The sequence below is a fragment of the Planococcus sp. APC 3900 genome (assembly GCF_030407735.1).
In the GTDB taxonomy this organism is placed as follows: domain Bacteria; phylum Bacillota; class Bacilli; order Bacillales_A; family Planococcaceae; genus Planococcus; species Planococcus notacanthi.
In genome coordinates this window covers 57,672-110,074 of record NZ_JASDCT010000009.1, presented here as the reverse complement: position 1 = coordinate 110,074, position 52,403 = coordinate 57,672, and the positions used below count along the sequence as shown (strand labels likewise).

The 52,403-nt window shown below is 45.4% G+C and carries 54 protein-coding genes, 5 tRNA genes, 2 riboswitches and 1 other annotated feature (1 of these 62 only partly in view); of the genes, 42 read left to right on the top strand and 17 right to left on the bottom strand.

What is annotated here, in order from left to right:
* Nucleotide 1: 1 nt before the first annotated feature.
* The 5 genes from QMA04_RS16440 (at nucleotide 2) to QMA04_RS16420 (ending at nucleotide 415) form a co-directional block, all read left to right on the top strand.
* Nucleotides 2–75: transfer RNA gene (locus QMA04_RS16440), tRNA-Gly, on the top strand.
* 14 nt (nucleotides 76–89) lie between these two features.
* Nucleotides 90–166: transfer RNA gene (locus QMA04_RS16435), tRNA-Ile, on the top strand.
* 1 nt (nucleotide 167) lies between these two features.
* Nucleotides 168–242, top strand: a tRNA-Asn gene (locus tag QMA04_RS16430).
* Between the two features lie 4 nt (nucleotides 243–246).
* Nucleotides 247–337: transfer RNA gene (locus tag QMA04_RS16425), tRNA-Ser, on the top strand.
* Nucleotides 338–343: 6 nt separating this feature from the next.
* Nucleotides 344–415, top strand: a tRNA-Glu gene (locus QMA04_RS16420).
* Between the two features lie 12 nt (nucleotides 416–427).
* On the opposite strand, the gene QMA04_RS16415 is transcribed toward QMA04_RS16420, so the two are convergent.
* On the bottom strand, nucleotides 428–1,393 hold the full coding sequence (locus tag QMA04_RS16415) for a DMT family transporter (protein ID WP_191716750.1): 966 nt from the start codon (nucleotides 1,391–1,393) through the stop codon (nucleotides 428–430).
* A 125-nt stretch (nucleotides 1,394–1,518) separates the two neighbouring features.
* Complete coding sequence (locus QMA04_RS16410; protein WP_191716653.1) at nucleotides 1,519–2,430, bottom strand: 1,4-dihydroxy-2-naphthoate polyprenyltransferase; 912 nt, start codon at nucleotides 2,428–2,430, stop codon at nucleotides 1,519–1,521.
* A gap of 170 nt (nucleotides 2,431–2,600) precedes the next feature.
* Between QMA04_RS16410 and QMA04_RS16405 the strand changes: the two genes are divergently transcribed.
* From QMA04_RS16405 to QMA04_RS16370, 8 genes are all read left to right on the top strand, one after another.
* A complete protein-coding gene (locus tag QMA04_RS16405; RefSeq protein ID WP_203341249.1) occupies nucleotides 2,601–3,992 on the top strand; it encodes an isochorismate synthase in 1,392 nt (463 codons plus the stop codon).
* Nucleotides 3,979–5,679 carry a 2-succinyl-5-enolpyruvyl-6-hydroxy-3-cyclohexene-1-carboxylic-acid synthase gene (gene menD, locus QMA04_RS16400; RefSeq protein WP_290187066.1) on the top strand — a complete coding sequence of 567 codons (1,701 nt, stop codon included), beginning with the start codon at nucleotides 3,979–3,981 and terminating at the stop codon, nucleotides 5,677–5,679. The genes QMA04_RS16405 and menD overlap by 14 nt, the downstream gene beginning before the upstream one ends.
* Entirely contained in the window at nucleotides 5,676–6,503 is an 828-nt protein-coding gene (gene menH, locus QMA04_RS16395) for a 2-succinyl-6-hydroxy-2,4-cyclohexadiene-1-carboxylate synthase (protein ID WP_290187064.1), read from the top strand. The genes menD and menH overlap by 4 nt, the downstream gene beginning before the upstream one ends.
* Nucleotides 6,500–7,318: a 1,4-dihydroxy-2-naphthoyl-CoA synthase gene (gene menB / locus QMA04_RS16390; RefSeq protein ID WP_191716657.1), complete on the top strand. Its 819-nt coding sequence runs from the start codon at nucleotides 6,500–6,502 to the stop codon at nucleotides 7,316–7,318. The genes menH and menB overlap by 4 nt, the downstream gene beginning before the upstream one ends.
* 64 nt (nucleotides 7,319–7,382) lie before the next feature.
* Nucleotides 7,383–8,816: an o-succinylbenzoate--CoA ligase gene (locus QMA04_RS16385; protein WP_290187076.1), complete on the top strand. Its 1,434-nt coding sequence runs from the start codon at nucleotides 7,383–7,385 to the stop codon at nucleotides 8,814–8,816.
* Entirely contained in the window at nucleotides 8,807–9,868 is a 1,062-nt protein-coding gene (gene menC / locus QMA04_RS16380; RefSeq protein ID WP_290187061.1) for an o-succinylbenzoate synthase, read from the top strand. The genes QMA04_RS16385 and menC overlap by 10 nt, the downstream gene beginning before the upstream one ends.
* A 155-nt stretch (nucleotides 9,869–10,023) precedes the next feature.
* Complete coding sequence (locus QMA04_RS16375) at nucleotides 10,024–10,743, top strand: AAA family ATPase (protein WP_191716659.1); 720 nt, start codon at nucleotides 10,024–10,026, stop codon at nucleotides 10,741–10,743.
* 61 nt (nucleotides 10,744–10,804) lie between these two features.
* A complete protein-coding gene (locus QMA04_RS16370; protein ID WP_290187058.1) occupies nucleotides 10,805–11,473 on the top strand; it encodes an MOSC domain-containing protein in 669 nt (222 codons plus the stop codon).
* Between the two features lie 79 nt (nucleotides 11,474–11,552).
* Here the strand turns inward: QMA04_RS16370 and QMA04_RS16365 are convergent, their stop codons facing one another.
* Together QMA04_RS16365 and yidD are read right to left on the bottom strand one after the other, a co-directional pair.
* The gene (locus QMA04_RS16365) at nucleotides 11,553–12,539 is read right to left on the bottom strand and encodes a metal ABC transporter solute-binding protein, Zn/Mn family (RefSeq protein ID WP_290187056.1); all 987 of its coding nucleotides are present in this window, start codon (nucleotides 12,537–12,539) and stop codon (nucleotides 11,553–11,555) included.
* A gap of 87 nt (nucleotides 12,540–12,626) precedes the next feature.
* Nucleotides 12,627–12,857 carry a membrane protein insertion efficiency factor YidD gene (gene yidD, locus QMA04_RS16360; RefSeq protein WP_191716661.1) on the bottom strand — a complete coding sequence of 77 codons (231 nt, stop codon included), beginning with the start codon at nucleotides 12,855–12,857 and terminating at the stop codon, nucleotides 12,627–12,629.
* A 107-nt stretch (nucleotides 12,858–12,964) separates the two neighbouring features.
* Between yidD and QMA04_RS16355 the strand changes: the two genes are divergently transcribed.
* From QMA04_RS16355 to QMA04_RS16345, 3 genes are all read left to right on the top strand, one after another.
* Entirely contained in the window at nucleotides 12,965–13,411 is a 447-nt protein-coding gene (locus QMA04_RS16355; RefSeq protein ID WP_290187054.1) for a Dps family protein, read from the top strand.
* A 66-nt stretch (nucleotides 13,412–13,477) separates the two neighbouring features.
* Nucleotides 13,478–13,936, top strand: coding sequence for an RNA deprotection pyrophosphohydrolase (gene ytkD / locus QMA04_RS16350; protein ID WP_290187053.1), 459 nt, complete (start codon nucleotides 13,478–13,480; stop codon nucleotides 13,934–13,936).
* Nucleotides 13,917–14,699 (top strand): alpha/beta hydrolase family protein, encoded by a 783-nt coding sequence (locus tag QMA04_RS16345; protein WP_290187050.1) that lies wholly within the window; start codon nucleotides 13,917–13,919, stop codon nucleotides 14,697–14,699. Before ytkD ends, QMA04_RS16345 begins: the two co-directional genes overlap by 20 nt.
* A gap of 61 nt (nucleotides 14,700–14,760) precedes the next feature.
* Here QMA04_RS16345 and pckA read toward each other — a convergent pair whose 3' ends face one another.
* Nucleotides 14,761–16,350 (bottom strand): phosphoenolpyruvate carboxykinase (ATP), encoded by a 1,590-nt coding sequence (gene pckA / locus QMA04_RS16340; RefSeq protein ID WP_191716664.1) that lies wholly within the window; start codon nucleotides 16,348–16,350, stop codon nucleotides 14,761–14,763.
* A 412-nt stretch (nucleotides 16,351–16,762) separates the two neighbouring features.
* Nucleotides 16,763–16,875, top strand: a riboswitch (SAM riboswitch).
* Between the two features lie 200 nt (nucleotides 16,876–17,075).
* Here pckA and metK point away from each other — a divergent pair.
* Nucleotides 17,076–18,284, top strand: a complete 1,209-nt coding sequence (gene metK, locus QMA04_RS16335) for a methionine adenosyltransferase (RefSeq protein WP_290187048.1) — start codon at nucleotides 17,076–17,078, stop codon at nucleotides 18,282–18,284.
* 53 nt (nucleotides 18,285–18,337) lie between these two features.
* Here the strand turns inward: metK and QMA04_RS16330 are convergent, their stop codons facing one another.
* Nucleotides 18,338–18,853, bottom strand: a complete 516-nt coding sequence (locus QMA04_RS16330; protein WP_290187046.1) for a gamma carbonic anhydrase — start codon at nucleotides 18,851–18,853, stop codon at nucleotides 18,338–18,340.
* 113 nt (nucleotides 18,854–18,966) lie between these two features.
* Between QMA04_RS16330 and QMA04_RS16325 the strand changes: the two genes are divergently transcribed.
* The 4 genes from QMA04_RS16325 (at nucleotide 18,967) to QMA04_RS16310 (ending at nucleotide 22,456) form a co-directional block, all read left to right on the top strand.
* Nucleotides 18,967–19,773 (top strand): alpha/beta hydrolase, encoded by an 807-nt coding sequence (locus QMA04_RS16325; protein WP_290187045.1) that lies wholly within the window; start codon nucleotides 18,967–18,969, stop codon nucleotides 19,771–19,773.
* Nucleotides 19,774–19,805: 32 nt separating this feature from the next.
* Complete coding sequence (locus QMA04_RS16320; RefSeq protein ID WP_290187043.1) at nucleotides 19,806–20,813, top strand: LLM class flavin-dependent oxidoreductase; 1,008 nt, start codon at nucleotides 19,806–19,808, stop codon at nucleotides 20,811–20,813.
* A gap of 340 nt (nucleotides 20,814–21,153) precedes the next feature.
* The gene (locus QMA04_RS16315) at nucleotides 21,154–22,206 is read left to right on the top strand and encodes a DUF1565 domain-containing protein (protein ID WP_290187041.1); all 1,053 of its coding nucleotides are present in this window, start codon (nucleotides 21,154–21,156) and stop codon (nucleotides 22,204–22,206) included.
* The gene (locus tag QMA04_RS16310) at nucleotides 22,175–22,456 is read left to right on the top strand and encodes a hypothetical protein (RefSeq protein WP_290187039.1); all 282 of its coding nucleotides are present in this window, start codon (nucleotides 22,175–22,177) and stop codon (nucleotides 22,454–22,456) included. The genes QMA04_RS16315 and QMA04_RS16310 overlap by 32 nt, the downstream gene beginning before the upstream one ends.
* A gap of 204 nt (nucleotides 22,457–22,660) precedes the next feature.
* On the opposite strand, the gene QMA04_RS16305 is transcribed toward QMA04_RS16310, so the two are convergent.
* Complete coding sequence (locus QMA04_RS16305) at nucleotides 22,661–23,752, bottom strand: NAD(P)-dependent alcohol dehydrogenase (RefSeq protein WP_290187037.1); 1,092 nt, start codon at nucleotides 23,750–23,752, stop codon at nucleotides 22,661–22,663.
* 221 nt (nucleotides 23,753–23,973) lie between these two features.
* On the opposite strand from QMA04_RS16305, the gene QMA04_RS16300 reads away from it, so the two are divergent.
* A complete protein-coding gene (locus QMA04_RS16300) occupies nucleotides 23,974–24,954 on the top strand; it encodes a quinone oxidoreductase family protein (RefSeq protein WP_290187035.1) in 981 nt (326 codons plus the stop codon).
* 133 nt (nucleotides 24,955–25,087) lie between these two features.
* On the opposite strand, the gene QMA04_RS16295 is transcribed toward QMA04_RS16300, so the two are convergent.
* From QMA04_RS16295 to QMA04_RS16275, 5 genes are all read right to left on the bottom strand, one after another.
* On the bottom strand, nucleotides 25,088–25,402 hold the full coding sequence (locus QMA04_RS16295; RefSeq protein WP_290187033.1) for a DMT family transporter: 315 nt from the start codon (nucleotides 25,400–25,402) through the stop codon (nucleotides 25,088–25,090).
* On the bottom strand, nucleotides 25,402–25,743 hold the full coding sequence (locus QMA04_RS16290) for a DMT family transporter (protein WP_290187031.1): 342 nt from the start codon (nucleotides 25,741–25,743) through the stop codon (nucleotides 25,402–25,404). Before QMA04_RS16290 ends, QMA04_RS16295 begins: the two co-directional genes overlap by 1 nt.
* 63 nt (nucleotides 25,744–25,806) lie before the next feature.
* Nucleotides 25,807–25,904, bottom strand: a riboswitch (guanidine-I (ykkC/yxkD leader).
* A gap of 64 nt (nucleotides 25,905–25,968) precedes the next feature.
* Nucleotides 25,969–26,586: an FMN-binding negative transcriptional regulator gene (locus QMA04_RS16285; RefSeq protein WP_290187074.1), complete on the bottom strand. Its 618-nt coding sequence runs from the start codon at nucleotides 26,584–26,586 to the stop codon at nucleotides 25,969–25,971.
* 24 nt (nucleotides 26,587–26,610) lie between these two features.
* Nucleotides 26,611–27,129 carry a spermidine/spermine N(1)-acetyltransferase gene (paiA, locus tag QMA04_RS16280; RefSeq protein ID WP_290187029.1) on the bottom strand — a complete coding sequence of 173 codons (519 nt, stop codon included), beginning with the start codon at nucleotides 27,127–27,129 and terminating at the stop codon, nucleotides 26,611–26,613.
* Between the two features lie 26 nt (nucleotides 27,130–27,155).
* On the bottom strand, nucleotides 27,156–27,608 hold the full coding sequence (locus tag QMA04_RS16275) for a MarR family winged helix-turn-helix transcriptional regulator (protein ID WP_290187027.1): 453 nt from the start codon (nucleotides 27,606–27,608) through the stop codon (nucleotides 27,156–27,158).
* 310 nt (nucleotides 27,609–27,918) lie between these two features.
* Here QMA04_RS16275 and sstT point away from each other — a divergent pair, with 310 nt between their 5' ends.
* Nucleotides 27,919–29,190, top strand: coding sequence for a serine/threonine transporter SstT (gene sstT, locus QMA04_RS16270; protein ID WP_290187025.1), 1,272 nt, complete (start codon nucleotides 27,919–27,921; stop codon nucleotides 29,188–29,190).
* A gap of 374 nt (nucleotides 29,191–29,564) precedes the next feature.
* Entirely contained in the window at nucleotides 29,565–30,365 is an 801-nt protein-coding gene (locus QMA04_RS16265; protein WP_290187023.1) for a hypothetical protein, read from the top strand.
* A gap of 71 nt (nucleotides 30,366–30,436) precedes the next feature.
* Here the strand turns inward: QMA04_RS16265 and mnmM are convergent, their stop codons facing one another.
* Together mnmM and mnmL are read right to left on the bottom strand one after the other, a co-directional pair.
* Entirely contained in the window at nucleotides 30,437–31,000 is a 564-nt protein-coding gene (gene mnmM / locus QMA04_RS16260) for a tRNA 5-(aminomethyl)-2-thiouridylate-methyltransferase MnmM (RefSeq protein ID WP_191716677.1), read from the bottom strand.
* Nucleotides 30,997–31,983 carry a tRNA modification radical SAM protein MnmL/YtqA gene (gene mnmL, locus QMA04_RS16255; RefSeq protein ID WP_191716755.1) on the bottom strand — a complete coding sequence of 329 codons (987 nt, stop codon included), beginning with the start codon at nucleotides 31,981–31,983 and terminating at the stop codon, nucleotides 30,997–30,999. Before mnmL ends, mnmM begins: the two co-directional genes overlap by 4 nt.
* A gap of 143 nt (nucleotides 31,984–32,126) precedes the next feature.
* Between mnmL and QMA04_RS16250 the strand changes: the two genes are divergently transcribed.
* The 3 genes from QMA04_RS16250 to leuS all read left to right on the top strand — a co-directional run bounded on the left by QMA04_RS16250 (nucleotide 32,127) and on the right by leuS (nucleotide 36,197).
* Nucleotides 32,127–32,819 (top strand): CoA transferase subunit A, encoded by a 693-nt coding sequence (locus tag QMA04_RS16250; protein WP_203341227.1) that lies wholly within the window; start codon nucleotides 32,127–32,129, stop codon nucleotides 32,817–32,819.
* An 18-nt stretch (nucleotides 32,820–32,837) separates the two neighbouring features.
* Nucleotides 32,838–33,491: a 3-oxoacid CoA-transferase subunit B gene (locus QMA04_RS16245; RefSeq protein WP_191716679.1), complete on the top strand. Its 654-nt coding sequence runs from the start codon at nucleotides 32,838–32,840 to the stop codon at nucleotides 33,489–33,491.
* A gap of 44 nt (nucleotides 33,492–33,535) precedes the next feature.
* Nucleotides 33,536–33,742 (top strand) — a binding site (T-box leader).
* Between the two features lie 43 nt (nucleotides 33,743–33,785).
* Complete coding sequence (leuS, locus tag QMA04_RS16240) at nucleotides 33,786–36,197, top strand: leucine--tRNA ligase (protein WP_290187018.1); 2,412 nt, start codon at nucleotides 33,786–33,788, stop codon at nucleotides 36,195–36,197.
* Between the two features lie 407 nt (nucleotides 36,198–36,604).
* On the opposite strand, the gene QMA04_RS16235 is transcribed toward leuS, so the two are convergent.
* A complete protein-coding gene (locus QMA04_RS16235) occupies nucleotides 36,605–37,888 on the bottom strand; it encodes a BaiN/RdsA family NAD(P)/FAD-dependent oxidoreductase (protein ID WP_191716681.1) in 1,284 nt (427 codons plus the stop codon).
* A gap of 128 nt (nucleotides 37,889–38,016) precedes the next feature.
* Here QMA04_RS16235 and QMA04_RS16230 point away from each other — a divergent pair, with 128 nt between their 5' ends.
* Both QMA04_RS16230 and QMA04_RS16225 read left to right on the top strand, forming a co-directional pair.
* Complete coding sequence (locus QMA04_RS16230) at nucleotides 38,017–39,621, top strand: putative polysaccharide biosynthesis protein (protein WP_290187015.1); 1,605 nt, start codon at nucleotides 38,017–38,019, stop codon at nucleotides 39,619–39,621.
* A 10-nt stretch (nucleotides 39,622–39,631) separates the two neighbouring features.
* Nucleotides 39,632–40,345 (top strand): pseudouridine synthase, encoded by a 714-nt coding sequence (locus QMA04_RS16225; protein ID WP_203341223.1) that lies wholly within the window; start codon nucleotides 39,632–39,634, stop codon nucleotides 40,343–40,345.
* Nucleotides 40,346–40,385: 40 nt separating this feature from the next.
* Here the strand turns inward: QMA04_RS16225 and QMA04_RS16220 are convergent, their stop codons facing one another.
* Nucleotides 40,386–40,607, bottom strand: a complete 222-nt coding sequence (locus QMA04_RS16220) for a DeoR family transcriptional regulator (RefSeq protein WP_142829443.1) — start codon at nucleotides 40,605–40,607, stop codon at nucleotides 40,386–40,388.
* 303 nt (nucleotides 40,608–40,910) lie between these two features.
* On the opposite strand from QMA04_RS16220, the gene pepV reads away from it, so the two are divergent.
* The 6 genes from pepV (at nucleotide 40,911) to QMA04_RS16190 (ending at nucleotide 46,258) form a co-directional block, all read left to right on the top strand.
* Nucleotides 40,911–42,284 carry a dipeptidase PepV gene (gene pepV, locus QMA04_RS16215; RefSeq protein WP_290187012.1) on the top strand — a complete coding sequence of 458 codons (1,374 nt, stop codon included), beginning with the start codon at nucleotides 40,911–40,913 and terminating at the stop codon, nucleotides 42,282–42,284.
* A 17-nt stretch (nucleotides 42,285–42,301) separates the two neighbouring features.
* Nucleotides 42,302–43,150 (top strand): D-amino-acid transaminase, encoded by an 849-nt coding sequence (gene dat, locus QMA04_RS16210; RefSeq protein WP_191716685.1) that lies wholly within the window; start codon nucleotides 42,302–42,304, stop codon nucleotides 43,148–43,150.
* Nucleotides 43,151–43,241: 91 nt separating this feature from the next.
* On the top strand, nucleotides 43,242–43,775 hold the full coding sequence (thpR, locus tag QMA04_RS16205) for an RNA 2',3'-cyclic phosphodiesterase (RefSeq protein WP_290187009.1): 534 nt from the start codon (nucleotides 43,242–43,244) through the stop codon (nucleotides 43,773–43,775).
* A gap of 28 nt (nucleotides 43,776–43,803) precedes the next feature.
* On the top strand, nucleotides 43,804–44,727 hold the full coding sequence (locus QMA04_RS16200) for a diacylglycerol/lipid kinase family protein (RefSeq protein WP_290187007.1): 924 nt from the start codon (nucleotides 43,804–43,806) through the stop codon (nucleotides 44,725–44,727).
* Between the two features lie 3 nt (nucleotides 44,728–44,730).
* A complete protein-coding gene (gene trmB / locus QMA04_RS16195; RefSeq protein WP_191716688.1) occupies nucleotides 44,731–45,381 on the top strand; it encodes a tRNA (guanosine(46)-N7)-methyltransferase TrmB in 651 nt (216 codons plus the stop codon).
* A 22-nt stretch (nucleotides 45,382–45,403) separates the two neighbouring features.
* A complete protein-coding gene (locus QMA04_RS16190; protein ID WP_290187004.1) occupies nucleotides 45,404–46,258 on the top strand; it encodes a YtnP family quorum-quenching lactonase in 855 nt (284 codons plus the stop codon).
* Nucleotides 46,259–46,286: 28 nt separating this feature from the next.
* On the opposite strand, the gene QMA04_RS16185 is transcribed toward QMA04_RS16190, so the two are convergent.
* A complete protein-coding gene (locus QMA04_RS16185; protein ID WP_191716690.1) occupies nucleotides 46,287–46,601 on the bottom strand; it encodes a PepSY domain-containing protein in 315 nt (104 codons plus the stop codon).
* Nucleotides 46,602–46,768: 167 nt separating this feature from the next.
* Between QMA04_RS16185 and QMA04_RS16180 the strand changes: the two genes are divergently transcribed.
* The 7 genes from QMA04_RS16180 to QMA04_RS16150 all read left to right on the top strand — a co-directional run.
* Nucleotides 46,769–47,842: a M42 family metallopeptidase gene (locus QMA04_RS16180; RefSeq protein WP_290187002.1), complete on the top strand. Its 1,074-nt coding sequence runs from the start codon at nucleotides 46,769–46,771 to the stop codon at nucleotides 47,840–47,842.
* Between the two features lie 43 nt (nucleotides 47,843–47,885).
* Nucleotides 47,886–48,404, top strand: a complete 519-nt coding sequence (locus QMA04_RS16175) for a DUF84 family protein (protein ID WP_191716692.1) — start codon at nucleotides 47,886–47,888, stop codon at nucleotides 48,402–48,404.
* Between the two features lie 59 nt (nucleotides 48,405–48,463).
* The gene (locus tag QMA04_RS16170) at nucleotides 48,464–48,976 is read left to right on the top strand and encodes a hypothetical protein (protein WP_191716693.1); all 513 of its coding nucleotides are present in this window, start codon (nucleotides 48,464–48,466) and stop codon (nucleotides 48,974–48,976) included.
* Nucleotides 48,977–48,988: 12 nt separating this feature from the next.
* Nucleotides 48,989–49,306 (top strand): thioredoxin family protein, encoded by a 318-nt coding sequence (locus QMA04_RS16165; RefSeq protein WP_191716694.1) that lies wholly within the window; start codon nucleotides 48,989–48,991, stop codon nucleotides 49,304–49,306.
* A 64-nt stretch (nucleotides 49,307–49,370) separates the two neighbouring features.
* The gene (locus tag QMA04_RS16160) at nucleotides 49,371–50,186 is read left to right on the top strand and encodes a DUF1444 family protein (RefSeq protein WP_290186998.1); all 816 of its coding nucleotides are present in this window, start codon (nucleotides 49,371–49,373) and stop codon (nucleotides 50,184–50,186) included.
* The gene (gene ytpR, locus QMA04_RS16155) at nucleotides 50,183–50,791 is read left to right on the top strand and encodes a YtpR family tRNA-binding protein (RefSeq protein WP_290186996.1); all 609 of its coding nucleotides are present in this window, start codon (nucleotides 50,183–50,185) and stop codon (nucleotides 50,789–50,791) included. The genes QMA04_RS16160 and ytpR overlap by 4 nt, the downstream gene beginning before the upstream one ends.
* A 6-nt stretch (nucleotides 50,792–50,797) precedes the next feature.
* Nucleotides 50,798–52,403 carry the 5' portion of a DNA translocase FtsK gene (locus QMA04_RS16150; RefSeq protein ID WP_290186994.1) on the top strand. It continues 926 nt past the right edge of the window, so 1,606 of the gene's 2,532 nt are visible here — the first part of the coding sequence; its start codon is at nucleotides 50,798–50,800; its stop codon lies beyond the right edge, outside the window.

Here is a 52,403-nt window from a genome sequence, read left to right as displayed (position 1 = left end):
TGCGGGTGTAGTTTAGTGGTAAAACCTCAGCCTTCCAAGCTGATGATGAGGGTTCGATTCCCTTCACCCGCTCCATTTTATATACATATGGGCCTATAGCTCAGCTGGTTAGAGCGCACGCCTGATAAGCGTGAGGTCGATGGTTCGAGTCCATTTAGGCCCACCATTCCGAAGTAGCTCAGTGGTAGAGCACCGCACTGTTAATGCGATGGTCGTAGGTTCGAGTCCTACCTTCGGAGCCATACTGGGGAAGTACTCAAGTGGCTGAAGAGGCGCCCCTGCTAAGGGTGTAGGTCGGGCAACCGGCGCGAGGGTTCAAATCCCTCCTTCTCCGCCAGTATATGGCCCCTTGGTCAAGCGGTTAAGACACCGCCCTTTCACGGCGGTAACACGGGTTCGAATCCCGTAGGGGTCATCATAAAAAGTGTCATGCATTCAGTTGCATGACACTTTTTTTCTTTTGTCCAGAAATGTAGCTGTGGACCGTCATCCCAAGCATGACGAGTACGATGCCGCACCAGGATAATGCAGAAGGCCATGCAATTGACAAGAAAAGGATTTCCCCTATTAAGGCAAATACAACTTCCATAGATTGGGTAGCTTCCACTGCGGCCAACTTTTGCATATTCCCTCTGACCAGATCCGTTGCTTTAAAAAACAGTACGGTGGCAATGACTCCTGAACTGATTGCCACGACCAGTGTTTGGATGCTTTGCGATCCCGTCGGTCCACCAACTGTAAACAGGCCATAGAGTGACAGCAAAAACCAAAAAGGAAGGCTCGCTAATGCCATTCCCAGTACTCTTTGATAAGCGTCCAGTCTGCCATCGCACACTTCCATCATCTTTCTATTTCCTAATGGATAGGCAAAAGCAGCGAGTATAACTGGAAGAAAACCGAACCATATTGAAGCTGAGGAAACAGAAGCTATGTGTTCCAATTGCATCAGGCTGACACCGGCCACGATGATAAGTGATACCAGCAATCCCTTAATGGGGATTTGGCCTCTGACTTGAAGGGGCCCTTTATTTGTATGTAGAGTAATTAGAAAAAGTGGAGCCAGCAGCGTACCTGCTATTATGGTGATTTGCCATGTACCGGCTATTAGCCATCCCGGCGAATAGGCAGCGGCAAAACACAGTGGGGCATAGAACAACCCAAATCCGACAAAACTCCAGAGCGCCCATGCTCTTTTATTTTTGTTCATTTCCAGCAGCAATTGTTTCAAATTGCCTCGCATAAGAACAATAACCAACAAAAAAGGAACCATAAAAATAAAGCGGAGAGAAGCACTCCAAATCCAGCTGCCTCCGCCGGCTTCCATGATAGCGTTCAATACAAACGTAAAGGCGAAGAAAAATGCGGCGCAAATGCCGATAATGACAGGTTTCAGCTTCTTCCCCTCCAAACTAGAATCTCCTGAATTATCTATCTACTATATCGTATGGCTATCGATTTTTCAAAGTGTAATTTAAACACAAAAAGGGATCTCCGAAGAAATCCCTTTTGAGCCTTCTATTATAGTAGGTAGTCAATCAATAAACCGATGCCCAGCAAAAATGCGAAAAATGTATTTGTTTTACCTGTATCCTTCATAGCCGGCATTACTTGTAACGGTTCCGTATAGCGTTTAAAGATCTGCACAACTTTAACCGGTTTGAGGACGCTCAGAAAAACCAGTAAAGCCCAGGGTGTCAATGTCCCTGAAATAACTAGGATGACAATCCATGCATAAGCAATAATAAAGAAAAACATCAGAATATTGACTGCTGCCGGTCTTCTAACTAAAATCGCCAGCGTCTTGCGGCCGCTTTCTTCATCTCCCACAATGTCACGGATATTATTGGACATCATGATAGCTGCCACCAACAAAGTACTCGGAACAGCAAGCAAAGATGCTTCCAGAGTCACGGTGCCTGTTTGAATATAGAAGGCGATGATGACGATCAAGTAGCCCATGACGACTCCGGAAAAGAGTTCTCCGAAAGGGGTATAGGCAATCGGATAAGGTCCGCCTGTATAAAGGTAGCCGATCATCATTGCCACTCCGCCTACGACTAATAGCCACCAAGTAGTCTGTGAACAAATATAGATTCCGATTGCACCGGCTATCACGTAAAGCAACAACGCCAACATCAGAACGGTTTTGGGTTTGACGCCGTTCCGTACGATTGCGCCGCCGATGCCGACAGATTTCTCGTTATCTAAGCCACGGGCGAAATCGTAATACTCATTGAACATATTCGTAGCTGCCTGAATCAATAAACTTGCGATCAGCATAGCTAAAAATAAAGTCCAGTTGATCGTAGAATAATGCAAAGCAATCATCGTTCCCAGAAAAACGGGAGCGAAGGAAGCGGTTAAGGTATGGGGACGGGTTAACTGCCACCAGACGCGCCATCCGCTGTCTGCCTGTAGTGAATGTGTCATGTATATCTCTCCTTTAATTCTTTCCACTCTTCATTGTACTTCAAAATAGAGGCAAATACAGCATATGATGTGCTGATTTTAGCAGAAAAGAGTATGATAGAGGATAGAGATTAAAAAGTAGAATACTGAATGAAATAAACTAAACTATTGTTTAAAACGGAGGTAATCAGGTGAATTCAGAATCGTATTCATCGACCCAGCAATTTGCGGAAAGCCGTTACGAAGGCTACCGCTTTTATACGGAAACAATCGAAGTAACCCGCATGTCCGCGTTAGCTTTTTTTGAAGCGGGCAGAGACGGCCATGCAGGAAAGCGCATGTATTGGCAAAATCGTGAAAAGACCTTTACGCTTGTTGGACTCGGGCATGCCCACGTTTTGACATCAGATGCGGCACAAGGCCGGTTTCAGAATATCAAAGTTGATTGGAAGAGCTTATGCCGGCAAATCGTCAATGAAGAGCATGCTGTACAGCCAGTGCTGTTTGGAGGATTTTCATTTGATCCGTTAAACGATAAGGAAAGTGAATGGACAAATTTCCCGCAAGCTTATTTCGCTGTGCCGACTTTCCAGCTTATTTTAAAAGGCGAGCAGGCTTACGTCAGCATTCATCTGATCACTGAACAACAAGAGAGCTTTGCCGAATTTGAGGCATTGCGCAAAGAGCGCGACAAGTTGATTCATGCAGCTCAAGTATCCGAAGTGGACAAATACGATAAGCCACAGGCAATTGGCCATCTGGAATTGAGAAAAGAGGAATACCTGCATTCCATTCAACAAGTCACCGACACCATCAAAGCTGAAGAGGTGGAGAAAGTCGTTATCGCACGTGCGTTGAAGCTGGAGTTCGATGAAAAACTTTCGCCGACGGCTGCCTTGTACCAGGTATCCAACGAACAACCCGAAAGTTTCCTCTTCGGGCTTGAAGCAGAAGAGCAGTTTTTCTTTGGGGCCACACCGGAACGGCTAGTGAAAGTGGAAGACAAAAAAGCACTTTCCACTTGTTTGGCGGGCTCTACGCCTCGCGGGAAAACTGTCGAGAAAGATACGGAACTGGGAAATGCTTTGCTGGCAGATCCCAAAAACCGTGGAGAACACCAATACGTGGTCAATATGATTTCTGAGGTTTTTGAAGCTTATTGCAGTCAGGCAAGTGTCCCTAAACTGCCGAAATTGATGAAGATCAGGGATATCCAGCACTTATATACACCGGTGGAAGGTAATTTAAATCCAGGTGCTACTTTGTTTGATTTGGTGGAAGCCCTCCACCCGACGCCAGCACTTGGTGGAGAGCCTAAACTGGAAGCTATGGAGATGATCCGGGAGTATGAGGCATTGAACCGCGGCTATTATGCAGCGCCCGTCGGCTGGATTGACGCTAAAGGAGACGGTGAATTCGCTGTTGCCATCCGTTCGGCTTTATTGGATGGAAAAGAGGCTTATTTATATGCGGGAGGCGGAATTGTAGCCGATTCTACACCGCAATCAGAGTATGACGAGACATGGGTTAAATTCAGACCGATGCTTCGGGCATTGGGAGGTCAATTGAGTGACGAGTCGTGAAGCATTAACAGAGTACGTATCCGCATTTACCCATTCGCTGGTCGAGCAGGGAGTGACGGACGCGGTTATCAGTCCGGGATCCCGTTCAACGCCGCTTGCCTATGCCTGTATGAAGCAGGAAGGGATGACAGTCTATCGGCAGATTGATGAACGTTCAGCAGCTTATTTTGCACTGGGCATGGCGAAGGCTTCCGGCAAACCGGTGATGTTGTTATGTACATCCGGAACGGCGGCAGCAAATTATTTTCCTGCAATCGTCGAAGCCTATTATGCACGGGTTCCATTGATTGTCGTAACGGCAGATCGTCCGCATGAACTGCGGGAAGTAGGGGCTCCTCAAGCAATCAATCAAATTAATTTATTTGGCTCACATGTGAAATGGGCGACGGATCTGCCATTGCCGGAAACGGAAAATCAATTGGCGTTCCTATCCCGCCATCTGCATCGTTCTGTCCGAAATGCCAGCAGCGAACCAAAAGGCCCGGTACATATCAATGTGCCTTTCCGCGAACCATTGCGTATTGATTTCGAACAGGCGTATGAAAGCCTTGGTGAAATTGCTCATTTTGGCGGTGAGATGTCATTGAGTGCTGATAGCCAGGCATTTCTGCAGGACCTTGTGAAAAAAGAAAAAGGCTTGCTGATTGTCGGCGAAATGACTGCACCGATGCCGGAGGAATTCTGGGGCTTTATTCAAAATCTCGGTTGGCCGGTATTGGCGGATCCGCTGTCGAATCTGCGGGGCAATGTGCCTGCGGAAGCAAGACACTTTATTATCGATTCTTACGACGCTTTATTGAAAAGTGAAGCATTTAAAGAAGACGTGGTGCCTGAAGTGGTCATCCGCGTCGGACCGCAGCCGGTTTCAAAGCCATTGACTTTGTTCTTAGCTGCAGCAAAACCGGAAAAGTACATTGTCTTTGACGAAAGCCCCATGTTGCGGGATGCCCAATCCGTGGTGACGCACCATATCCAGGCATCGGCGAATAGTTTATGGAAAATGCCTATGGACACTGGAAATGCCAACTCTTACCGTGAAAAATGGACAGCAGCATCCGCCCTTTACTGGGAAGTTGTCGAGCGCCACTGCCAGGAAGAATTGGACGAAGGTGTCTTGGCCAAAGTATTTTTTGACAGATTGGAAGCTTGCGATCTGATTGTCGGCAGCAGCATGCCAATCCGTGACGTTGATACCTTTTTTAAAGCGACAGAGCGGGATGTCATGGTGTATGCAAACCGGGGAGCGAACGGCATTGATGGCGTAGTGTCAACAGCGTTTGGGGTTCAGGCTGCGAAACAGCGGCCGGCTTATCTGTTTATCGGTGATTTGTCATTTTTACATGATATGAATGGGCTGATTGCGTCCAAAATGCAGGAAACGGATCTGACCATTGTCATCATGAATAACGATGGCGGCGGTATCTTCTCCTATTTGCCTCAGTCTCAGGAAGAACATCATTTTGAGGATTTATTTGGAACGCCGACAGGACTGACTTTTAGTGATGCAGCGAAAATGTACGATGCACAGTATGCAGCGGTGGAAACGGCTGAACAATTGGCGGAAGCATTGGACCAGCCGAAAAATAAAGCCGTAAAAATCATTGAAGTGTTTACAGACCGACAGCACAATGTTGTGACGCACCGCAAATTATGGAGCCGCTTTAATGAGGAGCTGGCAACGCAATGAAACTGGATGTTAATGGAGTAAGTTACCATGTGGAGATAATCAATGCCGACCAACAGGAAACGATTGTCTTTTTGCATGGCTTTACCGGCAGCATAAAAAGCTGGCAGCCGGTCATTGAAGGATGGAACGATGTGAAAATCGTTCTGATCGACTTGATTGGCCACGGCGAAACGGATTGTCCGGAAGAGATCGAGCATTATCGAATGCAACGGCAGGTGGAAGACCTGGATGCGTTGTTCGCCCAGTTGGGTTTGGAGGGATTGACGCTTATCGGCTATTCGATGGGCGGACGCACCGCACTTGCTTATGCCTGCAATTTTCCGGAACGCCTTAAAGGATTGGTATTGGAAAGTGCGTCTCCGGGGCTTCGGACTGATGAAGAACAGCAAGAACGGCAAACTCGTGATGAAGGACTGGCGCAGCGGATTGCTGCCGGTGGAATAACGAATTTTGTTGACCGTTGGGAAAACATTCCGTTGTTCAACAGCCAGAAATCCCTCTCTGAGCCGGTGAAACAAGCTATCCGGGAAGAAAGGTTGGCACAGAATCCCATTGGCCTTGCAAACAGTTTGAAAGGGATGGGCACAGGTGCGCAGGAATCTTACTGGGAGTTGCTGAAGAACTTAGAAACACCGGTTTTATTGGTGACAGGGCAATTGGATGGGAAGTTTAGAGCAATCGCCGAAGAGATGGCTGAGCTGCTGCCGGATGCTGTTCATAAAACTATTGAAGGCGGGCATGCAATACATGTGGAAAAACCTGCTGAATTTGCTACAATAGTAAGGGAGTATTCAAGTTTGAACTATCAAGGAGGAAAATCATGACACGCGAGTGGATTACAGAACGTACATATGAAGATATCAAGTATGAAATTTTTAATGGTATTGCTAAAATTACCATCAACCGTCCGGAAGTGCGCAATGCATTCCGTCCAAAAACGGTTCACGAATTGATCGATGCATTTTCACGTGCACGTGATAATTCAGATGTCGGCGTCATCATTTTGACAGGAGAAGGCGAAAAAGCTTTCTGTTCAGGCGGAGACCAATCCGTACGCGGACATGGCGGCTATGTAGGGGAAGATGAAATTCCGCGTTTGAACGTCTTGGACCTTCAGCGTTTGATCCGTGTTATTCCAAAACCGGTCATCGCAATGGTTGCAGGATATGCAATCGGCGGCGGACATGTCCTTCACGTAGTATGTGACTTGACGATCGCAGCTGATAACGCACGTTTCGGCCAAACTGGCCCGCGCGTTGGTTCATTTGATGCCGGCTATGGTTCGGGTTACTTGGCACGCATCATCGGACACAAGAAAGCACGTGAAATCTGGTACCTATGCCGTCAATACGATGCGCAGGAAGCATTGGATATGGGCTTAGTCAACACAGTGGTTCCTCTGGACCAGCTGGAAGACGAGACCGTTCAATGGTGCCAGGAAATGCTTGAAATGAGCCCAACTGCTCTTCGTTTCGTTAAAGCGGCAATGAATGCAGATACAGATGGCCTTGCCGGATTGCAGCAGATGGCTGGAGACGCGACATTGTTGTACTACACAACGGATGAAGCAAAAGAAGGCCGCGATGCGTTCAAAGAAAAACGCAAACCGGACTTTGGCCAATTCCCACGTTTTCCTTGATCACCGAATAATTGAAAGCTGTCCTCTCAGGGGACAGCTTTTTTTGAAGAAAGGATTTTTTAAAATGACGTATCCGAACTGGTTGAGCCAGCGGAGTTATTTGAGTGGAGACCGTATGGCCTTGTCATTCGAGGAGCGGCAATGGACATTTTCAGAAATCAATGATCTGGCGCTTGTTTATGCCGGCAAATTGTCAGCACTTGGCGTTAAAGCCGATTCGCGTGTAGCGATCCTTGCCAAGTCCAATCCTGATTTTGTTTTTGTCATGTACGGCTGCCTTCATTTAGGCTGTGAGATGGTCATGTTGAATGAGCGTTTGGCGAAAGCTGAACTGGCCTATCAAATTGAAGATGCCCAGGTAAATTATGTATTGGTGGTTGATGTCCTGAAGGAGAAAATAGACGCAGCCAATGTGATTTTGTTCAGCCAATTGGATGAAACGGAACCGGCAGCATTCGAACCGCAAAAACAATGGCAACAGGACCGCACCATTTCGATCATGTATACCTCGGGTACTACTGGGAACCCGAAAGGAGTCCGTCAGACAGCCGAGAATCATTTCTCCAGTGCAGTTTCATCAGCGCTTAATATAGGAATTGCCCCTGAAGATGTCTGGCTTTGTTCAGTCCCGCTGTTCCACATCAGCGGTTTTTCGATTCTCATGAGATCGCTAATCTACGGTATGGGAGTGCGGTTGTATGAAAAATTCGATGCCCAGCGCAGTGCAGAGGAAATCTGCAACGGCACGGTGACGTACATGTCCATGGTCGGGGTGATGCTGGAGCGTATTCTGGCAAATGTGGAAGAAGCCGCAATGCCGGCTTCTCCCCGTTTCAAAGCGATTCTTGCAGGAGGAGGACCGATTCCGGTCGCCTACATCAATCGCGCAGAAAAATGTGGAATTCCGGTGCTGCAGACATACGGCATGACGGAAACATCTTCTCAGACTACCACTTTGCAATCAGCGGATGCCGAACGAAAAATCGGCTCTTCCGGCAAACCGCTGTTTTTATATCAAGTGAAAATTGATGGCACAGAGGAACCGGGAGAAAAAGGCGAAATCCTTATTCACGGTCCTCAAGTCACGCCTGGATACATCGGCAAATTTGCTGAACGGAAAGTTCAGGAAGACGGCTGGCTCCATACCGGGGACATCGGTTATTTAGATAATGAAGGGTTTTTATTTGTGGTGGATCGCCGTTCAGACCTGATTGTTTCAGGTGGGGAAAATGTCTATCCCGCTGAAATTGAAAAAGTGTTGCTGGCCCATCCCGCTGTCCGTGAAGCCGGTGTATGCGGTGGGCCGAGTGATAAATGGGGAGAAGTTCCCGTAGCGTTCGTGGTGTTGAACAAAGAAGCGACGGCGGATGAGCTGTTGGTGTATTGCCGCGAGCAGATCGCTTCTTATAAAGTGCCAAAGCAGCTGCTGTTTGTTGAGGAGCTGCCCCGCAATGCCTCCAACAAGCTTTTGAGAAGAGAGTTGAGAACATGGCTGTAACTATCCGGGACATCCAGTTGGAGACGGTGCGGAAACCGCTGCGGAAACCGTTTAAAACGGTGCTGCAGCAAGTGGAAGAGCGTGAAGTGATCATTGTTTCGGTGACCGGTGATAAAGGGCATGTCGGCTACGGGGAATGCGTGGCTTTCGAAACGCCCTGGTATACAGAAGAGACGATTACCGGCTGCCGTTTTGTATTGGTGCATTCGTTGCTGCCGCTTCTTGACGGTAAAACCATCAGCCATCCAAACGAAGTTTGGGAGTTGTTCCAAACTGTCAAAGGCAACCGGATGGCCAAAGCGGCGGTTGAAATGGCGGTATGGGATTTGTTCGCCAAAGTGGACCAACAACCATTGTGGAAGTTTGTTGGAGGTTCCCGGCAAGCGATTCCAGCAGGCGTGGTTGTAGCTGCGGACCCTTCAAAAATAGCAGAGCAGGTGGCACAGGCTGTGAACTCCGGTTACCGGCGAATAAAAATAAAGATACACCCTGAAACAGATCGTACTTTATTGAAAACGATTGTTGCCGCCTACCCGGAAATCCTGTTTTTTGCAGATGCCAATGGCAGTTTCCAGACACACAGTGTTGAACGATTGAAAACATTCGACGATATCGGCTTTACGCTGATTGAACAGCCTTTTGGCGAACGGCAATGGGAGTTGCATGCACAGGCGAAAAAAGAGCTGGACACGAAGATCTGTTTGGATGAAAGTATTGCCTCTGTGGAAGATATGCAGGAAATGATTGACCGGAAAGCCGGCGACATTATCGTCTTGAAAATGAGCCGGCTTGGGGGATGGACAGAAACATTAAAAGTGATCGAACTGTGCCGGACCCATTCCATCGGTACCTGGGTCGGGGGAATGATTGAATTCGGCGTTTCCAAAGCCCATAATCTGGCTTTGGCATCGTTGCCGGGAATCATCTACCCTGGTGATTTTTCAGCTTCCGGACATTTCTGGGAGAAAGATATCATCGAGCCTGAAATCATAGTAGAAAATGGCGAAATCGTTTTGAGCGATCAACCGGGAATCGGTTATACAGTGGTCTGAATCAATTATGGTTCAGACCTTTTTTATCAGGTGGAATTTTTGTTTGCAGTTGGGAAATAATATGAGACAATGAATAAAAATTAACAGTAATGAATAATTAGCGGTTGTGATCATTCTTTTAAAGATCTGAGGGAAGAAGCCAGGGAGGTGCATCCATGTTTTTGAATCGAATCAGTTTATTGAAAGAAGAAATCGACGATTATGGACAGTATCCTTTTACTGTTCCTTCGATCGGCACTATGGATCAACTGGATTTGAGCAATCCAATTACTTTTTTTGTAGGGGAGAATGGCTCGGGCAAGTCTACATTGCTCGAGGCCATAGCGGATAAATGTGGTTTTAATACAGCTGGAGGAGGCCGCAATAATACCTATGAAGTCCATGCCGCTGAATCGGCATTGGGCGACTATATCCGGCTTTCCTGGATGCCGAAAGTCACGAATGGGTTCTTTATGCGTGCGGAATCGTTTTACAACTTTGCCACACATCTTGAAGAAATCGACGGGGATGGTTTCCAATCGTATGGAGGCCGTTCCTTGCACGAACAATCACACGGTGAATCATTCCTGTCTTTGTTCTTGAACCGTTTTAACGGCCGTGCCCTGTATTTGCTGGACGAGCCCGAGGCAGCATTATCGCCGCAGCGGCAATTGACGTTTCTGCGAATATTGAAGGATTTGATTGATGAGGAAAATTGCCAGTTCATCATCGCGACCCATTCGCCTATTCTTCTTGGCTATCCGGATGCCAAAATCTTGAGCTTTGATGGCGGCTCCATTGAAGAAATCGATTATGAAATGACAGACCATTACCGAATCACTAAATATTTTCTGGACCATCGGGAAAAGTTTTTGAAAGAGATTTTGGAGGATTGACAAGCCGTTGTACAATGGAAGAAAATGAGAATCATTAGTATAAACAAAAGGTGGGGTGAATGTGACAAATTCGGAGAGAGCAGCCATAAAAAATCTTGCTGTCGGCATGCCGGAAAAGATGGTCTATGGAGACGGCAAAACTATGGAAACGGCTATACGAAAAAAACAGGTGGAAAAAGTATATTTAACCAAAGATGGTTTCGAGGGAGATGGCGTGGCGGACCTGAAGCACCATGGGGGACCGGATCGCGCTGTCTGCATTTATCCTTATGAACATTATGATTACTGGAATGGCCATTTCGGCACACAATTGCCCCACGCTGCTTTTGGAGAAAACCTGACAGTAACGAATATGCTGGAGCAGGCTGTCTGCATTGGCGATATTTTTCAGGTGGGAGAAGCCATTATTCAAGTGACGCAGGGTAGAGTTCCTTGCCATACAATCGACAAGCGGCTCGATATGAAGCCGCTGCTGAAAGACATGGTTAAGACAGGCTATACAGGATATTTATGCCGAGTCCTGGAAGAAGGGACAATCAGAGCCGATTCAACCATCCGTTTAGTATCGAAAGATCCTCAACAAGTATCAGTTCTCTATGCCAATGAAATCAATTTCCATCGCCCGAAAGATGTTGATGGCATCGTCAAAGTGCTTGAAGCGGAAGAACTTGCAGATGAATGGCGGCAATTTCTGACAAAGCGGTTGATTAAGCTGACTTCTGGAAAGTAGCATACCTTTTCTTTCCCATCAAAAAGCACGGCAGCGAAATTTCAGCTGCCGTGCTTTTTAATGGATTGGTGTACCTTTTTTATTTCAGAATTGTTTCCAGTACCTGCAGATTTTTTTCCATTAAGGTGAAGTAAGTTTCTTCGTTGTCGATATCCTCCTGTGTCAATACACCGAGATTATGCATTTGAATCGCTTCTGCACCTACTTCGTTTTGAATGACTTCCGTCAAATTGGAAGAAACATTTTGTTCGAAGACAATGTACTGAACGTCTTTTTCTTTCGCCAAATCGACGATTTTGGTCAACTCTTTTTGCGATGGTTCATCCTGGCTGTTCAATCCTGCAATCGCAACTTGTTCAAAGCCATAAGGTTCAGAAAGGTAGCTGAAAGCCGCGTGAGAGACGAAGAAAGTATCTTTGCTGACACGTTCAGACAAAGCTTCGAAGGATCGATCCAAAGTCTCTAACTCCGCAACCAGTTCCGTATAATTGCTTTCGTAAACTTCTGCATTTTCCGGATCAGCCTGTGTCAACGAAACCTTGATGGATTCCGCCAGTTTCTCGCTAAGCATCGGAGACATCCAGACATGTGGGTCAGTAGAACCGTGATCATGGCCATCGTGGCTTTCCGCTTCTTCGGCATGTGCTTCATCATGCTCTTCTTCGTGTTCCTCTTCTTTATGGCCAAGAGCTGCTTCCAGGTCTTCATCTGAAATCTGATCGGCTGTGGCAATGAATTCGACGTTTTCATTCTGTAAAGTTTGTTTGGCGCTGTCGATAAATCCTTCCAGCCCCAGACCGATTGAAAACATCAAATCAGCATCTGCCAACTTGATCATCTCTTGCTGTGTAGGTTCAAAAGTATGTTCATTTGAACCTGCCGGATAGATTGATCGGACATCGACCAAATCTCCAGCAATGCGCTCAGTGAAATAAGTCAGGGGATAAACTGTTGTGTACACCTGCAGTTTTTCCGGATCTCCATCCACGCTTTGTGCTTCTTCACTTGTCTTTCCACAAGCTGCCAATAACAAAATCAAGGGTACCAATAATAGAATCTTTTTCATATTCAACCTCCAAAATGTAACGATTACGTTTTAATGACTATTTGAATATTACAGGAAGCTCTTTAAAAACACAAGAAAAACCACCAATTATTTTTTTGGTGGCCATTCTTCCGGGACAAAATCAATCCCGCCTTTATGGAAAGGGTGACAGCTCAAAATGCGTTTGGCTGCCAAATACCCGCCTTTCAATGCGCCATGCTTCTCAACCGCTTCGATTCCATAATGGGAACAGGTCGGATAGAAACGGCAGCTTGGCGGAGACAAAGGCGAGATGAACCGCTGGTAGAAGCGGAAAATCTTCAGTAAAACCGTCTTCATGATTGTTCAGCTCTTTTCGGGTGAGTTCTCCATATGTTTATTGTAGGGGCATTAGAGGTATAAATAAAGTATAAGTACTTATCAAACTAATTGGAGTGTGATTGGAAATGTCAAACGAATTAAACCACGAATTAAACGTACAGGTGGCTACATGGTCTGTAGCTTATACAAAATTACATAATTTTCATTGGTACGTGAAAGGGCCTTCGTTCTTTACTCTGCATGTGAAATTTGAAGAATTGTATAACGAAGCAACCCTTCATATGGATGAAATCGCTGAGCGCTTGTTGGCATTGGGCGGAAAACCGGTCGCTACAATGAGAGAGCAGCTTGAGCTGTCTGTTATTGAAGAAGCAAACAAAAAAGAAACAGCCGAAGAAATGGTTGATACCGTTGTCAGTGACTACGACAAAATCATGAAATCTTTGAAAAAAGGCATGGAATTGGCGGCTGAAGACGGCGACGACATGACAGAAGATATGCTGAATGCTATTCACCAGAACCTCGAAAAACATTCTTGGATGTTATCAGCATTCCTGGGTGAAAAGAAGTAAAATAGAACTATACAAGCGTACACTGAATTCTAGTGTACGCTTTTCCTATGGCATCGGGGTGAAAAAATGCAGTATACAGATTTAAACGGTTATTTATGTCAATTATCATTCGAAGAAAACAGCTTCTCAATTGAGAGCAGGCATGTGTTGGTGATCAGCCGTTACAAAGGGCAATGGCTATTGACACGGCATAATGAGCGCGGACTGGAATTTCCCGGAGGCAAAGTAGAAGCGGGTGAAAGTTTACAGGAGGCGGCGATGAGGGAAGTTTATGAAGAAACGGGCGCTCATCTGAAGGACCTAGAATGGTTTGCAGAATACGTGGTTTTTTCGGAAATTCCTTTTTGCAAAACGGTCTTTACAGGGGAAATCGAAAAAATTGATCGGATCCCGCTTCTTGAAACGCAAGGAATCGTGTTATCAGGAAATTTGGAGTTGGACGACAGCTACAGTTTTTTGATGAAAGACGAAGGAATGAAGACAATAATAGAGAAGGTGAAGCAGCTTGGAAAATGGAATGATTGATAAAAAGAAACCTTATCCATCACCGAATCCTCATGTCCGTTTGACGGAAATTATTTATTGGTCGGAAGGATTAAGGGTAAAAGGCATGCTGGCAGAGCCTAAGGAGCCCGGAAACTATAGCGGCATTTTGTATTTAAGGGGTGGCATCCAGTCGATCGGAATGGTGCGCCCTGCTCGGATCGCCCAATTTGCGGCACAGGGCTTTGTCGTGTTTGCGCCTTATTACAGAGGCAACCGGGGTGGTGAAGGCCGTGATGAATTTGCGGGGGCAGACCGGTGGGATGCGGTCCATGCAGTCGATGTCCTGAAGCACTACAGCAACGAAAACGTGCATCTGCTGGCGTTTTCAAGAGGCGGCATCATGGCTTTATGGACGGCAATCCTTCGCCCGGATATTGCATCTGTCGTTACGTGGGCGGGTGTAACAGATACAGTACTGACATATAAAGAGCGGCCGGACATGCGGCGCATGATGAAACGGCTCTATGGCGGGACGCCCAACACAGCATTGGCTGAATACGAAGAACGCAATCCCTTGTTGCGGATCGAGGAAAGTGCAGCCCCTTTTTTGATCATTCATGGCCTGAAGGATGAAAACGTCTATCCGGCTCAAGCTTTTCTGTTGGAAGAAGCATTAAAGCTGAATGGGCAGACGCACGAAACCTGGTATTTTCCGGATTACACACATTTTTTTCCGCCGGCAGCAAATCGCCAAACAGTACAAGCAGTCTGTAAGTGGATGGGTGAACAAGAAAAAAAATGATTTAACTGAATCCAAACAAAAAAACCGTTCGGATTTCTCCGAACGGTTTTTTAACATATGCTTATTTTTGAAGTGGTCCGCCGAGTGTAGTAATTTCCGGTGCGACAGTACCGAACTTTTGGAAGTTCTCTTGGAATTTCTGTGCCAATTCCGTTGCTTTCTGGTCATAAGCTTCTTTGTCTGCCCATGCATTGCGTGGGTTCAATACTTCTGTCGGCACTCCTGGTACTTCTACAGGAATCTCGAGGCCGAAGATCGCTTCTTTTTCGGTCGGTACGTTGTTCAACTCGCCTTTGATGGCAGCGCGAACCATTGTACGCGTGTAAGAAAGCTTCATGCGGCTGCCGACTCCGTAGACGCCGCCAGTCCAACCTGTGTTGACAAGGAAGACTTGAACGCCGTGCTCATCGATTTTATTGCCGAGCATTTCTGCATAGACCGTTGCGTGCAACGGCAGGAATGGTGAACCGAAGCAAGTAGAGAATGTTGCTTCAGGAGATGTAATGCCGCGTTCTGTACCAGCCAATTTTGATGTATAGCCGCTTAGGAAATGGTACATCGCCTGTTCTTTCGTCAACTTGCTGATTGGAGGCAAGACGCCGAATGCATCTGCTGTCAAGAAGACGATCGTTTTCGGATGTCCAGCAATTGAAGGGTCTACAATATTATCGATTGCCTGCATTGGGTAAGCAGCACGTGTATTTTCAGTCAATGAACCATCGTTGTAGTCAGGGATGCGTGTATCCGGATCCACTACCACGTTTTCAAGGACAGAACCAAAACGGATGGCGTCGTAGATTTGTGGTTCGTTTTCGCGTGACAAGTTGATGGTTTTGGCATAGCAGCCGCCTTCGATATTGAAGACGCCATTATCGGACCAGCCATGCTCGTCATCACCGACCAATTTACGGTCTCCATCAGCTGACAAAGTCGTTTTGCCTGTACCGGACAAGCCGAAGAACAAAGTCACATCGCCGTCTTGGCCAACGTTCGCTGAACAGTGCATAGGAAGAATGCCTTTTTCAGGCAATAAGTAGTTCATGATTGAGAAGATGGACTTCTTCATTTCGCCGGCGTATTCAGTACCCCCGATCAAAATGATGCGTTGTTCCATCGATACAATGATGAATGTTTCAGAAGCGGTCCCATCAACTGCAGGGTCTGCCATGAATGTAGGAGCATAGACTACAGTGAATTCAGCTTCATGCGTTTTCAATTCTTCAGCCGTCGGACGGATGAACAATTGGTGGGCAAACAGGTTATGCCACGCGTACTCATTGATAGTTTGGATCGGTACACGGGATTCGTGGTCAGCTCCGGCGAATCCTTTGAATACGTATAGCGCATCTTTTTCTTTTAGGTGTTTAAGCACTTTAGCGTACAGGTTTTCGAACACTTCGCTGGAAATCGGACGGTTCACATTGCCCCAGTCGACTTTGTTTTTAGAACTTTCTTCTTCGACCATGTATTTGTCTTTCGGCGAGCGGCCTGTGTATTTCCCAGTCTCCGCTTTAACAGCGCCTTCCCGTGTCAAAACCGCTTCTCCGCGAGATGTTGCTGCTTCCACTAATTGTGGCACTGATAATTGAACATGTACATTTGGGCCAGTCAAAAGATCCTTCAAATCGTTTGCAAAGTTCACTGAAGTCATATATATGTACCTTCCTTTTCTGTTATTCCCATGGCGATGGGGAGGATGTATATTCGTTCATTAGTATAACACATTAGGTTCATTAGTCTATACTAATTCGCTGCAGAATTGAAAAAATATTGAAATAAGGTTCTATATTAGGGGATTGGGAAGGACGGAGGCTGTTGCTCCTTGGAAAATTCGAAGGTCATATTGTTTTAAAGATGGGGCTAACTCCCATCATAACAGGAGCTGTATGAAATCACATAATCCCAATTAGAAATTATTGCAGTTTCCTGGCCGATAGGAAAAGAACTTCACGAATGTTCACTGCGTAGGATGAGAGCATCCAGCAATAAAATTTGAGCATTTTATTCGCCGAAATCGTTGACATCCCCAAACTATTTCCGTATGATGAAAAATTGAACGGATACTCTTATTCCGAGCTGGTGGAGGGGACAGGCCCTATGAAACCCGGCAACCTGCTGCAACTGCAGTGATGGTGCCAAACCTGAAACAAGGCTTACAGGCCTTGGATGATAAGAGTGAAAGGTGCTTATGATGATTCTCCTTTCCTCATGACGAATGAGTGAAGGGATTTTTTTATGGAATGCCCTTAATCCTCGTGTGAAAGGCCACAGACGGCTTGAAGTTCAATCCGGAAATTCCGGAACGGACTTGACATGGGAAACGAGTACCGTATCAATTTCGAGAGCAATCTCGCAGGATATAAGGAGGAACATTTTTTGAAAAACCGTCGATTATTTACTTCAGAATCAGTAACAGAAGGGCATCCGGACAAAATCTGTGACCAAATCTCAGATGCTATTTTGGATGCAATCTTAACCGAGGATCCAAACGCACGTGTTGCGTGTGAAACGACTGTAACGACAGGACTTGTTTTAGTAGCAGGGGAGATCACTACTTCCACTTATGTGGACATTCCAAAAGTCGTTAGACAAACGGTAAGAGAAATTGGATACACACGCGCTAAATATGGTTTCGATTCAGAAACAAGTGCAGTTCTTACAGCGATCGATGAGCAATCGCCGGATATTGCTGCCGGAGTCAATGTGGCACTTGAATCACGTGAAGGCCAAATGACAGATAAAGAAATGGACGATATCGGAGCAGGCGACCAAGGGTTGATGTTCGGATATGCCAACAACGAAACTGAAGAATTAATGCCATTGCCGATTTCATTGGCACATAAATTGGCGCGCCGCTTGGCTGAAGTACGCAAGGAAGAAATTCTTCCATATTTGCGCCCGGATGGCAAAACGCAGGTGACAGTTGAATATGATGAAAACAATAAACCGCTACGCGTGGACACAATTGTTATCTCTACTCAGCACCACCCGGAAGTAACGCTTGAACAGATTCAACGCAATATTAAAGAATACGTCATCAAAGAAGTCGTTCCGGCAAAATGGATCGATGAAGACACCAAATACTTTATCAATCCAACTGGGCGTTTCGTAATTGGCGGACCTCAAGGAGATGCGGGCTTGACTGGCCGCAAAATCATCGTAGATACCTACGGTGGCTATGCTCGCCATGGCGGCGGTGCTTTCTCCGGTAAAGACGCGACAAAAGTTGACCGTTCAGCAGCTTACGCAGCCCGTTATGTAGCTAAAAACATCGTTGCTGCAGGCCTTGCAGACAAATGCGAAGTGCAGTTGGCGTATGCAATCGGAGTAGCACATCCTGTGTCTATCGCTTTCGATACATTCGGCACGGGCAAAGTAGATGAAGACAAATTGGATGATTTGGTACGTGCAAACTTTGATTTGCGTCCTGCCGGCATCATCAAAATGTTGGATCTGCGCCGCCCGATCTACAAGCAGACTGCAGCTTACGGACACTTTGGCCGTACGGATGTTGATCTTCCTTGGGAACGTACTGACAAAGCAGCAATTCTTAAAGAAAAAGCTGGCGTAGAAGCTGGTATTTAAACATGCGTTAGAAAAGGATGACCGGGCAGCGATGCCTGGTCATCCTTTTTTTGTTAGTCTTTTTGAAGAGATTTGTAATAAGCCCCTTTTTCCGCATATTCGCGAACGATGCGTTCCATGTCGATTTTGTCATCTTCGCGCAGTTCACGGACCACTTTTGCGGGACGGCCGAGCGCAAGCATGCCGGGTGGAATGACTTTTCCGGGAGGAACCAAGCTGCCCGCTCCGACAAATGCACCTTCTCCGATTTCCGCTCCGTCGAGAATGACGGACCCCATGCCTACCAGCGCCCCTTTGCGGATGATGCAGCTATGCAAAGTCACTTGATGGCCAATGGTCACTTCATCTTCCAAAAGCAAGGTTTTGCCAGGGCTTTGATGAAGCATGCAAAGATCCTGGATATTGACTTTATTGCCGATAATGGTTGGTGAGACATCGCCGCGGATAACCGTGTTGAACCAAACCGATGAATGGGCGCCAATCGTCACATCACCCGAGATGGTCGTATAGTCAGCGATGAAAACCGATGGATCGATTTGGGGGAATTTGTCTTTATATGGATAAATCATGGCAAAGCTCCTTTAAAAAAGATAAGATATTCTATAATCGTAACAAATCAAATCAAAACGTCAAATAGGAAATACAGCAGTAAGAATTATTGGTGGAGAAAGGAAGTCGGAATATGTGGAAATGGCAGGCGGAAGGCACAGCAAAAGCGGTAGTGGTATTGATCCATAGCGCGTATGAGCAGCATCTGCGTTATGCATGGCAAATTGAGAAATGGCGATCGGCTGGATTTCATGTCTATACGGGAGATTTGCCGGGCCATGGCAGGAATGCTGGTGCCGATCACGTACACCGTGAATCGTTTGATGACTACGAGCAGGCAGTAAGTGAAATGCTGAAACTGTCATCGGAAAATGATTTGCCGGTATTTGTCATAGCGCATGGACTGGGCGCAACCATAGCGATGAATGTGCTGGCAAACCGAAAGTTCAATGTGGCCGGTGCCATTTTCACCTCTCCATGGCTTCAATTGAAGAAATTGCCTCCGAAAGCACCTCATGCATTTCCGGGAGTTTCTCAGTTGACGGGCCGGAGGAAAATGGAACATGGCATTGAACTCCGCCATTTGACCAGAGACCAATTTTCCTTAGATCAGGAAACTGAAAACAAACTGTACCATTCAGTCATCACCTCTGGATGGTATAAGGAGTTGCAGAGCTATATGAAAGAAACCGCAGCTGCTGTCGACTTGTATCCTCGGATTCCGACGTATCTGCATACAGCAGAGCGGGATATGATTACTGAAATAGACGCATCCCGGCAATGGCTGCTGAAGCAGCAGCTTACCGAGTTTAGTTATAAGGAATGGAAATTCTGCTATCACGACATTTTTCAGGAACCGGAAAAAGAAGAAGTTTTTCAAGCGGCGCAAGCATTTATCTATACAGTGCTGCGGTCGGTCGGTTACTTGGTTGAAGAGTGAACGAGAATAAATGGCGCAGAGGAGAGATTACAATGGCATTAAGCTATAGCATACTGGACCAATCCCCGATTTCAGAAGGCAGTTCACCGCAGGAAGCCTTGAAACAGACGGCGGTTCTTGCACAAAAAGCTGAGCAATGGGGGTATACCCGCTTTTGGGTATCTGAGCATCACGATGCGACGACCCTGGCCGGCTCTTCGCCAGAAGTGCTGATCGCCCATCTCGGAGCGGTGACCAACACTATTCGGTTGGGATCGGGTGGTGTCATGCTGCCGCATTATGCCCCTTTTAAAATTGCTGAAAACTTTAAGCTGCTGGAAGCGTTGTATCCAGACAGAATCGATGCCGGAGTCGGCCGTGCACCTGGAGGCATGCCGCGTGCTTCCTATGCATTGAACGAAGGCAAAAAACGGGACACCAGCCAATTCCCTAAACAAATCGATGAGCTGCGCATGTACTTGATGGATTCGATTCCCGAAGAACATCCGTATTACGGAATGAAAGCGACACCGGTGACGAAGCATAGCCCGCCGATCTGGATATTGGGGTCAAGTGAAAACTCGGCACAGCTGGCAGCGGAAAAAGGATTGCCTTATATGTTCGCTCATTTCATCAATGGCGAAGGCGGACAGGAGTTTGCCAAAGAATACCGGAAACAGTTTAAGTCTCATAAAGAAAGCGAACCCCGGGTAGGCTTCGCGATATTCGTCGTCTGTCAGGAAACGGCCGAACAGGCGGAGTGGGTGGCTTCATCGATGGATCTGTCCTTGTGCATGGGTGCGCAGGGAATGCCTTCAAAAGGCACACCGCCTCCTGAAAATGCTAGGGCATATCCCTATTCCAAATTTGAAAAGTTATTGGTCGCTGAAAACCGCCGCCGAATGGTCGTCGGTACACCGGAGCAGGTAGTGGACAAACTGGAAATTATGTCATCCGAATATGGAGCGGATGAAGTGATGCTGGTTTCATCGGCTTACGACTTTAATGACAAACTTAAAACTTTCCGATTGATTGCGGAAGAAATGCAGAAACGCCGATAGGAGAAATCTTATCGGCGTATTTTTATGGCAGATTTTTGTTTCCAAAAATTTAGAATAAAAAAGGGGAATTCAGTAAAAATGGATTGAATATTCAAATTATTTTATTTCATTGTATACATTTAATTTTTAAAAATATATGTTCAAAGCAGATATCGAAAGATAAAAATACCATCTGTCATCATCTATGTAACTGCAGTTAAAGTAGATGTTAGGATTTGTAACCTTATTTGGGAAAGAGGTGTGAAATGAAAAAAGCAGCCGCCGTTTTTTCGCAATATTTGCGATTGCTGCAGCCTTTGCTTATTTGACCGGCCATGATGAAAAGCACCTAGAGATTTACGTGTCAATTGATGGAGATGATCAGCAAAGCGGAACAGTGGAACAGCCATTGAAAACATTAAAACAAGCAGCTTTATTGGCAAAAGCAGGGACTACTGTCTATGTGCGTGAAGGAACATATGAAGAAAAATTGACGATCAAACACAGCGGCAGCAGATCTATGCCGATTGTATTCAAGCCTTACCAAAATGAACAAGTCATCCTGAGTGGAAAGGGTTTTAAGAGTGTGGAAGACGACACCGCCATGATTACAATTGACAATAAAAATCATGTGGCGATCAGTGGATTCACTGTACAGGATCTATCGACAGATTCAGCAGACGCGACTGTGATGGGGATTCTGGTCACAGGGTCGAGCAGCCACATCCGATTGGATCATAATCATGTGCGGCGAATTGAAACCCATTCAGATCAAGGGAATGCTCATGGCATAGCGGTATATGGCGTCAATGCAATAAAAGACATTAAGTTGCTCAATAATAAAGTGGAGGATCTTAAGCTTGGAACCAGTGAAGCGCTCGTCCTCAATGGAAATATTGAGGGGTTTGAAATCAGCGGAAACGTGGTGCGCAGATGCAATAATATCGGCATCGATTTGATTGGACACGAAGGCATCTCATCGAATAAAAAAATGGATTATGCGCGAAACGGCGTTGTTTTCCAAAACGAAGTATACGCCATCTCAGCATACGGCAATCCTGCTTATGGAAATGAATACAGTGCGGCAGGGATTTATGTGGATGGGGGAAGAGATATTAACATTGAAGAGAACCTGGTTTATAAAAATGATATTGGAATTGAAGCAACGTCAGAACAACAAGGACAGGCTGCCGAACACATCAAGATTCATAAAAATACGGTCTATGGAAATGCGTATACCGGTATATCCATTGGTGGGTATGACGAGGAGCGTGGAGGGACCCGCAATTCCCATATTGCGAAAAACATATTGTACAGGAATGATGCCAAGGGAATAGGCGGGGGACAATTGATGATTCAGCATGATGCACAAGGCAACAAGATTGAAAAAAAACATCTTAACTGCTGGTGCTAATCGTATTTTCATCGCTAATTATTTTAAAACAGGGAAAAATAATAAACTCATTCAAAATGTGTTTCATAAAGAAAATGGAGAAAAGGGGATTTGGATTTGGGAAGATGAAGAATTCACTTCTTTTACAGCCTTTGAATCAGTTTCAGGAACTGACAAAGCAACAAGGTATACAGATCCCAAATATGTGAATTCCAGTAGTTTTGATTTCAGATTCGCTGAAGATTCTCCGATAAAGGGGATTTTTGAATGACTGTGGAATATTCATCTGGGAAAGTTTGAGGAAAGAAGTTCCTCGATCAAGAGTGAAATAGGATTTCCGGCTCGAGTATGGCTTGTTTATTGATTAAGCAAGTTGCAGCTTCAAGACGCTAAAAGGTAGAAAAGCTGCAGAAGGGTACGATTGCTCCATGCCTATCTGCAGCCTATGAACTTCCTTTGCAAAAAGTGGATTTTATTATTGGCCAATTCGGACAATCGGCTTGATCGTGATTCCTTTTTTTGAGTCTTCGAATGCATCGTTAATCTGGTCAAAATCATACACTTTAATCAGTTTATCGAACGGAAACAGACCTTGTTTGTAATAATCGACCAATTGGGGAATGAACACTTGCGGAATAGAGTCGCCTTCAATTACGCCCATTACCGTTTTGCCTTCCGCCATGATGTCATTATGGACATCAAAGGTGATTTCAGGTGTTACGCCGACAATGGCGCATGAACCGAGTGGACGGAGGGCATGGATGGCTTGTTTGACTACAGGCGGTACCCCTGTCGTTTCAACGGCATAATGGGTTCCTCCGTTGGTGATTTTTTTGATTTCCTGTACGACGTCGACATTTTTTCCGTTTAAGGTATGTGTCGCACCAAGTTCTTTGGCCAGTTCCAGGCGGTTGTCGTGGATATCAACCGCAATGATGTTAAGGCAACCTGCAATTTTTGCAGCCATGACAGCACTCAATCCAACTGCGCCACTGCCATAAATGGCGATGGAAGAACCGAATTCGGGATTGAACCGGTTCAATACTGTACCAGCGCCAGTCTGAATGCCACAGCCAAGTGGACCGAGGAGCGCCAAATCGACTCCTGGATCGACTTTGATGACATTGCGTTCATGAGCAACCGCAAAAGTTCCAAAAGACGATTGGCCGAAAAACGTCGACACGGCGTGGTCGTGGTGATGGATTCGGTTTGTGCCGTCCTGCATTTTGCCGCCAAAGTTCAATTCGTTGAAGTTCAGGCAAACCGTCGGGTGTCCAGTCAGGCAATTTTCACAGTGGCCACAATAAGCGAAAGACAGCACCACGTGGTCGCCAGCCTTAATCGTTGTCACTGCAGCCCCCACTTTTTCAACAACTCCCGAGCCTTCATGCCCAAGAACAGCAGGAAATGGGGATAATCCTAAATCCCGTGCCACGGCATCTGTGTGGCAAACTCCCGATGCTACAATTTTGACCAATACCTCATTCATCTTCGGTTCGCCCAATTCCACTTCTTCAAATTTAAAATCTTCTCCTAAACCATGTGTTACAGCTGCTTGGATTTTCATTCAAATCCTCCTCCTTTAAATTGATGTCCTTATCCTACTACCCGTTCAGTTTTTATTTAGACATGGTAATCAAAGTGAATGAGGACTTCCAGCAGCCAGAAAAACTAGAATTTATCATTGCCAATAATTAAGTGTGTAGCTTCAATTTGCCTTATTGGAAATAGCGATCCTGATGTGCTTAACTCGAATTAAGCATTAAACACATGAAAGGAGGAAGTAAGATGGACAGCAATTCAATTGCTCCTGCTGGTTTCATGAAAGCTGCTGTATTGCATGCGTTCGGAAATGAAAACCAGTTGGCGACTGAGTTTATCCCGGTACCGGATGTTGGCAAGGATGAGATAGTGATGAAAGTGGAATTTGCAGGAATCGGGCAATGGGATCTTTTTGAAAGGCAAGGCGGTTATGCGGAGATGCTGAAGATGGAAGTGGAGTTTCCTTATGTGCTGGGCTCTGAAGGTTCCGGAACCATTATTTCAAAAGGCGAAAATGTAAATGAATTTGAAATAGGGGATAAGGTGATGGCCGCAGGTTTTCTGAATCCGAAAGGCGGCTTCTATGCAGAGTATGCAACAGTCGACCGGAAATATGTAACGCTTGTTCCAACGTCTCTAAATGCGCAAGAAGCGGGCGGGATTTTAGGAGTGGGGATAACGGCATTGCGCGGGTTGGATGATGTGCTTCAGCTGCAAAAAGGTGATTCCGTCGTCATTTTAGGTGCCAGTGGAGGAGTTGGCCATATAGCGGTCCAACTCGCCAAAAAAATTGGTGCCCGGGTTTTTGCCATTGCCTCAGGAGCAGATGGAGTCGGGATGGTCCACAACCTGGGTGTAAAGAATGTCGCCGATGGCTATGCAGAGAACTTATTGGCTGCGGCAAAAGCAGCAGAACCCGAAGGATTTGATGCCGCTTTATTGACTGCGGGAGGAGAAGCGGCGAAATCGGTCATGCAATCCATGAAAAAAAATGGGCGGATAGCGTATCCAAACGGAGTTTTTCCATTGCCGGAAAGTAAAGATTTTAAGACAATTGCCTATAATGGAGACCCAGATGCGGATATAATCAGCAGGTTTGTTCATTATGTGAAGAATGGAAACGTAAAAGCGCATGTGGACAAAGTTTTTACTTTAGAACAAGCTTCTGCTGCTCACGTGGCTTTACAGCAACATTATTTAGGGAAACTGGTATTGGAAATAGAGTGAAACAGATTCTTAAAATGCTTTCCAGGCAAAGGAGAAAGCTTGTACATGCAGCATAAAAAAGCGAAGAAACGTAGTTTTAGTTTCTTCGCTTTTCAATTTCCTGTCTATTCAATTAAGTTGCCGGAGACCAATTTCAAGAAACCAATTTCAAGCCTACTGCCGCCCCTAAAACCATCGCAATAAAGAAAATTCGCTTCCAATCTGCGGATTCATTGTAAAATAGCATGCCGAGAATGGCTCCGCCTGAAGCGCCGATTCCTGTCCAAATGGCATATGCAGTTCCCATGGCCAGGGTTTCCATTGCATAAGACAAAAATACAAAGCTCGCCCCAAAACCGGCAATCAACAATACTAGAGACTGCCAATTGCGGTCCTGGTGCAATTTATTTATCATCGCAACCCCCATCATTTCGAATATCCCCGCCAAAACCAATGCTGTCCATGCCATTACGCTTCTCCTCCTTCAGAAACAGGGTCTGGCGTGACCAGTTTCAGCCCGATGACGCCTGCCAGCAAAACTCCGACCAGTAATAGTTTTGGAGCATTGAACGGTTCATTGAAAAAAATGATTTCGGAAAGCATCGTCCCCGCTGTTCCTAAACCGACGAAGACTGCATAGACGGTCCCCACCGGTAACTTTCTTCCTGCCATGATCATGACAGTAAAACTGATGACAATCGCGATGACCGTGACTGCCCAATCCCAAAAACCGTCTGCGTGTTTTAATCCGATAACCCATACCACTTCAAAAACTGCCGCTAATACAACTTTTAACCAATTCGAATTCATTCTATCTTCCTCCTTCGTTGAATTATGGGAATAAAAAAAGCCTGAGAGAACTGTAAATACAGTTTCTCCCAGGCTTTTGTCCTTCCGTGACACAGCAGAGCTGTGAGTTTTCTCTCGGACCAGACCAGCTTGTTTGCTGCGGAACCCTAGAAAACATTTCAATTATACAATTAACCCGTATTGTACACGCTTCAACGCAATCCTTCAATTAATGGGTGCTTATAATTAATCAATTTGCCTTTCACTCATCTTATCCGCTATTTTTTGTGCATTCGGATCTTTTTCTTCCTGCAGGCGGCTAATGATGTTTTGGTAATCGGTTTTGTTTCGGTTCTGGCTCATTTTATAGGCGGCTTGAACTTCTCTCAACGGAATCTTGAAACCAACTATGCCTTTCAATTCTCTCTCCAATAGCTCACGGGAGAGGGTATCCCAAAGAACTGGATTGGCACGGTGGCTTTCGTACTTTTCCATTAAACGAGTCAGATCCTGTTTCAATTCTTCTTCGGTTAAGATTTGCGCAGTTCCATAAATGTGGACAGCCTGATAATTCCAGGTCGAGACATTTTCCTGTTCATACCAGGAAGACGATATGTAAGCGTGCGGTCCTTGAAACATGACCAATACATCTTCATCTGTTTCGAATGTCCGCCACTGGGGATTGCCATAAGCCATATGTCCGGTAATACAGTATCCTTCCTCTTCTTTTATTAACTGTAAAGGCAGATGTGTCGCAATGGGCTTGCCTTTTTTCGTGGTGACAAGTGTTCCGAAAGAATTTTGGTGAACAAACTCCCGAATTTCCTCAAACTCACTGACTTTAAAATACTTTGGAATATACATCATGTTCCGCCTTTCTGACAAGTGTTAGTGGAGTGTTTTAACCATGATCAAATCGACTTGTTCGTCATCGCCCATATAGAAAGAATGGGATCCTGTTTGCACAAATCCTTTTTTTCGATAAAACGCAATGGCGTTTGCATTTTCTTCCCAAACACCGAGCCAGATCCTTTTTTTGTCTTGTTCAGCTGCCATTTCGAAGGCTTTGTTCAACAGCTGTTTCCCCAACCCATGTCTTTGAAAGGCTTTCTTTATATAAATCCGCTCGACTTCCAATGAGTCAGACCCCATCGGTTCTGTCTGTGCAGCATCCGTATTGAGTTTCAGGTATCCTGCCACTTGTTGGTCAACATACATTAAGTAGAAGTGGGAAAAAGGGGTGGTTAATTCTTTTTCCAGTTTGTCCAAGTCATAAGCTTTGTCTAAATAAGCCTGGAGGTGTTCAGGTGAATTCTGGTCCTTGAATGTTTCAGTGAATGTAATAATGCTGATAGCTTGAAGTTCGTGTATCTCGTTAAGTGTACACGCTGTTAACATTGTAGCCATATATGGATCATCACTCCTTTAAGTGGTCAATAGTTTCGCTTCTTGCCTTTTTTAACAGATTCCCAATCCTTTTCGACATTTTTCCGGATGCGCTGCAGAAGACCAAAAGCAGTTTCTGCTTCTTCTTCAGAGAAACCGGACAATGCAACTTGATCGGAATGATCGTTCTCCTTTCTGATGAAAGGGTAGACGGCTCGCGCTTTATCTGTTGGAAAGAGATTTTTATTTTTTTTGTTAGCTGGATTGTCTTTTTTTTCGATAAATCCATTTTTTTCAAGTTTTTGGAGTGCGCGGGCTGCAGTTGATTTATCGACTTTAATCATCTCCAATAATTGTGCTTGAATGATTCCTGGATGTTCGCAAATGCGTATGACATACAAATACTGTCCTTTGGTCAAATCGAACTCTTTAAATTCAATATTGCTTATGGAGTCCAAGGCTCTGGCGATCATGCCAATTTCACGTAGAATCTCTTTCATAAAAAATCTCCTCATTTGAATAGCAGTTTAGCAAGTGTTTGAAATTGAATATAACAGTTCATAGTTGCATTTGCAACAAAAAGATAGCTTTTGTCTTTCCTGATAGAAAGTGACGGCAGACAAATTGCTAAAAATTATTGTACAAATTATTGATTTTATAAAAAATTTGTTTAATTCGTGCTTTACTTTGTATAGAATAGGATTAGCTTGAACAGTTTGCAGTAATATAGGAGGTTGCGTACTACACAAGATGGATCGTAAGGATGGATTATGTTGCAGTTTTAATGGAAATTAACAGGGGGAATAATGTATGAAAGTGTTCAAAATGTGGAATCAGATAAGCTTAGTGAAACAAATATTAATTGGGTTGATTTTTGGGGTGGTTTTAGCTGTTTTGATTCCTGACGTAGCCAAATCCTTAACTATTTTTGGCACGCTATTTGTAGGCGCATTAAAAGCAGTTGCTCCTATACTGGTCTTGTTTCTTGTCATGGCGTCAATCGCTCAGCATAGAAGTGGCCAACAGACAAATATGAAATCTATCATCTTCCTTTACCTGTTAGGTACGTTTTTTGCAGGATTGATAGCTGTGATCGCCAGTTTCATTTTTCCTGTAAGTATTGCACTTACTCAGGGAGCAGAAGATTTAGCGGCTCCGGGGAATGCAATTGAAGTAATTAAAACTTTATTGTTGAATGTCGTCGATAATCCAGTCAGTGCCCTATACAATGCAAACTACATCGGCATTTTAGCTTGGGCGATTGTTCTTGGAGTCGCATTGAGAACAGCACCAGATTCTACGAAATTACTTATTACCAATTTTTCTGATGCAATTATCAAGATGGTTGGCTGGATAATCAAGTTAGCGCCACTCGGCATCATGGGCTTAGTGATTGAGTCGATTACGACAAATGGACTTGAGTCATTGCTGAGCTATGGAAAGCTCCTTGGACTGTTAATCGGCTGTATGCTGTTTGTGGCTCTTGTAGTTAATCCGCTAATCGTATTTATAAACATACGCCAGAACCCATATCCACTTGTATTTAAATGTTTACGAGAAAGTGGTATTACGGCATTCTTTACACGTAGTTCTGCAGCGAATATTCCAGTAAATATGACTTTATGTGAAAAGCTGGGGTTGGATAAAGACACTTATTCTGTTTCAATTCCTCTAGGAGCAACGGTTAATATGGCCGGTGCAGCTGTTACAATTTCTGTATTGACACTTGCTGCAGTCCATACGCTCGGCATACAAGTCGATATTCCAACTGCGATTATTCTTAGCGTCTTAGCAGCTGTATGTGCATGTGGTGCTTCTGGTGTGGCTGGCGGTTCCCTATTGCTTATTCCTTTGGCTTGCGGCTTGTTTGGAATCCCTGCAGATGTAGCGATGCAAGTAGTTGGCGTTGGGTTTGTCATTGGTGTATTGCAGGATTCTTTTGAAACATCGCTTAACTCTTCAACGGATGTTCTTTTTACAGCAACAGCTGAATACAAGAAGCGTCTAAAAGAAGGAGAGAAAGTAAACTTCAAAGAAGCTTTTGCTATCAAAAAACCTTCTGAAGATCTAGTGAAAAACTGAGTTAATTGATTTTTCGAATCAAGTGAGCGTAAGTTGTCGCATAAAATTTAATTGAACCAATAAGATGGAATAAGCCGATTTATAAAACAGTAAGCTGTATGATCCCGTTTTTCGGAATCATGCAGCTTACTATTTTGTTCCAGAGGCAGATCTAAGAAACTTTATCACCAAGGTTTGAAAACAGGGAAAAGATGGTATTAATGTAATGTGTGTTAATTTGTTAAAAAAATGATATTTGTAATAAAAAAATTCATACATAATGGGTAAGTTAAGCCGGAGAACAGATGTAGGAACTCCTTTAGCCCTTGAATTATTTTGCGCTGATCAGTTTGTGGAACAGTATCAATAACAACCTATGGAGGAAGGTTTGTTTCATGATCAGACAAAGCCATGACGGCCCTGTCTTTTTGGCGGGTAATTTTTTGATGGCATTTATCCTTTTGAGCGGCTGTGTTGAAGCTGACGAACAGACTTCGCCTTTTCCTTCTGCGGAAGAAAAAAAGGAGCTGGAGAAGGGAAGGAATGAGCAGGAAATTACTCAAGCAATAGGGGCGGTAGAAGAAGATGCTGTCAGTGGGATGGAGATTGGATTGCAAACTACAGAAGTTTCAGATGCTGAAGTTTTTCAATATTTTTTGGGTCGTTTACAGGAAGAGCAATGGGAAATGGTCCTTCTGGAAGTGAAAGAAGCTGCTGAAATTCGTGTACCGTCGGATGATTTTAAAGAACCGCATATGACTCATGCAGTTTTGGAAAAACAAAATTATTCACACGACTATGCGTGGTTGGAAATCAACGATGTGAACGAGAAATTCAATACAATCTGGCAAAAGCATTGGGGAAAAATCCTTGCAGGATCTGAGGATTTTGAGGAAGGAGTTTTATCTGAACACCTGAGCAGCATCCAACGGAAGTATGAAACCTTATTGAATCAAATCAGCTATATGGAATTTAAGAATTCCACGGAATATGCTCAGCATTTGCATGACTATAAATTATACCTTGAAGGAGCAATACTTTATCGGATGGAAGCAGCCTCCGCATTCCTGGAAGCATTGGAGACGAAACAATCGTGGGTTGCATTGGTGAATGAGTCGGTGGAAGCCGCAATAGAATCTGAGGCCTATGCCAGATTGGCGGCCTCTGAATTGACGAGTTATGAAAATGGTTTTTAAACAGGTTTAGATGAGAATTCGACGTTAAACTAGAAGATGCCGAAAAGAACAAATGTCCTTTTCGGCATCTTCTAATTTTTATGTTTCTTTTTCTCGACCGCCAATAGGAAAGGAGGAGAATGCTTTTGATTGATGAATTCATATTTCAACACATCGAAAGACTTTTGCGGCAAAGTTGAAACGAATTCCATCACGGCATCGCGTTCGTCGCTGCCGCCTTCGTGTCCGCTGTATACAACAACCAACAATAAACCATTTGCCTTCAGCAAATCCAAACATTGCTGGAGGGCAGTCAATGTGCTTTGGGCTTTCGTGATGATGCTATGGTCGCCTTTCGGCAAATACCCTAAGTTAAAAACAGCTGCGGATACCGATTCTTTAACATACTCTTGGATTTTTGCATGGCTGTCATGAACAAGCTCTACATGCTGGTAGCCGCGAACTTTCTCGCTTGTCGCTTTGATTGCTTCTTGTTGGATATCAAACGCGAAGACTTTACCGGAAGGTCCGGTCAACTCGGCAAGAAAAAGGGTATCATGCCCATTGCCTGCCGTGCCGTCTATGACACAGTCTCCGGGAGAGACAGCTTCTTCAAGCAAGGATTTTGTAAAAGGCAACACACGTTCCAACGTCATAACGCCACACTTCCCTCGGCCAATTTCCCTTGCCAGCTTCCGCGCCGTTCTAATTCTCCATCAATGCCATTCAGCACTTCCCATTTGTTTGCACTCCACATCGGTCCGATCATCAAGTCAATGGGGCCGTCCCCGGTGATGCGCTGAACGACCATCTCAGGCGGCAGCACTTCCAGCTGATCAGCGACCAAATTGATGTATTCCTGTTTTTCCAAGAACTCGACCATGCCTTTTTCGTATTGCTTTACCATCGGTGTCCCTTTCAATAAATGAAGCAAGTGAATTTTGATGCCTTGTACATCAAGCTTGGCAACTTCACGGGCAGTCTCCATCATCATATCGCGGTCTTCCAGTGGCAAGCCATTGATGATATGGGTGCAAACGCGAATGCCTCGTTTGCGCAGTTTCGTAACACCTTCAACATAAGCCTCGAAATCATGTGCACGGTTGACCAATAAGGCTGTCCTTTCGTGTACGGTCTGAAGCCCGAGTTCCACCCACAAGTAGGTACGGCCATTCAACTCAGCCAAATAATCGACCACATCGTCCGGCAGGCAATCGGGGCGTGTTGCGATGCTTAAGCCGATGACATTCTCCTGTTCCAGTGCTGCTTCAAATTTTTCTTTGATGACAGGCAAAGGAGCATGTGTATTGGTATAGGCCTGAAAATAAGCCATGTATTTAGCGTCTTTCCATTTGCGGTGCATTTTTGCTTTGATTTTGTCGAACTGCACAGGGATGGGATCTACACGGTCACCCGCGAAATCACCGGATCCTGCCACACTGCAGAATGTGCAGCCGCCGTGGGCCACTGTGCCGTCACGGTTCGGACAATCAAAGCCTGCATCCAAGGCGATTTTCATAACTTTAAAGCCAAAATGGTCGCGCAGGTGGCGGTTCCATGTATAGTAGCGTTTTCCATCAGATGAAAAAGGAAATTCTGTGTTCACTCTAAACAACTCCTCTACCTGATATTGTAGCATGTCTTGGAAATGGCAAACAATCACCAGCAAAGGAGGTTGGCTAATTTTGTTCATATTGCGTTTCCAGCAATAGTTTGTTTAAATTAGAATGAAAGCGTTTTAATTAATAATATTCAGTTTATTGGCAAAGGGGGCACGATGGGATGAAACCGATTTACAGTTCTGCGAAAGAAGCCATTGAACAGATTCAGGACGGAGCCACAATTATGGTAGGCGGATTTGGCTTAGTGGGAATACCTGAACAGCTCATACTGGCTCTTGTTGATAAAGGGGTAACTGATCTGACCGTCATTTCCAATAATTGCGGAGTGGATGAGTGGGGTCTTGGATTATTATTGAAAAACAAGCAGATCAAAAAAATGATCGGTTCGTATGTAGGGGAAAACAAAGAATTCGAGCGGCAAGTACTGTCTGGTGAAATTGAAGTGGAGTTAACGCCGCAAGGAACGCTTGCTGAGAAAATGAGGGCAGGCGGAGCAGGCATTCCCGCATTCTTTACACCGGCTGGCGTCGGGACAACGGTTGCGGACGGCAAGGAAATCCGCGAGTTTGGCGGTAAGGAATATGTGCTCGAACATGCTTTGAGGGCTGACTTTTCATTGGTTCGGGCTCACCGTGCCGATAAAATGGGGAACCTGGTGTACAACAAGACAGCACAGAACTTTAACCCGCTCGCTGCAGCCGCTGGGAAAATAACCATCGCGGAAGTCGAAGAAATCGTGGAAATCGGAGAAATTGATCCGAACCATGTGCAAACCCCGAGCATCTATGTCCAAGGTTTGCTGCAGGCGGACCAGGAAAAACGCATTGAGCGCTTAACAACACGCACTGTTTAGGGAAGGGTGGGGAAAAACGTGGATAAACAAGCAGTCAGAGAACGAATTGCAAAACGGGCCGAAAAAGAAATTAAAGACGGTGATTACGTCAACCTGGGAATCGGTATGCCCACGTTGGTGGCCAATTTCATTTCCGAAAACAAAAGCGTGGTGCTTCAGTCTGAAAACGGACTTCTGGGGATCGGACCTTATCCGACCGAAGATCAGGTCGACCCTGATTTGATCAACGCCGGAAAAGAAACAGTGACCACAATACCTGGATCCGCATTCTTTACAAGTGCGGAATCCTTTGCGATGATCCGTGGCGGACATATTGATGTGGCGATTCTCGGCGGCATGGAAGTAGCTGAGAACGGCGACTTAGCCAACTGGATGATTCCCGGCAAAATGATCAAAGGCATGGGCGGTGCAATGGATCTTGTCCATGGTGCCAAAAAAGTCATCGTCATCATGGACCACGTGTCAAAAGATGGCTCTGCCAAAATCAAAAAGCAATGCGATTTGCCGTTGACCGGCAAAGCCGTGGTCGACAAAATCATTACAGAACGTGCAGTTATCGAAGTGACGGACGCTGGACTGGTCCTGTCTGAGGTATTTGAGGGCTTTTCGGTCCAGGATATCATCGACTCTACAGATGCACCGCTGAACACCGATAACGTTAAAGTCTCATAGGCTATTGCCAAAAAACGGCCGTTCGTCTAAAATGAAGACAATAGCCAATGACAGCGAAGAGGACCAGTACATTGTGTGTTTTCCACAGAGAGCCGGCGGGTGGTGCAAGCCGGTGAAATGCGCAATCGAACTCACCTTGGAGTCAGTGTATGTGAAACCAAGTAAGATACACCGTTTTCCGCGTTAAGGAGTCAAGTTGAGCGAGCGTTCGCTAATTTGGGTGGTACCGCGGGAAAACTCCCGTCCCTTATTTATGAGGGACGGGAGTTTTTATTTTTGAGGAGGAACAGGAAAATGACATTCAAGCATAAGATAGTAGAAAAGAAATGGCAGAAATATTGGCAAGACAACAAAACATTCAAGATGGTGGATGACCCATCGAAACCGAAATTTTACGCATTGGATATGTTCCCATATCCATCAGGTGCTGGACTTCATGTTGGCCATCCAGAGGGGTACACGGCGACGGATATTTTGAGCCGCGTCAAACGCATGCAGGGCTATAACGTTCTTCATCCTATGGGATGGGATGCATTCGGTCTTCCAGCAGAACAGTATGCACTCGATACTGGCAACGATCCGGCCGAATTCACAGCGAAAAACATCGCAACTTTCAAGCGCCAGATTCAGGAACTTGGATTTTCCTATGATTGGGACCGTGAAATCAATACGACGGATCCTTCCTACTATAAATGGACACAATGGATTTTCATCCAATTGTATAATAAAGGCCTTGCTTATGTAGACGAAGTGGCAGTTAACTGGTGCCCGGCACTTGGCACGGTTTTGGCCAACGAAGAAGTTATCGACGGCAAATCAGAGCGTGGCGGCCATCCCGTCGAACGCCGTCCGATGCGCCAATGGGTGTTGCGCATTACGGAATATGCAGATCGTTTGCTTGAAGATCTGAATGATTTGGACTGGCCTGAAAGCCTGAAAGATATGCAGCGCAACTGGATCGGCAAATCTGAAGGGGCGGAACTGGAATTCCAGGTGGCAGACACCGAACATTCTTTCCGTGCTTTCACAACACGCCCGGATACGATTTTCGGCGCGACTTATGCGGTACTGGCTCCTGAACATAAATTGGTGGCAGCCATTACAACTGCCGGCCAACAACAGGCTGTCGAAAAATACATCGATGACGTCAAGACGAAAAGTGACTTGGAGCGCACCGATTTGGCTAAAGATAAATCAGGCGTCTTCACGGGTGCTTATGCAACCAATCCGGTCAGCGGCGAAAAAATGCCGATCTGGATTGCCGATTATGTATTGGCGACTTATGGGACAGGCGCTATTATGGCGGTACCTGCTCATGATGAGCGCGATTATGAATTTGCTAAGCAATTCGATTTGCCGATTGTGGAAGTCGTTTCAGGCGGTAACATCGATGAAGAAGCGTATGCCGGCGACGGTGAATTGATCAATTCTGATTTCTTGAATGGCCTTAATAAAAAAGAAGCAATTGAAAAAGCCATCAACTGGTTGGTCGAAAAACAAGTCGGTGAAAAGAAAATCACTTACCGTCTGCGTGATTGGCTATTCAGCAGACAGCGTTATTGGGGCGAGCCGATTCCGATTATCCACTGGGAAGATGGCACAATGACACCGGTTGAAGAAAAAGACTTGCCATTGATGCTTCCGGTAACAACAGATATCAAGCCGAGCGGCACTGGCGAATCACCTCTTGCCAATATCGATGAATGGGTCAATATCGTTCATCCTGAAACTGGCATGAAAGGGCGCCGTGAAACAAATACGATGCCACAATGGGCGGGCAGCTGCTGGTATTACTTGCGCTTTATCGATCCGACCAATGATGAAATGCTGGCAGATCCGGAACTTCTGAAACGCTGGTTGCCGGTTGATGTTTATATCGGTGGAGCTGAACACGCTGTGCTTCATTTATTGTATGCCCGTTTCTGGCATAAAGTACTTTATGACATCGGTGTGGTCTCGACGAAAGAGCCATTCCAGAAGCTGTTCAACCAAGGGATGATTCTTGGGGAAGGCAATGAGAAAATGTCGAAATCAAAAGGCAATGTCGTCAATCCGGATCAGATTATCGAAAGCCATGGTGCAGATACATTGCGCATGTACGAAATGTTCATGGGTCCACTAGAAGCTTCGATTGCCTGGTCAACGAACGGTTTGGATGGTTCCCGCAGGTTCCTGGACCGCGTATGGCGCCTGTTGATGGACGAAGAGCAATTGAGTGCTAAAGTCACCGATGCGAACGACGGCAAGCTGGACAAGGTTTATCACCAGACCGTCAAAAAAGTGACAGACGACTTTGAAGGCCTGCGTTTCAACACAGCGATTTCACAAATGATGGTCTTCGTCAATGAAGGCTATAAAGTGGATTCCATTCCAAAAGAGTACGTGGAAGGCTTTGTCAAACTGTTGTCGCCGATTGCACCTCACGTAGCAGAAGAACTGTGGGAGAAATTGGGGCACGAGGGTTCTGTGGCTTACGAAAATTGGCCGCACTACGACGAGTCGAAAATGGTCGATGATGAAGTTGAAGTCGTGGTACAAGTCAACGGCAAAGTAAAAACCAAGTTGACAATTGCCAAAGACAGCACAAAAGAAGAACTGGAGACGGCAGCACTGGCGGACGAACATGTCCAAAAAGCAGCCGAAGGCAAACAAGTACGAAAAGTTATCGTCATTCCAGGGAAATTGGTTAACATCGTAGTAGGGTAATGAAGAAAAGCGGAGTCTTCCGGTAGCCCCGAAAGACTTAAGGCGGACTGGCGAAGCGGCGCTTTTTGCCGCACAGCCAGGCAGACTTAAGATCCGAGGGGCTGGGAGACGGAGTCTGGACAGAAGAAAAGCGGAGTCTTCCGGGTACTTGAAAAGATAGAAGTTCTCGGATAGGCACAGTGCAATAGCAAAAAAGAGAGGCAGGCCGGAAAATTCCGGTCTGCCTCTCTATTGTTTAGATAGAAAAGTATCGTTTTGGTCCTTATCTTTGCAGCAAAACTATGGAATCGTTCACTTTTTCTTATTCTTATCAAAAGCGCGCCCGATCAGCAAAGCGCCGAAAATAATAAGCAATGGCAGAAAATAGACTAACAGCAACGTGTATTCGGTAAAGCTGTCCATTAATTTCAAGCCCCGCTTTCTACCTGGCTTTCCTGCACAAAACGCGCTGCACTTTGGCCGGCGACATTGCCCGTCACGAGTGCAGAGGTAATGTTGTAACCGCCGGTATAGCCGTGGATATCCAAAATTTCACCGCAGAAATACAAGCCTGGTTTCTTTTTGGACGCCATCGTTTTCGGTTCGATTTCCTTGATGGATACGCCGCCTCCGGTAACAAAGGCTTTCTCAATCGGCTGAGTGCCATTTACAAACATGCTGAAAGCAGTCAATTGCTGAGCGAATGCACGCACTTTTTCGCTGGCAAGTTCCGCGCCGGTCAATTGGGGGTCGATATCTGCACGCGCAAGAAGGAACAGCAGCCAACGTTCCTGTGCTAGACTTTTCCAAACGTTTTTAACCGATTTTTTGGGATCTTCTTTCATCATCTTAAAGAGCAGCTGAAATGCGGACTCTGCATTTTCATCGGGCATAGAATTGATGCGCATTTCCACAGGCTGGCCACCGTTTTTCTTCATTTCCTTGACGACATACTGGCTGCAGCGCAAAACGGCAGGTCCGCTCAATCCGAAATGGGTAAACAGCATATCCATCTGATGGGTCACGAGGACTTTGCCTTTTTTGTTCAAGACGGTTACGGCAGCATCACGCAGTGCGAGGCCTTGAAGTTCCTTGCTGACAATAAACGGTTCTTTCGACAGCAAAGGAACCTCGGTCGGATAAAGGTCGGTGACGGTATGCCCGGCTTTTTCGGCCCATGGGTACCCGTCTCCAGTAGAACCGGTTTGCGGCACGGCTTTGCCGCCGACCGCCACGACGATGGCTTTGGCCGTATACTCTTCGCCGGTATGAAGGCGGACGCCGGTTACTTTTTCGTCAGTCATCAATAATTTCTTGACTGGCGAATCGAGGAGCACGGTGACATTCAGCCGGTCCATTTCCTTGAACATGGCATCTGCCACGTCCTGTGCCCGGTTGGAGACCGGGAACATCCGGCCGTGGTCTTCTTCTTTTAAAGCGACGCCAAGTCCTTCAAAGAAGGAGATGATGTCTTCGTTATTGAAGACGGAAAACGGACTGTGGAGAAAGCGTCCATTTCCTGGAATATGTTTCACAATTTCGTCAAGAGGCAAGCGGTTGGTCACGTTGCAGCGGCCGCCGCCCGAAATAATTAATTTTTTTCCTAACTTTTTTCCTTTTTCGATCAACAAAACCTTTTGGTTTCTAGAAGCTGCGGCAATTGAAGCCATTAAACCGGAGGGACCCCCACCGATGATTATAACGTCATACATAAAATAAGAACTCGCTTTCGTTTTTCTCTCAGTATACACGATGATGCGAAACTCGTTGAGTAATTTCTTTTATAGGTGTAAACTATCGTGTAGATTGCTTTTATCATGAACAAGTCAGGAAGTGCAAAATGTCATCATTAATTAAAGGTACAGCCATCTTAACTTTGGGTTTATTTTTGTCGAAAATCCTGGGCGTTATTTATATCATCCCGTTTTACAGCATGGTGGGAGAAGACAATATCGGTCTTTATCAATACGCATACATACCGTATAACCTGATGCTGGCGCTGGCCATTTCAGGCGCCCCGATCGCTTTCTCGAAATTCACAGCCAAATACAATTCCCTTGGAGATTACGAGACAGGGAGGAGATTATTGAAGTCCGGGTTGCTGACGATGATGGTCACTGGCTTTATTTCTTTCCTCTTGCTTTATTTGTTTGCGGAACCGCTTGCCCGCATTACAATTTCTGAAGACGAACTGATTTATTCAGTTGGGGATGTCACCGAAGCGATTCGCTGGGTCAGCTTTGCATTGATCGTTGTTCCATTTATGAGTCTTTGGAGAGGGTTTTTCCAGGGCTATAACTACATGATGCCAACCGCAGTATCCCAGTTGGTTGAACAGATTGTCCGCATTATTTTCTTGCTGGGCGGCGCTTTTGCCGTTATCTATATTTTCGATGGCACTCCAAAAACAGCGATTCAATTTGCTGTATTATCTGCAGCTGTCGGAGCACTTGGCGGAATTGTCACGTTGGGTTATTTCTGGAAAAAGAAAAAACCGGAATACAACCGTCTGCTGGCCAATTCAGTTGAGTCTTACGATGTTAAACTGCGTGATATGTACAAGGAAATTGTAATTTATGCGATTCCGGTCATTTTCCTTGGCATCGCCAATCCTTTGTTTCAATTTGTCGATCTAATGACATTTAACCGGGCCATGAGTTCGGGAGGCAATGTCTCTGAAATCGATTTGCTTGGAATTTTGAACTTGACGGCGCATAAGCTCGTTATGATTCCAGTCATGCTGGCCACAGGGTTTTCCATGGCCTTGATTCCGTTGATCACCAAGCATTTCACCCGCAATGAGCATCTTCAGGTATCACGGACTTTGGATCAGTCCATACAGGTCTTGCTGTTCCTGACATTGCCTGCCGTAATCGGGATGACGATGTTGTCAGACGAACTGTATCATGTCTTTTATGAAGTCAGCGATGTTGGTTCGGAAATTTTGGCGCATTACTTGCCGGTAGCGATTCTGTTTTCAGCTTTCCCGGTAACGGCGTCAATTCTGCAAGGAATCAACAAACAAAAATGGATCATCATCAACTTGTCTACCGGTTTGCTGCTGAAAGCAATCCTGAATACACCGCTGATCGAGCGTTTTGAAACGGACGGCGCGATTGCAGCAACCATCATCGGTTATCTAGTTGCTATCGGCATGAATATGCTGGTCATCGTCAAAACCATGAACTATCGTTCGCAGATGGTGGGAAGACGTGTCATCCTGATCGTTATTTTGAACTTGATCATGGCCGGAGCGGTTTATCTGGCAATGTCAGGGCTGGATCTATTCTTGGGAATGGACAATAAATTCTTATCTATGATACGGATCGTCCTAATTGGTGGAGTCGGGGCAGTCGTATACGGCTATCTTGGCCTGAAGACCGGTTTGGCACAAAAACTGTTGGGCTCGAAAATAACGAAAATTTCCCGGAAGCTCGGTTTTTAGGAGTGACACTATGCGTATAGATAAATTTCTTTCAAACATGGGCTTCGGCTCAAGAAAAGAAGTCAAAGTCCTGCTTAAAACAAAAGCAGTGGAAGTAAACGGCGAAATTGTCCGCGATCCGAAAGTTCATGTGGATGAACATGCCGACCAAGTGCTGGTTGGCGGAGAAGCAGTCGCCTATACGGAATTCATCTATTTGTTGATGAACAAGCCGCAGGATGTGATATCGGCGACAGAAGACAAGTACGACCAAACGGTCATTGATTTACTGGATGAAGAAGAGCAGCATTTCGAACCGTTTCCGGTCGGGCGGCTGGACAAGGACACCGAAGGATTTCTGTTGTTGACCAATGACGGCAAATTGGCGCATGAACTGCTGTCGCCTAAAAAGCATGTGGATAAAACCTATTATGCATTGATTGAAGGGTTGGTTACGGAAGCGGATAAAGAAGCATTCAAGAAAGGTGTAGCGTTGGATGATGGGTATGTGACAAAGCCTGCCAGCCTGAACATCCTTGAAAGCGGACCTCTTTCTAAAATTGAATTGACCATTACTGAAGGCAAGTTTCATCAGGTCAAGCGGATGTTCGAAAGTGTCGGTAAACGGGTAGTTTACTTGAAGCGTCTGTCGATGGGACCGTTAACTTTGGACCCGGAGCTCGGGCTCGGTGAATACCGCCATTTGACGGAAGAGGAAGTAAACAGTTTAAAACAAAGAAAATGACCGCATAGCTGCGGTCATTTTCTTTGTTTAGGAAATCTTTTCAGGACGTCATCTTCACTTTCCGTTGCGTCGTTGTCCATTTGCCTCGAGTTGGGCTTGTCACCAAGTCGTTAAAGGCTAACACATTCAAATCTCTTTGAATGGTGCGAGGAGTGATGCCGAATTCGTCGACAAGATCTTGCGTCGTTACAGTCCCGTTTTCGAGAATGTACTTATACATATCTTTAATTCGAATGAGCATGCGGTCGGTCGTAGGTTTCATAATGATAGAACCACTCCTTCATCTTTTTTCCCATTGGCAAAGACTAGCGGACGATATCCTGAGGTTTATACAGCAGGTTTAAGATAGATGCCAAAGACAGCCCCTTTTCCTAAAAAGATGTGTCAATCTAACTAATCTGACAATTTGATTATAGCGGAAAAACATTTCGAATTCTAGGATTTTCCTTTATTTTTACACAAATATAACATTGGAAAGACAGAATTTTTTGTGCAAATTCCATACAAATTCTTTAATTAAGTGAAAAAAGGTGTACAATAGCCATAACAAAAAGGAGTGTGAAACATGGATTGGCTGCTAGAAGCTAAAAAAAGAAAAGATACCACGCTGAGTGAATTGCAGGAGCTCGTGGCGATTCCCAGTGTACTAAGTGACGAAACAACGCCAACAGCTCCTTTTGGAAAAGATGTTAAGCAGGCTTTGGACTGGTTTTTGGAAAAAGGTAGACAACATGGCTATTCAGTAAAAAATGTGGCCGACATGGCAGGGCATCTTGAAATTGGCCAAGGAGAAGAATTGCTTGGGATTTTAGGGCATGTGGATGTGGTTCCGGCAGGCGAAGGATGGACCAAAGATCCGTTCGGCGGAGAAATCCATGATGGTCGGCTTTATGGCCGGGGAGCCATCGATGACAAAGGGCCGACAATCGCCGCTTGGACTGCGTTGAATATGCTGAAAGATGCCGGCGTGGAATTCAATAAGCGCATTCGCTTGATCATCGGAACGGATGAAGAGAGTGGATTCCGGTGTGTCGAACGTTATTTCGAAACAGAGGAAATGCCAGCTATGGCTTTTGCCCCCGATGCGGATTTTCCGATCATCAATGCGGAAAAAGGTATTGCCAGCTTGGTCTTCTCCACATTTTCGATGCACGAAGACGCGATTCTGGAATCGTTCATTGCCGGACATCGGACAAATATGGTGCCGGACAAGGCAACCGCTATTTTAAACGGGCAATTGGCTGAATGGCAAGAGGAGTTTAGGGCGTTTTGTGCCAAGCATCAAGTGACAGGTGTGGTGGAACAGCATAACGGCTCAACCGAATTGACCGTGAAAGGCAAATCAGCGCATGCCATGGAGCCGGAGGATGGCATCAATGCCGGAATCCTGCTTGCTTTGTTTTTAAAGGATCGGTTGGAAGGCGATGGCCAGAAATTCGTGGCTTTTGTTGCGGACACATTTTATCAGGATTCACGAGGGCGCAAGCTGGGTCTTGATTTTTCGGATGAGCAATCCGGTGACACAACATTCAATGCGGGCATCATCCGTTTTGAAAAATCGAAAACGGCGACGATCAATGTCAGCATGCGGTACTCTGTCAGTTATCCGTTTGCAGAAAAGATGGCTGCCTACCAATTAGAAGATTTTGTACTGGAAGTGGTGTCCAATTCTCCACCTCATTATGTGGAAGAAAATGATCCACTCATCAAGACGCTGCAAAATGCGTATGAAAAGCAGACCGGCGAAACCGCCGAATTAATTGCCATTGGCGGAGGCACTTATGCACGTGTGCTGGATAAAGGTGTAGCTTTTGGCATGCTGTTTCCGGGAGAACCGGACCTTGCCCATCAAGCGGATGAATTTGTCGATATCGACAATTTAATAAAAGCGACTGCGATTTATGCAGAAGCAATTTATCAATTAGCATGTAAAAAATGAGGGAAGAGGGAATGGATATGGATTTGATTTTGCATAATGGAGAGTTTATTCGCGAAGAAGATTTGGTGATTTCAAAGGAAGACCGCGGCTATCAATTTGGAGACGGAATTTATGAAGTGATCCGTGTATATGACGGAAACCTGTTTACAGCGAAAGAACATATTGATCGTTTTTATGAAAGCGCCGATAAGATCAAAATCGTCATTCCTTACACAAAAGATGTATTTCATAAAATGATGTACGATTTTGTTGAAATGAACAATATTGACAATGGCCAGGTATATGTCCAGATCACGCGCGGAGCTGCAGAACGTCAGCACCAGTTCCCGACGGGTGCTACACCGGTCATAACTGGCAATACAAAGACCGTTGAACGTCCGGTAGCGAGTCTGGAATCAGGAGTAACCGCTAAATTCATCGAGGATATCCGTTGGTTGCGGTGTGACATTAAGAGCCTAAACTTGCTGGGCAATGTGTTGGCAAAACAAGAAGCCTACGAAGAAGGATTTTTTGAGGCCATTCTGCACCGCGGTGAAACGGTGACGGAAGGCTGTTCATCAAATATGTATGGATTTAAAAATGGGACTCTTTATACACATCCTGCCAATAACCTCATATTGAACGGTATTACAAGAAGAGTAATTCTCGAGTTGTGCAAAGAGCTGGAAATTCCTGTAGAGGAAACGGCATTTACAAAAACGCAAGCACTCAAAATGGATGAATTCTTCATGTCATCGACGACCACTGAAGTGATGCCGATCGTCAAGATTGGTGATCAGCAGATCGGCGATGGAACGCCGGGAGAATTGACGCGTAAGCTTCAGAAAGCATTTGAAGCACGTATTCAAGTGGGAATCAAATTATAATAATAGCATTTTAAAAGAAAAGTGATTGGCTCTAGCCGATCACTATTTTTTTGTGTCTGTTTGCATGGTAAACTGAAGCCAGGTGATGACAATGAAACCACATTATTTTATTGGAATTAAAATTCCGCAAAATATCGCAGAAACATTGGGCAAAGAACGCGACAGCTGGCAGCTGCAAACCCATAAAAGACTGACGCCTCCAGAAGATATGCATATGACGCTTCTGTTTATAGGCGAAGACAAAGAAGATAAAATCAAGCAGGTTGCAGAGCAGTTAGCCGGAATACAAGGATCGCCGTTTCGGTTAATGATTGAGGGCATCCAGACTTTCGGCAATCCCGAAACACCCAGGGTAATTTATGCCGCACTGAAAAAAAGTGCTGAACTGGAAAAGCTGCAGCGTGCTATTGCAGAATTGTTGGAGCCATTGCAGCTCGGAACCGATCAGAAAAGATTTGTGCCGCACATTACGTTGGCGAATAAGTGGGCTGGCGGGGAACCGGTGGATCTTCATTTGTCAGTCAGCCTGTTGGAATTTGAGGTGGCGGAGTTCTCGCTATTCCGAATAGCGCCAAAAGAAAAAACACGGTACCAGAAAATCGCTAACTACCCTCTCGGGATTTAGTTCCTAATATGTCTAAAGGCGAGTGTATATGAAAACAGTATTTATCATCAATCCCCTCGCGGGAAATGGCAGAGCACTGAAAAAATGGCACCGATTTGAAAAGACCATCCGGTTTCCTTATGAGCATATTGTTACGCAATTTCCCGGGCATGCAGTTGAACTAGCAGCCGGCTACCGGCACCAGCAAAATGTCTTATTGATTGGTTTTGGCGGAGACGGCACGCTCAGAGAAATTATAGTTGGAGCTGCCGGTGCAAAAGGAATCATTGTCGGCTCTGTAGCGGCTGGTTCTGGCAACGACTTTGCCAGAGCATATGGAAGTTTTAAGGATGCACAGGCCATCGAGCGATTTCTTGAACGGCCTTTTTTTCGGCGGGAAGATCTTGGTGAGTTTACAGATAGGGCCGAATCCCAGTTCGTCAGCAGTACTGGAATCGGTTTTGATGCGCAAATCACCATCGCTGTGAACCTTTCAGCCATTAAGCAAAAGCTCAATCAGCTTGGCCTTGGAAAGCTGGTTTATTTTTTGTACGTCATCAGGACTTTTTTGACGTTTGAGAAATTTACTTTATTAGTGGAGACGGATGGAGATTTAACAGTCTACGAAGATGTCTGGCTGGCGACGGTCAGCAATCAGCCGTACTTTGGCGGAGGCATGAAAATATCACCGTCCTCAAAAACAGATGACGGATTGCTTGAGCTGACGGTCGTCCATCACATTTCGCGTTTGAAACTCCTGCTGGTTTTTGGTACGGTATTCAGCGGAGCACATACACGTTTCAAAGAGGTCAGCCAAATGAGCAGCCGGGAATTCCGGCTCTCGACGGATAAACCGGTTTGCCGCCATGTGGATGGTGACGATGCCGGTATAAGTTCTCCAAACGAAATGGTCGTTTATGCAGTCAGCCACAAAAAATGGAACTCAATAAATATTGGAAAAGAAAGAGGATGAAACATGAGATCACGTTTTAAACCATGGGCAGCCGATTTGATCGACACCCATCCAGAAATCGTTATTCCCGATCCAGAGCAGAAAAAAGGAAAATGGCAGGAAGTTTTCGGTAATGAAAATCCGCTTCATATCGAAGCTGGAACTGGAAAAGGACGCTTCATCATCGGAATGGCTATAGCTAATCCGCAGATTAATTATATCGGCATCGAGTTGTTCGATAGTGTCATCGTCACGGCTCTTGAGACTATTTTGGAAAATGAGGAAGAAATTCCTAATCTGCGTTTATTGAAAGTGAATGCAAAAGACATCGCTGATTATTTTGAAAAAGGTGAAGTGGATAGACTGTACTTGAACTTTTCTGATCCATGGCCGAAAAAACGGCATGCCAAACGCCGTCTGACCCATGAATCTTTTTTGAAGCTTTACGAAGCAGTGCTTCCTGAACAAGGAGAAATCCATTTTAAAACCGATAACCGGAAACTTTTCGAATATTCGCTTACGAGCATTTCTGAATATGGTATGTTATTAAAAGAGGTCTCATTGGATCTTCATGACAATGAACCCGAGTGGAACATCATGACGGAGTACGAAGAAAAATTCTCGAAAAAAGGCCAGCCGATTTACCGGATGGAAGCACAGTTTTCAATTAGCTGATCACGACAAGGGGGAAAAGGGAATGCAGAAATTTCAATTTCACAACATGGCTTTAACTTGGCTTGATGGGGGAACGACGTATTTGGATGGCGGCACGATGTTTGGGGTAGTGCCGAAAGTGATTTGGTCAAAGCGGTATCCGGTCAATGAAAAAAACCAGATTGAATTGCCGACACATCCAATCTTAGTCCAATACGAAGGCCACAATATCTTGATCGACAGCGGCCTCGGTGCCGGCAAATTGACTGAACGCCAACTGCGTAATTTAGGGGTTTCCCAAGAGTCGCGTGTGGAAGAGGACTTGGCGGAGCTTGGGCTGACGCCTGAAGATATCGATACAATCCTCATGACTCATCTTCATGGTGACCATGCAGCGGGGTTGACGAAATGGCAGGGAGAAGAGCTGGTTTCGGCATTCCCGAATGCAACCATCCATGTTTCAGCAACAGAATGGAATGAAATGCAGCATCCGAATATCCGCTCGCGCAACACCTACTGGAAAGAAAACTGGGAGCCGATAACCGGTCAAGTGGAGACTTTCGAAGGTGAGAAAACTTTGTTTGATGCCATTACGCTGATCCATACAGGAGGCCATTCGGATGGCCACAGCGTCATCAAGATGCAAAGCGGGGATGAAACGATCCTCCATATGGCGGACATCATGCCGACTCATGCGCATCAAAACCCGCTATGGGTACTGGCGTTTGATGATTATCCGATGGATTCGATTTACGCGAAAGAAAAGCTGATGAAAGAAGCGTTGGAAAATGGCTATTACTTCAGTTTTTACCACGATGCCTATTACCGCATCCTGAAATGGAGCGTGGACGGCAAAGAAATCGTCGAATCGCTTGAGCGAAAAGAAAAAGTGATATGAAAAAGGAGCCGATTAGGCTCCTTTTTTATTATACTTGTTTGACTTCAATTACTGCGCCTGTGTAGGCATCCGCCAAAAACTCGAATTGCTGAAGTTCGTCTTCTTTATGGCGCGTGATGCCGCCTTTATAGACTTCCGTCGTAAGTGCATGCTGTTTATAAGGCTCGGTTTTCATGAAGATCCATGAACCGTCGATCGGGCCTTCTTCTTTAAACGCAGACTTGACTTCTTTCAAGACGTTGTCCGCCGGATAAAGTTTTTGTGTGCGATCAACCACTTCTTTTACTAAATATGCTGCTGCTACACCTGTAGCAAATCCAATCAATAAATCACGATTTTTCACTAAAAATCCCTCCTCTGCTTACTGAATAAATTGTACCATAAATATTTTGAAGGGCGAAATGATAGCTTAAAAGTCATTAATCTTTCGAAAAACGAATTATATAGCTGGAAATCGTCTGAAAAAAGCTCTAAACTTAATGAAGGTAAGTTATTAGGAGGAATTTTGATATGAATGCTGAAACTCGTGAAATGTTTAAAACCTTAACGGAACTGCCGGGCGCCCCGGGCAATGAACATGCTGTCCGGAAGTTTATGCGCCAGGAACTGGAAAAATTTTCAGATCGATTGCTCCAAGATAATCTAGGGAGTATTTTTGGTGTCAAAGATGGCCAAGAAGATGGACCACGGATCATGGTGGCTGGACATATGGACGAAGTAGGATTCATGGTGACGCAAATTACAGAAAACGGCATGATTCGCTTCCAGCCTTTAGGTGGTTGGTGGAACCAGGTAATGCTGGCTACCCGTGTAGACATAGTAGCTGGAAATCGGGTGATTCCTGGAGTTATCGGTTCGATTCCTCCGCATTTATTGAGTGATGAATTGCGCAGCAAACCAATGGAAATCAAGAACATGTTAATCGACATCGGCGCAGATGACAAAGACGATGCGTTGGCTCTCGGCGTACGTCCAGGCCAGCAGATCGTCCCGTTCAGCCCCTTCACGCCAATGGCCAATGACAAAAAGATTATGGCAAAAGCCTGGGATAACCGCTATGGTTGCGGATTGGCCATCGAATTACTGAAAGAACTGAAGGACGAAAAACTGCCGAACCAATTATTCTCCGGAGCGACAGTGATGGAAGAAGTCGGTTTGCGGGGAGCGCAGACAGCGGCAGCGATGATCAAGCCGGATTTGTTCTTCGCATTGGACGCCAGCCCGGCGAATGATGCGACAGGCGATAAAAATGAATTTGGCCAGCTTGGCAAAGGGACGTTGTTGCGCATTTTAGACAAGAGCATGGTAACGCATCGCGGCATGCGTGAATTTATCTTGGATACTGCCGAAACGCATAACATCCCATATCAGTATTTTGTTTCACAAGGTGGAACGGATGCAGGTCGTGTGCACACAGCCAACGAAGGGATTCCAAGTTCTGTGATTGGGATCTGCTCACGCTATATCCATACCTCGTCGTCTATCATCCACACGGACGACTATGCTGCGGCGAAAGAACTCTTGACGAAACTTGTCAAAGCGACAGATCGTTCGACGCTTGAAACCATTAAACAAAACGTCTAAAAAAGTGCCTGCGGGCTCTTTTTTTTGGAAAGGAATAGTGAAGATGAAGAAAATTCGTGCAGTTATCGCCTCAAAAAACCCGGCGAAAATAAATGCGGTCTCAAGCATCCTGGCAAATCTTGAGTGGACTGTTGACTTGTCAGCAGTTGAAGCCGCTTCTGGAGTTTCGGAACAGCCTTTTTCCCAAGAGGAAACGCGTCAGGGTGCAAAGAATCGTGCCGCAAACGCATTGGGAGATTTCGATTTCGCCATTGGACTTGAAGGCGGCGTCTATGAAATGGAAGGCATTCTGTATTTATGCAATTGGGGTGCTTTAACCACAAAGGATGGCCGGATGTACACAGCAGCCGGTGCCCAGATTCCTTTGCCGAAAGCGATTGCAGACAAATTGTATTCAGGTGCGGAGCTGGGACCGGTCATGGATGACTATGCCAATGAAATTGGAATCCGCCATCATAAAGGCGCTATCGGAATTTTGACTGACGGTGCAGTCAATCGAGGAGAAATGTTTAGCCATGTGGTCAAGTTGCTGATTGGGCAATACCAGCTGGACAGCGATTAAGTTGCATGTGTCTGTAAACACCTTTAAAATAAGTAGCAGTAACGTAAGGGGGAATGGACGTGCCTCGAAATGGATTGGTTCTTGTCTTGCTGTTGTCCGTCATACTGGCTGGGTGCATGGCGACACCGGAAGAACAGATTACCCAAGGAATAGCCAATGCGCGCGAAGCGTTTCAGGGAGAGCCAGAAAAAGCCAATGAAAAGGTGGGCAAAATGGATTTGTACCTGCCTAAAGGCTACGACATAGAAGAACCGTCGGATGACTATAACAGCATGATTACAAAAGGCAATGATTCATTTATTTTATTCATCAACCCGAATGAAAAAGGCGCAAGCACTTTTTTCTACGACTTGCAAAAAGCAGATCCCGAACAGATCTGGATAGCAGATGAGACATTTCGGCAACACGGCCGTTTCGGCTTTGTAACCGTTAAAGAAATAGCCGAAGATCAGCTGGAGCTGGTGGTCAGTTCCGGCGGTGCAAAAATGACGACTATGACGGGCAAAGACGACGTCCCTCAGAAAATGGAGTGGATGATGGAAACTGTTCGTTCAATCAATACCGATGAATAGGAGAATACGCAAATGAGAAACTTACAATCGACCGAAGAATTTCATGACCTGACGAAAGGGACGCCAGCTGTTTTTATGTTCACAGCAGGCTGGTGCCCGGATTGCCGCGTGATCGATCCCATTATGCCGGATATCGAAAAGACGTTTCCGGATTATACCTTTATTTCAGTAGACCGCGATCAATTTATCGATCTGTGCATCGAACAGGATATCTTTGGCATCCCGAGCTTCCTTGCTTATTCAAATGGCCGGGAAACAGGGCGTTTCGTCAGCAAAGACCGTAAAACACAAGCAGAAATCGAAGGGTTTATTTCGAATTTGCCAAAATGATAAAAAGACGGTTCGCCTTGACTGGGCTGAACCGTTTATTTATGAAAGAGAGGTCAAAACAACGATGAAATCAACTGAACTTTTTAATATACTTAGAGAACGGATGCCAAGCCGCCAATTGGAATGGCGCTTTGACCGTGAAAAGGACATTACGCATATCAACCACAAAGAACTTGGAAAAGGCATGAACATCTCTATGCCACAGGTGATCAATCGTTTTGAAGCAAAAGGGGATGCAGCGATCCAGGAAATCGTTTATACCATCACCGAAACTTTTGATGCTATGGAAAGGGAAGCCAAAGGAGAAATTAAATCGACTGAGCATATTTTTCCGGTAATCCGTTCTACTTCGTTTCCAACTGAATCCAATGAAGGCCATAAGTTCATTACAGCAGAACATACAGCAGAAACACGTATTTATTTCGCTTTGGATGCTGGCACTACCTATCGCTTAATTGACGAAAATGTGTTAAATTCATTAAGTCTGACAGAAGAGCAGATAAAGGAAATCGCGAAGTTTCAGGTGAGAAAGTTGAAGACCGCTGTCAAAGAAGATCATGTAGCGGGAAATGTCTTTTATTTCCTGAATGAAAATGATGGTTACGATGCTTCCCGCATTTTAAACGAATCTTTCCTGAAAGAAATGAAGGCAAAAACAACGGGAGATATGACGGTGTCCGTACCTCATCAAGATGTATTGATCATTGGAGATATCCGAAATGAAACGGGATACGACGTGCTCGCACAGATGGCCATGCATTTCTTTACCAATGGCAAAGTGCCGATCACTTCCTTGTCGTTCATTTATGAAAATGAAGAATTAGAGCCGATTTTCATCATGGCCAAAAATAAACCGAATGAGGAGAACGATAAAAAATGAATGCATTCTACAATAAACAGGGAATTGGCGATGTTTTGCTGGTTCAACTGCAAACAGAAACCCCAGAAAAAATTCTTCCTGAACAAAATGGCGATGTCACATTGATCAAAGACGAAGCCGGTGAAATTGCCGGATTCAATTTGTTCAATGCTTCAAGCTATGCAGAACTTCCGGAAGGAAAGCAAGTGGAAGTGACTGAAGCACTTGTTACTTCTTTACAGAATGCTCTTTCGAAAAACGAAATCGATTTCACACTGGAAGTGGATTTCTCACCAAAATTTGTTGTCGGTTTTGTGGAATCAAAAGAAAAGCATCCAAATGCCGATAAATTGAATGTCTGCCAGGTTTCTGTCGGCGGCGAGCAATTGCAGATCGTCTGTGGTGCACCGAACGTTGAACAGGGCCAAAAAGTGGTTGTGGCAAAAGTAGGAGCTGTCATGCCTTCAGGTATGGTCATCCGTGATGCGGAACTTCGGGGAGTGGCATCGTCCGGAATGATCTGTTCAGCAAAAGAATTGGCTTTGCCGGATGCACCTCAGGAAAAAGGCATTCTTGTGCTGCCTGAAGATGCAGAAGTCGGTTCAGCTTTCCAAGTAAAGGCGTGACGCGAAATGAGCTGGATTAAAAACGTATGGAACCGCATGTTCACAGATGCAGATGATGTTGAGGAAACGGAAGAAGAGGTTCTCTATGAACCGGCCCCGACTGCCAAAAAAGAAAAAGCGCCTTTTCGTTTCCCGCTTATTCCAGATGAAGAAAAAGACGATTTTATCCGTGATGTAAAACGGACAGAAATCCGCCCGAAAATGCCTATTTTCGATGAGCGTGAAAGAGAGATTTTGCGAAAAGAATCGGTCGTTCCAACAGAAAAGCCAATTATGGGACCAAAAGAGGCCCCGGTACGCCCTGCACCAAAACGCAAAGCGACCGAACTGCCTGTTAATACTGCGCGCCGTTTCGAACCTAGCCGTTCAGTTTCATCGGTTTACGGCTATAATACGTCACGCCCTGCACCCACACAAAAGATGACAGAAGAAAGAGAAAATAAATATAACCGTGAATTGCATGATGAAGCGATTCAGGCAAGAGCAAGAGCTGGTTGGCATAAGCCAAGACCTGTAGTTGAGCATGAGATTGCACCGATTTTCGAGAACGAGCCGGAGCAGACAACAGCTCGTGAAACAGCAGAACATCCAGAACCTGTGGTGCACGAAACTTCTCAAGCTCCTTCAAACGTAGAGACGGAGGCCGAAACCACTGAAACCTTAATACATAACGACCCGTTAACAACTGAATCAGCCGATGCAGTTGAAGCAGAGCAGGAGCTGGAAACACAGCCCAAGCCAGAAACGGAATTGCAGCCTGAACATGTAACGGGACCAGAAGCTGAGCAAGTACCGGAAACAGTGGCAGAACAAGTACCGGAACCTGCAATAGAACCAGCAGCGACTACAGAACATGTAGCAGAAGCAATGGCAGAGCCGGAAACAGATCAGGTACCGGAACCGAAATCCGTGCCAGCGCCTAAGCGTGAAAAAACAGTGCCTTTTAATGTTTTGATGCTTAAATCGGACAAAGACCTGCTAAAAAATAAAACAAAATTGTCATCTCCTGCTGCACCTGTAGAGGAAACAACAGGGGGATCTGCCGTATCACCGGAAAAAAAAACGGCAGATTTAGCTGAACAGCCTTCCCATGCATTGAACTCCGTATCTGAAGCCGAGTCAAAAGCCTATGAATTTCCTTTACCCGAATATTTACTGGCACCTGAAAACGACCGGAAAGACGAAGAGTGGATGGAAGAGCAAGGCGAGCGCTTGATCGAAGCGTTATCGCATTTTCAGATCAAAGCTGAAATATTAAGTACTGTCCAAGGGCCGGCTGTCACGCAATTTGAGCTGAAGGTGGCCAAAGGAGTGAAAGTCAGCAAAATCCGTAATTTAGCGGATGATTTAAAACTGGCGCTGGCTGCACGGGATATCCGAATCCAGGCTCCGATTCCAGGCAAGAGTTCGATCGGCATCGAAATACCGAACCGGACAAGCCGTGCAGTGCGCATTTCCGAAATAATCGGCAGTGCGGTATTCGAAGAATCGGATTCGCCACTGGAAGCTGCACTAGGATTGGATTTAACAGGGAAGCCGGTGACATTGGATCTGCGCAAAATGCCGCATGGTTTGATTGCCGGAGCAACAGGATCTGGTAAATCCGTCTGCA

Bases quoted from the DNA above. Each gene is read 5' to 3' on its own strand.
- ytkD (WP_290187053.1), top strand. From the start codon at position 13,478: ATGCAGTATACAGATTTAAACGGTTATTTATGTCAATTATCATTCGAA.
- QMA04_RS16190 (WP_290187004.1), top strand. From the start codon at position 45,404: ATGCAGAAATTTCAATTTCACAACATGGCTTTAACTTGGCTTGATGGG.
- mnmM (WP_191716677.1), bottom strand. From the start codon at position 31,000: ATGACGTTGGAACGTGTGTTGCCTTTTACAAAATCCTTGCTTGAAGAA.
- QMA04_RS16375 (WP_191716659.1), top strand. From the start codon at position 10,024: ATGTTTTTGAATCGAATCAGTTTATTGAAAGAAGAAATCGACGATTAT.
- QMA04_RS16295 (WP_290187033.1), bottom strand. From the start codon at position 25,402: ATGGCATGGACAGCATTGGTTTTGGCGGGGATATTCGAAATGATGGGG.
- menC (WP_290187061.1), top strand. From the start codon at position 8,807: ATGGCTGTAACTATCCGGGACATCCAGTTGGAGACGGTGCGGAAACCG.
- thpR (WP_290187009.1), top strand. From the start codon at position 43,242: ATGAAACCACATTATTTTATTGGAATTAAAATTCCGCAAAATATCGCA.
- menB (WP_191716657.1), top strand. From the start codon at position 6,500: ATGACACGCGAGTGGATTACAGAACGTACATATGAAGATATCAAGTAT.
- QMA04_RS16320 (WP_290187043.1), top strand. From the start codon at position 19,806: ATGGCATTAAGCTATAGCATACTGGACCAATCCCCGATTTCAGAAGGC.
- QMA04_RS16265 (WP_290187023.1), top strand. From the start codon at position 29,565: ATGATCAGACAAAGCCATGACGGCCCTGTCTTTTTGGCGGGTAATTTT.
- QMA04_RS16305 (WP_290187037.1), bottom strand. From the start codon at position 23,752: ATGAAAATCCAAGCAGCTGTAACACATGGTTTAGGAGAAGATTTTAAA.
- pckA (WP_191716664.1), bottom strand. From the start codon at position 16,350: ATGACTTCAGTGAACTTTGCAAACGATTTGAAGGATCTTTTGACTGGC.
- QMA04_RS16235 (WP_191716681.1), bottom strand. From the start codon at position 37,888: ATGTATGACGTTATAATCATCGGTGGGGGTCCCTCCGGTTTAATGGCT.
- QMA04_RS16200 (WP_290187007.1), top strand. From the start codon at position 43,804: ATGAAAACAGTATTTATCATCAATCCCCTCGCGGGAAATGGCAGAGCA.
- trmB (WP_191716688.1), top strand. From the start codon at position 44,731: ATGAGATCACGTTTTAAACCATGGGCAGCCGATTTGATCGACACCCAT.
- leuS (WP_290187018.1), top strand. From the start codon at position 33,786: ATGACATTCAAGCATAAGATAGTAGAAAAGAAATGGCAGAAATATTGG.
- QMA04_RS16385 (WP_290187076.1), top strand. From the start codon at position 7,383: ATGACGTATCCGAACTGGTTGAGCCAGCGGAGTTATTTGAGTGGAGAC.
- QMA04_RS16365 (WP_290187056.1), bottom strand. From the start codon at position 12,539: ATGAAAAAGATTCTATTATTGGTACCCTTGATTTTGTTATTGGCAGCT.
- QMA04_RS16220 (WP_142829443.1), bottom strand. From the start codon at position 40,607: ATGAAACCTACGACCGACCGCATGCTCATTCGAATTAAAGATATGTAT.
- QMA04_RS16175 (WP_191716692.1), top strand. From the start codon at position 47,886: ATGAAGAAAATTCGTGCAGTTATCGCCTCAAAAAACCCGGCGAAAATA.
- QMA04_RS16330 (WP_290187046.1), bottom strand. From the start codon at position 18,853: ATGATTTATCCATATAAAGACAAATTCCCCCAAATCGATCCATCGGTT.
- QMA04_RS16300 (WP_290187035.1), top strand. From the start codon at position 23,974: ATGGACAGCAATTCAATTGCTCCTGCTGGTTTCATGAAAGCTGCTGTA.
- mnmL (WP_191716755.1), bottom strand. From the start codon at position 31,983: ATGCTACAATATCAGGTAGAGGAGTTGTTTAGAGTGAACACAGAATTT.
- QMA04_RS16325 (WP_290187045.1), top strand. From the start codon at position 18,967: ATGTGGAAATGGCAGGCGGAAGGCACAGCAAAAGCGGTAGTGGTATTG.
- QMA04_RS16160 (WP_290186998.1), top strand. From the start codon at position 49,371: ATGAAATCAACTGAACTTTTTAATATACTTAGAGAACGGATGCCAAGC.
- QMA04_RS16225 (WP_203341223.1), top strand. From the start codon at position 39,632: ATGCGTATAGATAAATTTCTTTCAAACATGGGCTTCGGCTCAAGAAAA.
- QMA04_RS16230 (WP_290187015.1), top strand. From the start codon at position 38,017: ATGTCATCATTAATTAAAGGTACAGCCATCTTAACTTTGGGTTTATTT.
- dat (WP_191716685.1), top strand. From the start codon at position 42,302: ATGGATTTGATTTTGCATAATGGAGAGTTTATTCGCGAAGAAGATTTG.
- QMA04_RS16290 (WP_290187031.1), bottom strand. From the start codon at position 25,743: ATGAATTCGAATTGGTTAAAAGTTGTATTAGCGGCAGTTTTTGAAGTG.
- QMA04_RS16275 (WP_290187027.1), bottom strand. From the start codon at position 27,608: ATGAAAGAGATTCTACGTGAAATTGGCATGATCGCCAGAGCCTTGGAC.
- sstT (WP_290187025.1), top strand. From the start codon at position 27,919: ATGAAAGTGTTCAAAATGTGGAATCAGATAAGCTTAGTGAAACAAATA.
- yidD (WP_191716661.1), bottom strand. From the start codon at position 12,857: ATGAAGACGGTTTTACTGAAGATTTTCCGCTTCTACCAGCGGTTCATC.
- menH (WP_290187064.1), top strand. From the start codon at position 5,676: ATGAAACTGGATGTTAATGGAGTAAGTTACCATGTGGAGATAATCAAT.
- ytpR (WP_290186996.1), top strand. From the start codon at position 50,183: ATGAATGCATTCTACAATAAACAGGGAATTGGCGATGTTTTGCTGGTT.
- QMA04_RS16250 (WP_203341227.1), top strand. From the start codon at position 32,127: ATGAAACCGATTTACAGTTCTGCGAAAGAAGCCATTGAACAGATTCAG.
- paiA (WP_290187029.1), bottom strand. From the start codon at position 27,129: ATGGCTACAATGTTAACAGCGTGTACACTTAACGAGATACACGAACTT.
- QMA04_RS16410 (WP_191716653.1), bottom strand. From the start codon at position 2,430: ATGACACATTCACTACAGGCAGACAGCGGATGGCGCGTCTGGTGGCAG.
- QMA04_RS16285 (WP_290187074.1), bottom strand. From the start codon at position 26,586: ATGTATATTCCAAAGTATTTTAAAGTCAGTGAGTTTGAGGAAATTCGG.
- QMA04_RS16180 (WP_290187002.1), top strand. From the start codon at position 46,769: ATGAATGCTGAAACTCGTGAAATGTTTAAAACCTTAACGGAACTGCCG.
- QMA04_RS16355 (WP_290187054.1), top strand. From the start codon at position 12,965: ATGTCAAACGAATTAAACCACGAATTAAACGTACAGGTGGCTACATGG.
- QMA04_RS16165 (WP_191716694.1), top strand. From the start codon at position 48,989: ATGAGAAACTTACAATCGACCGAAGAATTTCATGACCTGACGAAAGGG.
- pepV (WP_290187012.1), top strand. From the start codon at position 40,911: ATGGATTGGCTGCTAGAAGCTAAAAAAAGAAAAGATACCACGCTGAGT.